Origin of the sequence: Caballeronia sp. SBC1 (assembly GCF_011493005.1) — a bacterium.
In the GTDB taxonomy this organism is placed as follows: Bacteria; Pseudomonadota; Gammaproteobacteria; order Burkholderiales; family Burkholderiaceae; genus Caballeronia.
In genome coordinates this window covers 687,227-744,897 of sequence record NZ_CP049158.1, presented here as the reverse complement: position 1 = coordinate 744,897, position 57,671 = coordinate 687,227, and the positions used below count along the sequence as shown (strand labels likewise).

At 59.4% G+C, this 57,671-nt stretch carries 50 protein-coding genes and 1 tRNA gene (1 of these 51 cut by a window edge); 15 read left to right on the top strand and 36 right to left on the bottom strand.

From position 1 onward, the window contains the following. The first annotated feature begins 1,018 nt into the window (after positions 1–1,018). A complete protein-coding gene (locus SBC1_RS30250; protein ID WP_241202371.1) occupies positions 1,019–1,285 on the top strand; it encodes a hypothetical protein in 267 nt (88 codons plus the stop codon). A 187-nt stretch (positions 1,286–1,472) separates the two neighbouring features. Here the strand turns inward: SBC1_RS30250 and pstS are convergent, their stop codons facing one another. Beyond that, positions 1,473–2,504: a phosphate ABC transporter substrate-binding protein PstS gene (gene pstS / locus SBC1_RS30245; RefSeq protein ID WP_165103685.1), complete on the bottom strand. Its 1,032-nt coding sequence runs from the start codon at positions 2,502–2,504 to the stop codon at positions 1,473–1,475. Positions 2,505–3,049: 545 nt separating this feature from the next. Between pstS and SBC1_RS30240 the strand changes: the two genes are divergently transcribed. The 3 genes from SBC1_RS30240 (at position 3,050) to SBC1_RS30230 (ending at position 7,183) form a co-directional block, all read left to right on the top strand. Continuing rightward, positions 3,050–3,421 carry a YciI family protein gene (locus SBC1_RS30240; RefSeq protein ID WP_165103682.1) on the top strand — a complete coding sequence of 124 codons (372 nt, stop codon included), beginning with the start codon at positions 3,050–3,052 and terminating at the stop codon, positions 3,419–3,421. Next, on the top strand, positions 3,418–4,689 hold the full coding sequence (locus SBC1_RS30235) for an RNA polymerase sigma factor (protein ID WP_165103679.1): 1,272 nt from the start codon (positions 3,418–3,420) through the stop codon (positions 4,687–4,689). Before SBC1_RS30240 ends, SBC1_RS30235 begins: the two co-directional genes overlap by 4 nt. A 514-nt stretch (positions 4,690–5,203) precedes the next feature. Continuing rightward, positions 5,204–7,183, top strand: coding sequence for an Ig-like domain-containing protein (locus tag SBC1_RS30230; RefSeq protein WP_165103676.1), 1,980 nt, complete (start codon positions 5,204–5,206; stop codon positions 7,181–7,183). A gap of 770 nt (positions 7,184–7,953) precedes the next feature. Here SBC1_RS30230 and SBC1_RS30225 read toward each other — a convergent pair. Continuing rightward, on the bottom strand, positions 7,954–9,276 hold the full coding sequence (locus SBC1_RS30225) for a hypothetical protein (protein WP_165103673.1): 1,323 nt from the start codon (positions 9,274–9,276) through the stop codon (positions 7,954–7,956). 360 nt (positions 9,277–9,636) lie between these two features. Here SBC1_RS30225 and SBC1_RS30220 point away from each other — a divergent pair, with 360 nt between their 5' ends. Further along, the gene (locus SBC1_RS30220; protein WP_165103670.1) at positions 9,637–11,088 is read left to right on the top strand and encodes a serine hydrolase; all 1,452 of its coding nucleotides are present in this window, start codon (positions 9,637–9,639) and stop codon (positions 11,086–11,088) included. Between the two features lie 280 nt (positions 11,089–11,368). Then, positions 11,369–11,689: a hypothetical protein gene (locus SBC1_RS30215; RefSeq protein WP_165103667.1), complete on the top strand. Its 321-nt coding sequence runs from the start codon at positions 11,369–11,371 to the stop codon at positions 11,687–11,689. Positions 11,690–11,977: 288 nt separating this feature from the next. Here the strand turns inward: SBC1_RS30215 and SBC1_RS30210 are convergent, their stop codons facing one another. Both SBC1_RS30210 and SBC1_RS30205 read right to left on the bottom strand, forming a co-directional pair. Further along, a complete protein-coding gene (locus SBC1_RS30210; RefSeq protein WP_241202370.1) occupies positions 11,978–12,154 on the bottom strand; it encodes a LysR family transcriptional regulator in 177 nt (58 codons plus the stop codon). 190 nt (positions 12,155–12,344) lie between these two features. Continuing rightward, positions 12,345–13,538: a phytanoyl-CoA dioxygenase family protein gene (locus SBC1_RS30205; RefSeq protein WP_165103663.1), complete on the bottom strand. Its 1,194-nt coding sequence runs from the start codon at positions 13,536–13,538 to the stop codon at positions 12,345–12,347. Between the two features lie 93 nt (positions 13,539–13,631). On the opposite strand from SBC1_RS30205, the gene SBC1_RS30200 reads away from it, so the two are divergent. Beyond that, positions 13,632–14,672 carry a LacI family DNA-binding transcriptional regulator gene (locus tag SBC1_RS30200; RefSeq protein ID WP_165103660.1) on the top strand — a complete coding sequence of 347 codons (1,041 nt, stop codon included), beginning with the start codon at positions 13,632–13,634 and terminating at the stop codon, positions 14,670–14,672. Between the two features lie 462 nt (positions 14,673–15,134). Here SBC1_RS30200 and SBC1_RS30195 read toward each other — a convergent pair. The 8 genes from SBC1_RS30195 to SBC1_RS30160 form a co-directional block, all read right to left on the bottom strand. Next, positions 15,135–15,230, bottom strand: a tRNA-Sec gene (locus SBC1_RS30195). A gap of 30 nt (positions 15,231–15,260) precedes the next feature. Next, a complete protein-coding gene (gene selB / locus SBC1_RS30190; RefSeq protein WP_165103657.1) occupies positions 15,261–17,174 on the bottom strand; it encodes a selenocysteine-specific translation elongation factor in 1,914 nt (637 codons plus the stop codon). Next, positions 17,171–18,616, bottom strand: coding sequence for an L-seryl-tRNA(Sec) selenium transferase (selA, locus tag SBC1_RS30185; protein ID WP_165103654.1), 1,446 nt, complete (start codon positions 18,614–18,616; stop codon positions 17,171–17,173). Before selA ends, selB begins: the two co-directional genes overlap by 4 nt. Positions 18,617–18,629: 13 nt before the next feature. Then, entirely contained in the window at positions 18,630–19,625 is a 996-nt protein-coding gene (fdhE, locus tag SBC1_RS30180) for a formate dehydrogenase accessory protein FdhE (RefSeq protein ID WP_165103651.1), read from the bottom strand. A gap of 102 nt (positions 19,626–19,727) precedes the next feature. Then, positions 19,728–20,384, bottom strand: a complete 657-nt coding sequence (locus tag SBC1_RS30175; protein ID WP_165103647.1) for a formate dehydrogenase subunit gamma — start codon at positions 20,382–20,384, stop codon at positions 19,728–19,730. After that, positions 20,371–21,303: a formate dehydrogenase subunit beta gene (gene fdxH, locus SBC1_RS30170; RefSeq protein WP_165103644.1), complete on the bottom strand. Its 933-nt coding sequence runs from the start codon at positions 21,301–21,303 to the stop codon at positions 20,371–20,373. The genes SBC1_RS30175 and fdxH overlap by 14 nt, the downstream gene beginning before the upstream one ends. A 9-nt stretch (positions 21,304–21,312) precedes the next feature. Continuing rightward, on the bottom strand, positions 21,313–24,381 hold the full coding sequence (gene fdnG / locus SBC1_RS30165) for a formate dehydrogenase-N subunit alpha (protein ID WP_165103641.1): 3,069 nt from the start codon (positions 24,379–24,381) through the stop codon (positions 21,313–21,315). A 316-nt stretch (positions 24,382–24,697) separates the two neighbouring features. Next, positions 24,698–25,825: an aminotransferase gene (locus tag SBC1_RS30160; RefSeq protein ID WP_165103638.1), complete on the bottom strand. Its 1,128-nt coding sequence runs from the start codon at positions 25,823–25,825 to the stop codon at positions 24,698–24,700. Between the two features lie 174 nt (positions 25,826–25,999). Here SBC1_RS30160 and SBC1_RS30155 point away from each other — a divergent pair, with 174 nt between their 5' ends. The 5 genes from SBC1_RS30155 to SBC1_RS30135 all read left to right on the top strand — a co-directional run bounded on the left by SBC1_RS30155 (position 26,000) and on the right by SBC1_RS30135 (position 30,719). Beyond that, the gene (locus SBC1_RS30155) at positions 26,000–27,160 is read left to right on the top strand and encodes a succinylglutamate desuccinylase/aspartoacylase family protein (protein ID WP_165103635.1); all 1,161 of its coding nucleotides are present in this window, start codon (positions 26,000–26,002) and stop codon (positions 27,158–27,160) included. Positions 27,161–27,249: 89 nt separating this feature from the next. Continuing rightward, positions 27,250–28,047, top strand: a complete 798-nt coding sequence (locus tag SBC1_RS30150; RefSeq protein ID WP_165103632.1) for an ABC transporter substrate-binding protein — start codon at positions 27,250–27,252, stop codon at positions 28,045–28,047. Between the two features lie 52 nt (positions 28,048–28,099). Then, positions 28,100–28,816, top strand: coding sequence for a transcriptional regulator (locus tag SBC1_RS30145; protein WP_165103629.1), 717 nt, complete (start codon positions 28,100–28,102; stop codon positions 28,814–28,816). Continuing rightward, entirely contained in the window at positions 28,816–29,784 is a 969-nt protein-coding gene (locus tag SBC1_RS30140) for a threonine/serine dehydratase (RefSeq protein WP_165103626.1), read from the top strand. The genes SBC1_RS30145 and SBC1_RS30140 overlap by 1 nt, the downstream gene beginning before the upstream one ends. Next, entirely contained in the window at positions 29,781–30,719 is a 939-nt protein-coding gene (locus tag SBC1_RS30135; protein ID WP_165103621.1) for an ornithine cyclodeaminase family protein, read from the top strand. Before SBC1_RS30140 ends, SBC1_RS30135 begins: the two co-directional genes overlap by 4 nt. A gap of 62 nt (positions 30,720–30,781) precedes the next feature. On the opposite strand, the gene SBC1_RS30130 is transcribed toward SBC1_RS30135, so the two are convergent. The 9 genes from SBC1_RS30130 to SBC1_RS30090 form a co-directional block, all read right to left on the bottom strand. Continuing rightward, entirely contained in the window at positions 30,782–31,561 is a 780-nt protein-coding gene (locus tag SBC1_RS30130; RefSeq protein ID WP_165103618.1) for an IclR family transcriptional regulator, read from the bottom strand. Positions 31,562–31,686: 125 nt separating this feature from the next. Continuing rightward, complete coding sequence (locus SBC1_RS30125) at positions 31,687–32,451, bottom strand: amino acid ABC transporter ATP-binding protein (protein WP_165103615.1); 765 nt, start codon at positions 32,449–32,451, stop codon at positions 31,687–31,689. After that, positions 32,448–33,098, bottom strand: a complete 651-nt coding sequence (locus tag SBC1_RS30120; protein WP_165103612.1) for an amino acid ABC transporter permease — start codon at positions 33,096–33,098, stop codon at positions 32,448–32,450. Before SBC1_RS30120 ends, SBC1_RS30125 begins: the two co-directional genes overlap by 4 nt. Before the next feature lie 2 nt (positions 33,099–33,100). Beyond that, entirely contained in the window at positions 33,101–33,826 is a 726-nt protein-coding gene (locus SBC1_RS30115; RefSeq protein ID WP_165103608.1) for an amino acid ABC transporter permease, read from the bottom strand. A gap of 74 nt (positions 33,827–33,900) precedes the next feature. Next, on the bottom strand, positions 33,901–34,734 hold the full coding sequence (locus tag SBC1_RS30110) for a transporter substrate-binding domain-containing protein (protein WP_165103603.1): 834 nt from the start codon (positions 34,732–34,734) through the stop codon (positions 33,901–33,903). 464 nt (positions 34,735–35,198) lie between these two features. Beyond that, entirely contained in the window at positions 35,199–35,846 is a 648-nt protein-coding gene (locus SBC1_RS30105) for an ankyrin repeat domain-containing protein (RefSeq protein WP_165103600.1), read from the bottom strand. 34 nt (positions 35,847–35,880) lie between these two features. Next, a complete protein-coding gene (locus tag SBC1_RS30100; protein ID WP_241202369.1) occupies positions 35,881–36,450 on the bottom strand; it encodes a cytochrome c in 570 nt (189 codons plus the stop codon). Between the two features lie 71 nt (positions 36,451–36,521). Further along, complete coding sequence (locus tag SBC1_RS30095; RefSeq protein ID WP_206366154.1) at positions 36,522–38,204, bottom strand: PQQ-binding-like beta-propeller repeat protein; 1,683 nt, start codon at positions 38,202–38,204, stop codon at positions 36,522–36,524. A 186-nt stretch (positions 38,205–38,390) separates the two neighbouring features. Then, complete coding sequence (locus SBC1_RS30090; protein WP_165103590.1) at positions 38,391–39,239, bottom strand: AraC family transcriptional regulator; 849 nt, start codon at positions 39,237–39,239, stop codon at positions 38,391–38,393. A gap of 87 nt (positions 39,240–39,326) precedes the next feature. Between SBC1_RS30090 and SBC1_RS30085 the strand changes: the two genes are divergently transcribed. After that, positions 39,327–39,824 carry a hypothetical protein gene (locus SBC1_RS30085; RefSeq protein ID WP_165103551.1) on the top strand — a complete coding sequence of 166 codons (498 nt, stop codon included), beginning with the start codon at positions 39,327–39,329 and terminating at the stop codon, positions 39,822–39,824. A 200-nt stretch (positions 39,825–40,024) separates the two neighbouring features. Here the strand turns inward: SBC1_RS30085 and aroQ are convergent, their stop codons facing one another. The 9 genes from aroQ to SBC1_RS30040 form a co-directional block, all read right to left on the bottom strand. Continuing rightward, positions 40,025–40,480 carry a type II 3-dehydroquinate dehydratase gene (aroQ, locus tag SBC1_RS30080; protein WP_165103548.1) on the bottom strand — a complete coding sequence of 152 codons (456 nt, stop codon included), beginning with the start codon at positions 40,478–40,480 and terminating at the stop codon, positions 40,025–40,027. A gap of 12 nt (positions 40,481–40,492) precedes the next feature. Beyond that, the gene (locus tag SBC1_RS30075) at positions 40,493–41,326 is read right to left on the bottom strand and encodes a shikimate dehydrogenase (protein WP_165103545.1); all 834 of its coding nucleotides are present in this window, start codon (positions 41,324–41,326) and stop codon (positions 40,493–40,495) included. Positions 41,327–41,377: 51 nt separating this feature from the next. Beyond that, positions 41,378–42,700, bottom strand: coding sequence for an MFS transporter (locus tag SBC1_RS30070; RefSeq protein ID WP_165103542.1), 1,323 nt, complete (start codon positions 42,698–42,700; stop codon positions 41,378–41,380). Between the two features lie 238 nt (positions 42,701–42,938). Continuing rightward, positions 42,939–44,150 carry a porin gene (locus SBC1_RS30065; protein WP_165103539.1) on the bottom strand — a complete coding sequence of 404 codons (1,212 nt, stop codon included), beginning with the start codon at positions 44,148–44,150 and terminating at the stop codon, positions 42,939–42,941. A 312-nt stretch (positions 44,151–44,462) separates the two neighbouring features. Further along, on the bottom strand, positions 44,463–44,630 hold the full coding sequence (locus tag SBC1_RS30060; RefSeq protein WP_165103536.1) for a hypothetical protein: 168 nt from the start codon (positions 44,628–44,630) through the stop codon (positions 44,463–44,465). Positions 44,631–44,773: 143 nt separating this feature from the next. Further along, complete coding sequence (locus SBC1_RS30055) at positions 44,774–45,541, bottom strand: 2-keto-4-pentenoate hydratase (RefSeq protein ID WP_165103533.1); 768 nt, start codon at positions 45,539–45,541, stop codon at positions 44,774–44,776. Continuing rightward, on the bottom strand, positions 45,541–46,344 hold the full coding sequence (locus SBC1_RS30050) for a 2-keto-4-pentenoate hydratase (protein ID WP_165103530.1): 804 nt from the start codon (positions 46,342–46,344) through the stop codon (positions 45,541–45,543). The genes SBC1_RS30055 and SBC1_RS30050 overlap by 1 nt, the downstream gene beginning before the upstream one ends. Then, complete coding sequence (locus SBC1_RS30045; protein ID WP_165103527.1) at positions 46,341–46,556, bottom strand: tautomerase family protein; 216 nt, start codon at positions 46,554–46,556, stop codon at positions 46,341–46,343. The genes SBC1_RS30050 and SBC1_RS30045 overlap by 4 nt, the downstream gene beginning before the upstream one ends. 41 nt (positions 46,557–46,597) lie before the next feature. After that, positions 46,598–47,545, bottom strand: coding sequence for a dioxygenase (locus tag SBC1_RS30040; protein WP_165103524.1), 948 nt, complete (start codon positions 47,543–47,545; stop codon positions 46,598–46,600). A 145-nt stretch (positions 47,546–47,690) separates the two neighbouring features. Between SBC1_RS30040 and SBC1_RS30035 the strand changes: the two genes are divergently transcribed. Then, a complete protein-coding gene (locus SBC1_RS30035) occupies positions 47,691–48,590 on the top strand; it encodes a LysR substrate-binding domain-containing protein (RefSeq protein ID WP_165103521.1) in 900 nt (299 codons plus the stop codon). A gap of 1,040 nt (positions 48,591–49,630) precedes the next feature. On the opposite strand, the gene SBC1_RS30030 is transcribed toward SBC1_RS30035, so the two are convergent. The 5 genes from SBC1_RS30030 to SBC1_RS30010 all read right to left on the bottom strand — a co-directional run bounded on the left by SBC1_RS30030 (position 49,631) and on the right by SBC1_RS30010 (position 56,233). Next, a complete protein-coding gene (locus SBC1_RS30030; protein ID WP_165103517.1) occupies positions 49,631–50,746 on the bottom strand; it encodes a 4-hydroxyphenylpyruvate dioxygenase family protein in 1,116 nt (371 codons plus the stop codon). A 241-nt stretch (positions 50,747–50,987) separates the two neighbouring features. After that, the gene (locus SBC1_RS30025) at positions 50,988–52,889 is read right to left on the bottom strand and encodes a bifunctional sugar phosphate isomerase/epimerase/4-hydroxyphenylpyruvate dioxygenase family protein (protein ID WP_165103514.1); all 1,902 of its coding nucleotides are present in this window, start codon (positions 52,887–52,889) and stop codon (positions 50,988–50,990) included. Between the two features lie 87 nt (positions 52,890–52,976). Next, complete coding sequence (locus SBC1_RS30020) at positions 52,977–53,807, bottom strand: 3-keto-5-aminohexanoate cleavage protein (protein ID WP_165103511.1); 831 nt, start codon at positions 53,805–53,807, stop codon at positions 52,977–52,979. 28 nt (positions 53,808–53,835) lie between these two features. After that, the gene (gene shiA, locus SBC1_RS30015; RefSeq protein WP_165103508.1) at positions 53,836–55,143 is read right to left on the bottom strand and encodes a shikimate transporter; all 1,308 of its coding nucleotides are present in this window, start codon (positions 55,141–55,143) and stop codon (positions 53,836–53,838) included. Positions 55,144–55,324: 181 nt separating this feature from the next. Further along, entirely contained in the window at positions 55,325–56,233 is a 909-nt protein-coding gene (locus SBC1_RS30010) for a shikimate dehydrogenase (protein ID WP_165103505.1), read from the bottom strand. A gap of 175 nt (positions 56,234–56,408) precedes the next feature. Between SBC1_RS30010 and SBC1_RS30005 the strand changes: the two genes are divergently transcribed. Continuing rightward, positions 56,409–57,182 (top strand): IclR family transcriptional regulator C-terminal domain-containing protein, encoded by a 774-nt coding sequence (locus SBC1_RS30005; protein ID WP_165103501.1) that lies wholly within the window; start codon positions 56,409–56,411, stop codon positions 57,180–57,182. A gap of 60 nt (positions 57,183–57,242) precedes the next feature. Here the strand turns inward: SBC1_RS30005 and SBC1_RS30000 are convergent, their stop codons facing one another. Beyond that, positions 57,243–57,671, bottom strand: partial view of an MFS transporter gene (locus tag SBC1_RS30000; RefSeq protein ID WP_165103498.1) — the 3' portion only. The gene runs 1,029 nt beyond the window's last position; the window shows 429 of its 1,458 coding nt (coding positions 1,030–1,458); its start codon lies off the right edge, out of view; it ends in the stop codon at positions 57,243–57,245.

Below are 57,671 nucleotides of genomic sequence, written 5' to 3'. Positions count from 1 at the left end.
GTTAGATTACAGTGCCACGAATGCATGCTTGGCGTTAAAAATATCGAAGACCCCGCGCGGCATTTGTCATCAGACTGAATTTCAGCAATGACGAAGAGTGGCAGAAAGGTGGCAGCGGCCATCTATCAGTAATTCGACAATCGCGGGAGCGTTCTGGGTCAGTTTTGTGTGGTCAACGTCGCAATCGCTGATTCCGTGCCGCGCTGTTGCTTGTCGCTGTCGCCCCTCAACGGATGCCCTCCTTACGAGGGATTGCCTCCTGACTAGTGTTCGCTTTACTGTAGGTCATGCGCGCTTCTCATCGCGCATTCGGACCTACCAGTCCCCACAGCAAAATTTGGTGCGGCACGCCCGCATCGCTTTGCTGCCGCAGGGTTTCCGCCATGCGGTTAGTTGAACGCCTTCAAAAAGCTCGGTACCTATCGCCAATCTGCGCGCTACGAACCGACATTCATTCGCTCTACCTTGGCGCCAGGATTTCGTTCTCGAGCTGCGAGTCTCGATACCGTCACGGCCAGTCATTGGAAGCGCGATATTTCCAACCTTGCAAGTAACCGTAGACATTGTCACTCGGTGTCTTGCGCACCCATCAAGGAGTTTGAGATGAACTCAAAATTGCTATTCGCAGCCGGCATCGCAAGCCTGTTTGCTGCAATAGGAACGGCTTACGCACAAGACACTCCCGAAAGCAGTCAGCAAATGCCGCAGCAGAAAGCGGAGGCCCCCGCGCTGATGCCGGCGCCAACGGCGACTACGACGACGAGCGACGATGCTACGTATGGCGGTGTGCCTTCGGGACGAAGCATGTCAGCCAGCGGAACTCGCCAAGCCCAATGCAGCACTGGCCCCAACTGCAACATATTTTTCGGGCAATAGGGGAAGACCTTCGACGGACGCGCTCAACGGTGCGTCTTTGACGCGACGCTTCTCAACCGTGACTGAAGCGTTGCGCGCGTCGAAAACTTCCACACATGGCAGAACGGCCGACATCGGAAAAACAAGCTTTCACAGGGAGGGCATGATGCTGAACAAGCCAATCCGCGCAAGCAAGCACATTGACGGAATGTCGATGTCGGCCGAATTTCATCGGGACACGGGGCGCCTGCGAATACTCGACGCAGGCGTCGTTATCGCGGAGTGGTTTCCGCCTCACTCGTGGTTTGCAATAGCGTCGGTCGCTGGATACAGCACGTGGGGAACGCGGCCCAACGAGCGCGACCTCGCGTTGGTGCTTGACGACTTTGTCCTGCAACGAACCGGCGCTCGGGGTCTCGTCCTCCGGTAGAGCGCGGGCGCGTGAAAAAAGAATGAGTTACGCAGCAACGAAACAATGCCTCTTTTCTGCGGTGCGTGCTTACGTGAAAATGCGCTCACGAAACGAGCTCAAGAAACGCGGTCATTCAGCCGTTGGTCGTTGTCGAGAAGTCTGCGCGCGTCGAGAAAAACCAGGCTCACACCGAATCAAGATTTTCCTACTGAACGACTGGCTTTCCTGCGGCGTCTTTTACTTTCACACGCCATTGCGCGCGGATTTCGCTTTCAACCGATTCCGGCAGGGAGATGTAGTCAAGCTGCTGGGCAGACTGGTCGCCATTTTTGAACGCCCAATCGAAGAACTTAAGGGTCTCGGTACCCTGGGCAGGTTTCGCCTGGACGGTATGGAGCAGCACGAAGGTAGCCCCGACTATTGGCCACGCATCTTTTCCAGGTTCGTTCGTGAGAATTTGATAAAACGATTTTGACCATTCAGCGCCGGCCGCTGCAGCTTTAAAAGTTTCGGTTGAAGGTTTGACGACGGCACCCGCTGCGTTCTTCATCGCCGTGTACGTCATGTTGTTTTGCTTCGCATACGCCCACTCGACATAACCTATCGCGCCCGGCACGCGCTGAACAAAAGCTGCGACGCCATCGTTACCCTTTCCACCAATACCGAGAGGCCAGCTCACGGTCGCGCCTTCTCCGACCTTACTCTTCCACTCCGGATTAACCTGGGACAAATAGTGCGTCCAGATGAAGCTCGTGCCGGATCCATCAGCACGACGTACCACCGCGATGTCCGTGTTCGGTAGTTTCAGGCTAGGATTCAATCCAACGATTGCCGGGTCGTTCCACGTCTTGACCTTGCCAAGGTAGATGTTGCCAAGCACTTCGCCGGAGAGCGTCAAATCTCCGGGCTTGATACCGGGGAGGTTGACGACCGGAATGACGCCGCCGACAACGGTTGGAAACTGGAACAACCCAGCCTTAGCCAGTTCGTCGTCTTTCATCGGTGCGTCCGAGCCCGCGAAGTCGACTGTATTAGCAATAATTTGCTTAATGCCACCCGACGAGCCGATACCTTGATAGTTCACCTTTGCGCCGCCCGACTTTTGGTAGGCCGCCGCCCATTTGGTGTAGATCGGCGCCGCGAACGTACTTCCCGCTCCGGTGATATCGGCTGATTGAACGGCGAAAGACATGAGCGTTCCGGCCACCCCAACCGCTAATAAATGGATGTATTTCATACGAGCTCCGCTGTGGGCAAATTGTCGGGAAACCTAAACTCAACGTAGGCGCAACGCGTGACAAAAATGTGACCGGTTCGTCGAACTAGCGGTCAAAAAATAAGAGATTATCCGCGGGCACGCTCCCCGCCTTATGCGAGGCCTTCCATAAGACCGATGAACCGCCTTCATCGTTTCGGCTGTCGGCAAGTCATCGGCAAAGCGATCGCTGGAGAAGTCGAGTACGTCTTCTCAAACCCTTGTGGGTGTCACGACTTTGACTCTTGAAAGTCAGATATCCTCGCCGAGACAGTCGCGATACCTGCGGCAACCGGGCTTTGGTGCAGTCTGCAATAGAGCGGTGAAATGGATAACCGCGCAGAGGGGATGGCGGGCTCGCCCGAAGTGGCCATGCGCAGCGTCCCCGACGGAGGCGAACAACTAAGGCGGATGCGCCGTTCGCGATTTTTTTTCGACGCTGCCTGTCCGTCAGCATGGGACCTGAGCGTCATTGTAGTGGCGGCCCGATGTGATTCAGCCGCCTTAATCCCATGACGGAGGCTCATATGCAATACCTATTGATGATCTATTCGGAAGAAAACGGCTGGAACCAGATGACCGACAGCGAGCGGCAGCAGGGGGTTGCCGCCTATCAGGCGTACACCGAGTCGCTGAAAAAAGCGGAGGTGCTGGTGGGCGCCAACCGGCTGCAGAACACGAGCACGGCCACCACGGTGCGGCTCGTCGACGGCAAGCCGCAGGTACTTGACGGACCGTATTCCGATTCGAAGGAGCAGCTCGCCGGCTACTACCTGATCGACGTGCCCAATCTGGACGCGGCGATCGCGTGGGCGTCGCGTTGTCCCGGCGCGGCGCACGGCCTCATGGAAGTGCGCCCGGTCTGGACTGCCCCCTACGACGCGCCATCTGTTGCATGAGTCCGTCCGGCGACGACGACCGGGACGCCGACGGCGCCGCCCATGCGATTGCCGAGGCGGTCGCTCGCCGGAGTTACGGCAAGCTCGTCGCGCTGCTGGCGATGCGCACGCGCGACGTCGCCGCAGCCGAGGACGCGCTGGCCGACGCGTTTTCGGCCGCGCTCGCGGACTGGCCGAAGCGCGGCTGCCCCGCGAATCCCGAAGCGTGGCTGATGACGGTTGCGCGCCGCCGGGCGCTCGATGGCGCGCGTCATCGCCGTATCGGTGACGAAGTGACGAACCAGCTCGCGATCCTCGCCGACGAGATCGACGAGCGTGAAGCAGGCATGTTGCCCGACCGGCGGCTTGCGCTGCTGTTCGCGTGCACGCACCCTGCGCTGGAGGCTGCGATTCGCACGCCGCTGATGCTGCAGGTGGTGCTGGGGCTCGAAGCAAAGACGATTGCGTCCGCGTTCCTGATGTCGCCCGCCGCGATGAGCAAGCGCCTCGTGCGGGCGAAGAACAAGATCCGCGAAGCGGGCATTCCATTCAGCGTACCCGAGCGCGAGGAGTTACCCGGTCGGCTCGCCGCGGTGCTGGAAGCGGTCTATGCGGCGTATGCGGAAGGATGGACCGATCCGGTCGGCGGCGATACCGAGCGGCGCGATCTCGCGGGCGAGGCGCTGTTTCTTGCACACCTGCTCGTCGAGCTGCTGCCCGATGAGCCGGAGACGGTTGGTCTGCTCGCCCTGATGCTGTATGCGCAGGCGCGGCGCGATGCGCGACGCGATGCGGCCGGCGACTACGTGCCGCTGTCGGCTCAGGATCCGGCGACATGGGATGCACCGATGATCGACGCAGCCAACGCACTGCTGCGGCGCGCAAGCGCTTTCAATGCAATCGGACGCTTTCAGCTCGAGGCCGCGCTGCAGTCAGCGCACATCCACCGCTGCTGGACGCACCGTCCAAACTGGGACGAGATTATGCAGCTCTACGATGCACTGCTCGCGATTGCAGCGTCGCCGGTGGTCGCGGTGAACCGCGCGCTCGCGCAGGCGGAACGGGACGGCCCGCAAGCGGCGCTCGACGCGCTCGAGCCCTATGCGGACGATCCGCGGCTGGCCGACTACCAACCCTACTGGGCCGCGCGTGCCGATCTGCTCGCGCGTGCCGGCGCGTGGACCGAAGCACTCGGCGCGTACGATCTCGCGATCGGACTCGAACGCGATCCGGCTGTGCGCCGGTTCCTGCAGCGCAAGCGCATCGAGCTGTTATCGGCGAGTAGTTAGATGGGCGCGTTGCGTTTGCTGGAAACAAGCCGCTCGGGTGTTTGCAAACCGCAGTTCCACCGACTAGCGCAATCGCCTATGAAGCCATCGTCGCCCCTAAAGGCTGGCTTCGATAAACAACGGTTGTTTCCAAGAGTGACGCAAATCCACAACTGTCAGATAAATCTGAATATTGACTATAAAGAGGTGTATAACGTGTCTTCCCATCCCTTACCAAATCTCTGGCTTTTCGTGGGAAGCAAGCTTTCGTCATCTTCCTGCCATTTTATTTTGGCCGAGCCGTTAGCACTTTCCCATATCCAGTTTAGCCATCCATTCACCGCTGCTTCGCAGCCGGTCCCCTTGTTCTAGCATCATTTCGAGTCTTGGTCACCGACCCTCGAAATCCTCAGCGCTAATTGAAAGCAAAAATAATTAAACGACATCGAGTATTCGATGTCGTCGGCCACCTATGCGAGAAAAATATGCAGACCAGTAAATATGACGCAGCGACGTCGCCGAACCGGGGTTGCAAATGACCCATTTTCCGATTTTCGCGAAACGGCTGACAGGATTAATGGCCGTGCTGCTTATTACATTGGCGGCGGGATGCGGCGGGTCTTCGCATAATGATCCGGCCACGACATCAGGCGCCGGCAGTCAGCCTGCCTCCGGGCCAGCAGGGACGCAGGACACGACTGCGCCCGCCGTCAGCACCGCGCTGCCGGCACCTGGCGCCACGGGCGTTGGAACTACGACAAAGATCACGGCCACCTTCAGCAAAGACATCAACCCGACAACGATCTCGACATCAACCTTTACCGTGACTGGTCCGGGAGGCGCGCCAATCACTGGCACGGTGAATTACATCGTCAGCTCGAAAGCTGCTGTCTTCGTTCCCACCAATCCGTCCCTGCCAGCAAGTGTCGCCCTCACAGCAACGATAACGACCGGCGTGACGGATTTATCGGGTAACGCGCTGCTCAATAACTTTGTGTGGACTTTCACCACGGCCGCTGCCCCGGATGTCACTCCTCCGACAGTAGCGCTCAGCGTCCCCGCAGCGGGCGCGACAAATACCGCCCTGAACTCGCGGATTGCGGTCACCTTCAGCGAAGACATGGATCCGTCGACGATAACAGCGTCAAGCTTTACGGTGACAGGGTCCGGTGGCACTCCAGTGGCGGGTACAGTTTCCTATGCGGCGGGCGCGAAAAGCGCGATCTTCACGCCGACGACACCCGCGATCCTGAGTGCGGGAACCGTGTACAACGCCACGATCACGACTGCGGCCAAAGATCTTTCCGGCAATGCGTTGGTTAGCAACTTTCAATGGTCGTTCACCACGGGAAACACCATAGACACGACTCCTCCATCGATCGTGTCGGCAAACCCGGCCAACGCCGCGACCGGCATTTGCACCAACAAGTCGGTGAACGTTACCTTTAGCGAGGCGATGAACCCATCAACCATTAATACGGCCACGCTCACCGTCGCCGCGTCCATCGCGCCGGGTACGCCGTTGGCAGGCATCGTTACCTACGACGTTCCAAGCGAAGTCGCGACTTTCACGCCAACCAGCGCCCTGACGGCCAATGCGACCTACATTGCCACCATTACGACGGGTGCGCAGGACCTCGCAGGCAATGCCCTGGCAACGAGTTCGGCTATGACATTCACGACGAACTCTTCCAGCTGCACCACCGCGCCTGCACTCGGAGGCGCGGCGCCTTTCGGTTCTTTCGGAGGTAATGCAACGGTCACGAATGCCGGACTCAATACGGTGATCAATGGCGATCTGGGAGTGAACGCCGCTTCATCGTCGATCACAGGACTACATGACTCCGGCGGCAACGTCTACACGGTAACGCCAACCAAGAATGGGCTGGTGACAGGGCTCGTCTTCACACTGACTGCACCTCCGGGTTCGGTCGCGGGAGCCGCTGTCACGCAGGCAAGTCTTGACGCGACCACAGCGTTCAATTCGCTCTCTCCTGGCGCGCTGCCCGGCGGTATCGATGTGTCGAGCCTGGCGCAATGTGCTAGTTGCGGTGGCGCTGGAGGGGGGGCAGATGAGCTCGCTGGGCGTACGCTTGCGCCAGGCGTGTACAAATCTGCGACTGGCACCTTCGACATCGGAGGCGTCTCACGCACGACAGCCAATCTGACGCTGGACGCCGGCGGTGATGCCAATGCCGTGTGGGTCTTTCAAACGTCACCAGGTACAGGCACGCTGAATGTAGGGGTGACCGGACCGGCCACGCCAGCCGTACCGATCCAGGTATTGCTGGTGAATGGCGCTCAGGCCAAGAACGTATTCTGGTACGTTCCAGCCGGTGCGGTTATCGGCACGGGCTCCACGATGACCGGAACGATGTTGTCCAACGCTTCGATCACTTTGTCGACGGCCGGGACGGCTCCCCTGCCGGTTATCACCACGCTCAACGGTCGTGCCATCGCATTGACTGCCGCGGTCACAATGGTCAACACGGTTATTAACGTGCCCGCACCATAGCGATTGAAGGACCAGTGTCTTACGTGCCGGCGCTAGCCGCCGGCGCAGCAAGTGCCCGGCATTGGACGGGCACTTGCTGCGCCGGATTGTGCGACGCTCACCAATCCAGGTGCGTCGCTCAAACACCTGGTGTGTCGACGAAAGAGAGATATCGAACATAGGCGCCCCGCGATATTCCAAGGCAGTGGACGACGCGCGCCGCTGACCGCTTCTTACATCGCCGTATGGGAACCCCGCCACCGCGCGGGGTTTTTATTTGGCTGATTCGGGCCGAAAAATCTTGACGCCCGCCCGCCCAACTGCGTAAAGGATTCGCAAGCGATGGCTTTGTCGTAATCATCTCGCTAACCAATTCGCTCAAAAATTAAAGGAGTACGAAGTATTTGGTTGTGGCAGGATCCTGCGAAACATGATTGCTACCGTAACAGGGCTAATTCATGTCACGCGCGGACCGAGGGTCGGGATCACGGGGCGCGCGGGCGGCATAGAGAGGCTCGGAAGACTCGAGAGGGGCAAACCGTCGCGAGCACATCGCGCTTGGCGGACGATTAGACGTCAGCGGCAGGCTCAAGGTAGTCTCAAGCCTCCCGCGATTTGATACCTGAACCTTCACTCGAGAAGAGAGCACATGCCAGCAAAATCGAAAGCATGACAAATGCCCGCGGCGCTGTATTAGCAGCAAAGAAATTCCATCATGGAAACAGGCCGCTTGAAGCGGCCTGCTGCATATGTGAGTCAGCGCGCCCGGCGGCGCATGCGAGTGAGTGCGCCTACTCCCATCCCTGATACCCGGCTGGCTGCGCCGGATTGCCGTAACCGGCGGGGTACGGCCGCCGCAGTTCAGGCGGCGTGTACATCTGGTTATAGGCCGGATAGGCAGGCGGGCGGCCCACTATGACGACCTGCCGCGCCGCGGCTTGAGTCGGCGGCCGAGGGACGTAGGCGGACTGCGCGTAAGCCTGTTGATACTGCGCGGGCGGATACTGCGCGGGCGCGTACTGGTAAGCCTGAACGGTTCGAGGCGGCGGCGGCGCGTATTCCCGCCCGGAGTACCCACTTGGCTGCTCGGACTCTGTTGGCGCCTGGTTATAGGCCGGCGCCGCAGCGTATTGCTGGGGCTGCCGATTCTGATATTGCCGAGGTTGCCGGTTTTGCGCCGCTGGAGTCGCCGGAGCCGCTTGAGTTCCTTGCTCCGCTGCGTATTGCGGTCCCTCATCGGCCTGCCGATACCGCGGCACCGCCCGCTGAGCGTTCCGCGAATCGCGGCGCTGTGTTATCTGCGCGTCGTCATTGTCCGATTTTTCGTCTGGCAATGCCGCCACGGCTTGCGTCGGGATCAGTATCGGCGGCTCGGACTCGGTGGCAAACAGCTTCGGCGGCGCAGTCCGCGTAGAAACCTGCTTCAGGGGCACAGGTTGCGCTTCAGCCCGCTTGGGTGGCGTGACCTCCACCGAAGCCTGCCTCAACGGCGCGACCGGCGACGCGACCCGCCTCGGCGGTACAGACTCGAGCTGCGCGTAAACATGCTTCTGCGGGACGGGCGCGACTTGCGCGGGAACGCGCTTCAGCGGCACGGGCTCGGCCTGTGCGACGACCTGCCTGGACGGCGTGGCTCGGGCAGCAGCGACCCGCTTCGGCGATATGACCGGCGCGGGTACCGGCTTCGCCGGTGCGACTGGCGCGGACACTTGCCTCAGCGACGCGGCTTGCGATACGACCCTCCTTGGCGGCGCAATCCGCTCGGCGACCGGCTTCGGCGGTGCGGCAAGCTGCTTCGGCGATACGGACATGGCCGGCGCGGCAAGCAGCTTCTGTGGATGCTTCACCTCGTCACCCAAGGTCGCATAGGATTTCGAGTCTTCCCTGGCGCGCGCGTTATAGCCGATGAAATACGCGTAGCGCAGGTCTTTCAGGCGCGCCTGATTGTCGGCATCGGCGGAGACGCGTTCTTCGCCGGGATCGAGAGAGGCATCGACGGTCGAGTCTTCGTAGGCCGCGGCTGCAGCATCATCGGCGCGGGCGGATTCGGGATGCAGCGCGCCCACAGAAGACATCAGCGCGGCGGCTACCGCGACGAGCACTTTTTTTTCCATTCTTTCACCTCGGAATTCCGTGCGACAGGCCGCGTGGGATTCTCCAGTCTCCGGACCGGACTTTCACTCGCGCTTCCGGGATAACGACTCTTTTTAGCACGTCCTGAAGGGCTCAGGATGATGTTTCCGGGTATAACCCGAGCGAAAAACTATCTGCCGAACAACCATGGCAGTACCGGCGTTGTCGGTCCGGAATTTTTTGCCTGCTCCGGCGGCCATGGCACGCATCCGACACGCTGACGCTTCAGCTTGGTGACAAGAGCCCTGTTGGCGTACTCTCGCAGGTCAAACGTTTCTGACACCCTTAACCACTGATCGCGACAACACCGTTCAATCGACGGATACGGAGAGAGGGTCAAAATGCAGTTTCATGACAGAGTGCTTGCTTTGAATGACATCTCGCACGACCTCAGCACATTACCGAGCGGTGACACGGGCTCCCGTCTCACGTCGCTGTTAGCAGCCATCAACGCAAACAATCGCGCTGCGGCGATGGATTTTCTAGCCGCAAATTTAGCTCTTCCGCCATCCGCCGCTGTGGGGATCGAAGACTATGCGGAATGGATGCTTTCGTTCTATCGCGGCACGCAAGGAGTCGTGCTACGTGGGATCGAACCTGCAAACCGTCAAACGTCGCATCTAGTGCTCATAGTCGAAGACCGCCTTTATTCTGCGTGGCACCGGATTCGGGTGCATTTCGAAAGAGACGGCTTAGGTCCGATCATCGCGATCGGTGCCGGACCTGCCGACTCCGGAGATAACGGTGCAATAACAAAGGGCGAGTATGTGCGACTCGCCAGAACGCTCTGTGAACGAGGCTCCGAAGCCGCCGTGTTTTCTGGCTCAGTATTGGTCTCAAGCGGCGATGACGTGCTTTTCGAATACGCGTGCGGGGAATCTAACAAACGGTGTAGAACGCCAAACAACGCCGAAACGAAATTCAATCTCGGATCCGCGAACAAGATGTTTACTGCCGTTACCGTCGCGCAACTCGTCGAGCAGGGGCGCCTAAGCTTCGCCGACACGATCGACCGATACGTTGATGAGACTTGGCTACCCGCATCGGTTACAAGCGGCATTACCGTTCATCACCTGCTATCGCATACGTCGGGGCTAGGCAGTTACTTCAACGATGCCTTCTTCAACGGGTCTCGCGCCCTATACCGTGAGATCGACGATTTCAAACCGTTGGTTAGAGACGACCGGCCAGCCTTTACGCCGGGTGAACGCTTCGAATATAGCAACACGGGAATGCTGCTAGCTGGTGTGGTCATCGAACGCGTGACGGGTTTGAGCTATTTTGATCACATTCGGTCGGCGATCTATGAGCCGAGCGGCATGACTAACACCGACAGCTACGATATCGACGTGCCAATCGATAATCTCGCAATGGGATATATGCTCGCACCCGGATACGGCGGGAAACAGTTGGCCGTCGCAAACACTCAAGTCTGGCGCGAGAATATTTTTGAGCACGTTGCGAAAGGCGGGCCGGCCGGCGGGGGTTACTCAACGGTGCGTGACCTGCATCGATTTTCCCAGGCGCTACTCTCAGGCAAACTGCTTAGTGCCGATATGCGAAAAATACTTTGGACCGACCACTCAGGTGCCGGATATGGCTACGGCTTCATTGTCGAGCACACTCCCCGTGGCATAACCATCGGTCACGACGGCGGCTTTCCGGGAATCAGCGCTAGTTTCACAATGCACCTGGATAGCGGTCATGTCGTTATCGTTCTATCTAACTACGATGTCGGCACATTTGGGCTAACCCGTTGTCTTGACGACATGATCGCCCGGCTGCGCGGGTAAAAGCTTGTCGCCGTGATCCTGTCAGATGCTGCGCGGTACTAACGGAAGTGCTTGAGGAAATCGGTCTATCAGAAGTTTTTCCATTGTCCTTGGTATCGAGCAGTCATGTCGCCGCTGAACGGCGTCGCGGAGGTGCTGAGCGCAGACGAAAACCGCTCGCGGCGACACGCATCGTTTCGATGCCGATAACCGCTCGCGGCACGGCAACTGCTTCATTCGTGATCAAGCAGGCGGAGACCGTCTGCTTCTCTATTCCAGTCCCATCAAGGAGGGTCGGATCATGAATAAGGCAATCAGCACATTAATCGCGGCCGTCGCCGCACTCACGCTGTCGGGCGGCGCTTATGCGCAGGCGGGCGGAGGCTCAAGCGGCAGTTCGTCGGGCAGCACGGCTAGCCCTGCGAACCAAATGAACCAGATGCCCGGTGCAACGGGCGGCTACGGCACGCCAGGCACCACCAACTCGGACAGCGGCATGGCCGGCAAAGCGCCGAACTCGGGCCTGCCGAGTAGCAACAGCAATTCGACGTCTGGCACGAGTGCTCCCCCAAGCAACAACACGCTGGCCACCCCGAGCGTGAAGTCTCCGGCCGGCGGCTAATAACAGCAGGTAAGAACAACAACCAGCCGCGAACAAGCGCAAGCGCAAAACGAACTAGCGTGTCAATCGCATGGGGCGCAAGAATAATTGTGATCGGCGCCCCAGTTCGCGGCTAGCGTGGTTAGTCAATTCGATCTAATACGATCGACCTTCGCGGTCCCATGCAGTCCAGCGTCACGGATAGTAACAACTGCGCGACGAAACATAGTCATGGATGCGCAAACCCCGACGAGCGCATGAGCAACTCAAGCACTGACAGAGGACGACATCGAGAGAAGTGGATCGTCCTCAGCTCCCTGGATTGCGTGTCGTCCTGCGCACGAGCTGCACGGCAAGCCGCGTCTCCAGCGAGATCAGGTAGCGGCTTGCAGCGGACATGGAAAGATCCACGGCTTGCGCAGCCCGGTTGATACTGCCCGTCTCGGCAACCTCAACGAAGAGCTGTAGTTCCTTGAATTGGTCCATCTTGTATCACCCTACTTTTTCCGCCAAGTTGCGTCGCGCGGCAGATCCCACAGGCGCGCGATCTTCAAAACCCGATCGGCCGCCTGTTTGTCGTTAGCGGGAATGATACGGCGACCTATCTATCGCCGAATGACAAAAACACATCAAAAACACATCAAGCCGAACGTTTACCCGCGGATCAGGCGAGAAATTACGCCGTGCCACTTCGCGACGCGTGATCGTTCAAGGCTTGTGTGAATCTGGCGGGCTCCCAATCCTCGTCAAGTGCGCGTTGCATGAGTTCCCGCTGGCTTTCCGGCGCCAAGCCGCCGACCGGCGGATTGCGGTCGAGGTTGGTCGGGAACGGGTATCCCTCGGCGCAAGATGCAATTGCCGCGACGGCTTCGGCCTTACTCATTCGCCCCAACGCGCGACGCTCGCGCAACGCCGGATAAACCGCCTCGCACATGCTTCTACGGTCGATCACCTCCATTGCCCGGCCAAATGGCGACGAGACCTGCAGGAGATTCGCCATGCGCTGGATGTCCGCGGTGCGATTGGCGCCCGCTGCATGAAACAACGCGGGATTGAAGAACACGGCATCGCCCTTTGAAAGCGGCAGCTGGACGAAGTGCTCCTCGAAATATTCGCGGAAATCCGGCCGCCGCCATGCGAGGTATCCCTCGGCATATCGCTGTGAATACGGCAGAAATTTTGTTGGGCCGCTCTCGACCGGCATGTCGGTGTGTGCAACCGCTCCTTGCAGGGTGAGAAAGGCGGACATGCCGTGCACGTGCGACGGATAGTGTTCGGCCGCGCCAGTCGTCTGGAAACCAAGGTGGTAGTCGCGGTGCGCCATTTGAGCAGCGCCGCCGGGGCGCACCACATTGACCTGCGATGTCATCTGGTAACACGGGCCGAGCCACGCTTCCGACACGGCCAAAAGCATCCGGTTCGAGAAGTACTCCGCGAATACGTCAGGCGCACGAAGGCAGAGCTTTTCCTGCGCATTCCAGATGCGATCATTTGAGCCCGCCGCTGCAAAGTGGTCCGCGCCGCCTGAGCCCCGCTCCCGCTCATCGCGGATGATCGAGTCGAAGACGGTCGTGGCGTCATCAACGGGTCGTGTATCAGCGTATGCCCGCTGCAGCACCAGGACCCCGGCGCCATGCTGAAGGACGCGTGCCCACTCCGCCTGCAACTGCGCGCGGCCGGACGCGTCGCCTATGACACCGTCGAGCTGACTACAGTCGTACACGGGAATTTCGTGCGTGATTTCCGCCGCATAAAGCGTCGGGTGGTCGTCGCCAGCTTTGAGCTGGTCCACGAATTCGTCCAGCGAGCAATCACGTTCGCTGTACCACTGCTGCCCCCACTCCTCGACTCGTCCCTGGCTCGGTTTCATATGCGCCTCCACTATGAATCACAGCATAGCCCCCGACACTAGTGCCGGGTTATCATAAAACCATCAAAAATACATCAAGATGGAAGCCCGGGCATGGCACATCGTTTTCTTGTCAAGGAGATAGCCCTCCAGTCCGGGGTTGGAGTGGCAACGGTCGACCGTGTACTCAATGGTCGCGCCCACGTTCGTGAACACACGCGCAAGCGTGTCGAGCAAGCCATCAAGGAACTCGAAAAGCAGGAGCTGCAGTTGGCGACCGTGGGGCGAAAGTTCATGATCGATGTGGTCGTGGAAGCTCCCGCACGCTTTGCTGATGAGATCAAGGACGCGCTCGAAACAGAACTGCCCGTGATGCATCCGGTAGTCATTCGTCCGCGTTTCCAAATGCGGGACACGATGACAACGGCCGAGGTGGTCGAGGCGCTTCAGTCGATTGGACGTCGCGGAAGCCACGGGGTCTTCCTGAAGGCCCGCGATGTTCCCGAGATTACCGAAGCAATCGGCGACCTGCAGCGGCGCGGCATTCCGGTCATCACGATCTTCACCGATATCCCATTGTCCGGACGCATCACGTACTCGGGGCTGGACAATCGGGTCGCCGGCGCCACTGCCGCTTATCTTGTGGCGCAGTGGCTAGGCGCGCAGCCGGGCAATATCCTCATAACAATGAGCGATGAGCGGTTCAGAGGCGAGGAGGAACGCGAAATAAGTTTTCGGCGCGCTTTGAGAACCCGCTATCCACAGCTTACGTTGATTGATGCCAGCGGCGGCCACGGCCTTGACACACCCACTGAAAAGCGAGTGCTCGATGTCCTCGCCAAAGACATCAAAATTGCCGCGGTCTACTCCATGGGCGGAGGAAATGTCGCCATCCTGCGAGCGCTGGAAGCGCAGCAGCAATCGCCTGTTTGCTTTATCGGGCACGACCTGGATCGAGACAATGTGCAACTACTGCGCGAGGGTAAGGTGCAGGCAATTCTCCATCACGATCTGCGTCAGGATATGCGCTCGGCGTGCCAGCACATCATTCATTTCCACAAACTCATGCCAGCGTCAGCCGTGTCGCCGTCTTCTTCGGTTGTTGTCGTGACGCCAGAGAATATTCCCGAGCATATCGCGAGCCGGTTTCGTTGAGCCAAAGACCGGTTCGGAATACGAACTTATCCAGAACCCGTGTGCTCCTTATAGAACTGGTGGGCGATCCCCGTGACTACGCCGAACTGGCTCTTGCCGTAGTTCGGATCCCGGGCGGTTGCCGACCGCTGAGTGCGGTTCGTCAAACCAAGGGAATCGCGAGACAGAGGGCTGCTGGCGGTTTGATACGTCTCCGGCTTTGTTCTCGTTCAACTTTGGCCCGAGTGTATATTCGTCAACAGTGGAGACAAAGAGCCGAATAAGGAATCTCTTTCGCGGAGAGCGGGAAAATAAGTCTCGCTAGTGTCAGCGGCGATCCACTGCTTTTCATGTTTCGCTCGTGTCACACGGGGTAGCGTCGAGGCAACATGACTCGTAGCCGCTGGGGCCGCCAGCAGTTGAACCTCCTGATCTTCTGAAGGTAGAGACGCACGCCCTTTAAAAGAGTCCGGGAACCTCGACTGGCGGAAGGCAGCAGGAGTCGAACCTACCAGAGAGCGGCTGACGCCCTCTACTGGGTTTGAAGCCCAGCCGCACCACCGGATACGGATGCCTTCCTGCGATAAAACATTTGCCGCTGTTGATCAGTCAGAGCAGATCCAGCCAGCGGCTGTCCGTGCGCATGACATGCATGTCACGGTGAAAGCGAGTATAGCCAACCCGATCGAAGAACTCCAAAACCTGGATCGCGCGTTTGCGGCCTAGCGCGGTGATATCGCGGAAAGGTGCGGCCGCAAGTTTGCCATCACTCTTGCTCGCTTCAAGCGCCGCTAATGCCGCCAACTCGCGAATCGCCTCTCGATGATAAAAAAGATCGCGTACGACCTGGAACACCTCGCCCTGACGCGCGAGCTTGCGCATCAACTGACGCACACGCTCCTCGGGTAAACCGTACGCGGCTGCGAGATCGCGAACCCACGGCGGATTAAAGCGGCCAGCCAACACCACCGGCAACAACTTGCTGGCAAGCGCCTGCTCCGCATTGTCCAGCGTGACCGTATGACCTGGCAGATGCAGCCATGGCCCGCTTCTGACAATATCGCCGCGCGCGGAGGTGTCGTCGACTAACGCACGCCACAACGCATCGTCCGCCAAAGGTGCAACCATCCGCCGTAAGCGCGACGAATCTGGTCCTTGTTCATCGGGCGAGCGCTCATGGAATTGCTCAAGCGTCGCCACCAAGCGAGCCGACAACGCGCACCATGCCACGTCTGCGACCAGCAAGGCGTCGTCATCGGATAAAGCGACCACGTGCGTCCCGGCAGGAAGCTGCAGCGCCGCTGCCGGCATGCCGGTCAGATGCTCCAGCAGCGAACGCGAAAGACCATGCGGCGCCTGATCGAGCAATGCATCGAGCGTACCTGTGTCTAGCATGACCTGCATTGCATCGAGCCACGCTAGCCGCTCAAGTGTTCGACGTTTGCGCGCAGGACCAAACGGATCGAGCACATGGCCCCCCCCTACGGTCCGGTTCGCCTGCGCGTTTCTCACGATAAACCGGTCCCCCGGCACCGCACACATCGGCCGCTCGAACACAAGTTGTACACGCGTGGTATGCCTCGGTGTCAGCGACTCGCCATCAAGCAATGCCACGTGCGCAACCTGATGCTGCGTTCCCAGATGCACATGCAACGGCGCCCAATGCTGCAACGTGATAGCGGCGTCGGACAACAGGCTCAGCGTTACATCAATACGCTCCGATGACCGCGTCAGACGCGGGTCGACGATCCAGTCGCCGCGATCTATTGCATCCTTCTCGATGCCCGCGAGATTCAGTGCGCAGCGTTCACCCGCGCGCCCCGTGGAAGCTGCGCGGTTCTGTGCATGGATGCTGCGCACGCGCACGGGTTCGCCTTCGGGCGCAAGCAACATGGTCTCGCCCACGTTCACGCGCCCCGACACCACCGTACCCGTCACAATCGTGCCTTGTCCGGCCAATGTGAACACACGATCGATTGCCAGCCGGAACAGCCCGTCGTCGCGACGTAGCCGCCAGGCTGAAGCCGCCGCTCGCAAGTGCGCGTTCAATGCGGCCACGCCGGGGTCGTCAACGAGCGTCGCGTTGATGTCAAACACGGGAGCATCCTGCAGCATGCTGCCGCTCAGGAATGCCCGTATCTCCTCATGCACCTCGAGCAAGCGCTGCGTTTCAACACGATCGATCTTCGTCACCGCAATGGCGCCCTGCTTCACGCCGAGCAACTGCAAGATTGCCAGATGCTCGCGTGTTTGCGGCATCACGCCGTCGTCGGCGGCAATCACGAGCAACGCGTAGTCAATACCGCTCGCACCCGCCGTCATTGTGTGGACAAGTTTCTCGTGCCCCGGCACGTCGATCAGGCCGAGCACATCGCCGTTATCGAGCGGCACATACGCATAACCCAGTTCGATCGAAATGCCGCGCGCCTTCTCTTCTTTCAGCCGGTCGGTGTCCACCCCCGACAGCGCGCGCACCAGCGTAGTCTTGCCATGATCAATATGCCCCGCTGTCCCTACGATCATCCCGCACCGCCCGAACCGCTCGAACAAGCTAACTGCGCGACCAGCTCCGCCTCATCCGCGGCCTCGAGGCAACGCAGATCAAGATGCAGGGCATCGTCGCCAATACGCCCGATGACCGGCCGTGACATTTCTCGCAGGATTTTTTCGAGCGCAAGCAACTGCCGCCCGCCGCGTTTGCCATCCATCGTCCTGATCACGAGGCCGTAGCTCGGCAGCACGTCCACCGGCAACGCGCCGCTGCCGATCTGGCTGAACATCGGCTCGACGGCGACCTCATAACGCTCACCGATCATTTGCTGCAAGACAGGTTGGAGACGTTCGCCTGCGGCACGCATGGCGTCGGCGGGACGCGTGAGCAAGCGCAACGTGGTCAGGCGCTCCGCCAGCATTTCCGGTGCGCGGTACAAACACAAGACCGGCTCCAGCGCGGCGAGCGTAAGTTTGCCCACGCGCAGCGCGCGCTTGAGCGGATGTTTCTTGATCTTCGCAATCAGGTCGCGCCGACCCACGATCAAGCCGGCTTGCGGGCCGCCAAGCAGCTTGTCGCCGCTGAACGTGACCAGATCGGCGCCTGCGAGAACGGTCTCACGCACGGTAGTCTCACGTGGCAAGCCCCATTGCGTGAGATCGACCAGCGTACCGCTGCCCAGATCGACCGCCACGGGCACGCCGCGTGCCGTGGATAGCGGCAGCAACTCCGCGACGCTGACCTCCTTGGTGAAGCCGCTAATGGCATAGTTGCTCGTGTGGACTTTCATCATCAGCGCCGTTCGCGGGCCAATGGCTTCCTCGTAATCCCTCAGATGCGTACGATTCGTAGTGCCGACTTCGCGCAGCTTCGCGCCGGCGCGGCTCATGATGTCGGGAATGCGGAATGCACCGCCGATCTCCACCAGTTCCCCACGCGACACGATGACTTCTTTCCTCGACGCCAGCGCGGACAACGTCAGCAATACCGCCGCCGCGTTGTTGTTGACCACGGTCGCCGCTTCAGCGCCGGTCAGTTCGCAGATGATTTCGTCGATCAGGTCGTCGCGATCGCCGCGCTTGCCCGTGTCGAGATCGAATTCAAGGTTCGAGGGCTGCGTGAGCGCCTTGACCACCGCGCTGACGGCCTCGTCAGGCAACAACGCGCGACCGAGATTGGTATGCAGCACGGTGCCGGTCAGATTGAACACGCTGCGGAATTTCGCCTGGGCGCGCTTGCGCAGCCCTTTGCCGACTGACAGCGCGAGTTGCGGCACTTCGAGTGAAGCAACCAACGCCTGACCCGCCTGCGCCGCCACGCGCCACTCATCCAAAGCGCCGCGCAACCCCGCCAGCACCTGCGACCGGCCAAACGCTTCAGTCAGCGCCAGGAAATCCGCCGACGCCATCACCTGCTCCACCGAAGGCACACGCGCCATCAGTGCCCGTAATTCGACGCTCGTTACATCGCTCACAAGCCGATCCTTTTTAACTGGACTTGTTGGGTTGGTCTGTTTTTTCGTCGACTTGTTCCGGCCAGAGCCACGGATGTGGCGAAGCACGCCTATACCCCTCCTCGCCCATCAACAAGTCCAGCGTCAGGCTGGCCAGATCGTCGGCGAAAGGTTCGAAATCGTAATCCTTGTCCTGATAGCCGATCTTGCGATACGTATGGCATTCGTCGCACGATTCAGCCTTCAACGGCGCATTCTTCGATTCGGCTTCCCTCGTCTGCGTATCAGCATCAGGACTTCCAAGCGCGTGATACGCGATGCCTTTCGTCGAATCGCAATTCGAGCATTTCGAGCGGACCATATGCCACTCGGTCGCGCACAAACCGCATTGCAGGAAGCGGTAATTGTCATACACGCCGCCCACCCGCACGGTGCTGGCGACCGGCTGCGAACCGCAGACTGGGCACAGGCCAAGGGATTCCAGATACGGCACATCGCGCTTGTCGATGTCGGCGGCCAGATCGGTCCAGACCACTTGTAGCGCGGCCGATATGAACGGCGCGCTTGCCGGATCCACTTCGGCGAAACGTTGCGCGAAGATCGCGTCGGCTTGCGCGTCAAGCGCGGCTGCGTCGAGTAATCCAAGTTTCTTGATCAATTGCTCAAGCGCGGGCGTAAGCGGACCGGCGGCTTGCAGTTTGTCCAGCAAGCTGATCAGAACATCTCGCCAGGCCGGATCGCGCACACCGGAGAGCGCGGGAATCAAGGGCATGGAATGCTTTTGCGCGCTCGCAATCAACTCGGCGCTCGGCGGCCTCGCCTTGAAGCTCGTCATAGTCTCCTGCTGCGCGTCCGCCAGCGCGGCCATCAGGCGCAAGTAACCCGCTATGGGATTGCTGCGTTCGGCAAGCTGGCGCAGCCGCGCCGCGCGCGCGAGAAACACGCTCGCACGCTCAGGCGTGCGGATGCGTGGAATGGCCGACTGATCGAGCGACTCTATTTCGCCCGCTTCCAGGATGCGTTGGACCACGGTTTTCGACCTCTTGAAACTGAAGAGCCCCCGCGTTTTTCCTGAGCGACGAACGCGGGCGGCCCGATTACGTCGGACTTTGAGTCGGACTTCAGGTCGGACTCACTTCCCGATCGTTTCATTGAACCATCGCGGATGATGCTTTTTCGCCCAGCCGTACGTCACGGTGCCACGCGTCATGGCGCCGATCGACCCCTTGACCCACAACGCAGCATAAATATGCACCACGATTCCAACGATCAGGACGAACGCGGCGGCAGCATGAACAACCGCAGCGAGGCGAATGATCTCGATCGGAAAATAGATCGAGAAATAGCGTCGCCAGATCACAATGCCGCTTGCAAGCAACGCCAGCAGACAAATGACCATCGTGAAGAACAGCAGCTTCTGTCCCGCATTGTACTTACCAATAGCAGGCAGTTTTTCTTCACGATTGTTAAGCACGTCGTCTATCTGACGCATCCACTGAAGATCGCTCTTGTCCAGATAGTTGTGATGCCAAAAGCGCAGCGCAAGAATCAGGAACGAGAGGAACATCACGCAGCCAATAAACGGATGCAGGATACGCGTCCATTGTCCCCCGCCTAGAAGCGCATACAACCACGACATGGCCGGATGAAACATGGCCAGCCCGGACAACGCCAAGAGGATGAACGTGATGGCGGTAATCCAGTGGTTCGTGCGCTCGTTCGGCGTGTAGCGCACGATCAACCCGTTCCCCCTTACGTCGCGAAGGGCGGGATCATTATGGTGTTTCATCGGATGGCTCCCGTGAACGGCGTGCTTCCTCGGCCTCATGTTGCGCTTCGGCTTCCTCCGCCTCCGACACCTCGTTCGGCCCAACCCGCGTGTAGTGGAAGAAACCCGCCAGCGCTGCGACCGCGATACCGGCAAGCGCCAGCGGTTTCGCCAGTCCCTTCCACAGATAAACCATCGGGCTGATCTTGGGATCTTGCGGCAAGCCGTGATAAAGATTGGGTTTGTCGGCGTGATGAAGGACGTACATCACGTGCGTACCCCCCACGCCGGCCGGGTCATACAGCCCTGCATTCTCGAAGCCGCGTTCCTTCAGATCCACGATCCGGTCGGCCGCCTGCTGCTTCATGTCTTCCTTGGTGCCGAACATGATCGCCCCGGTCGGGCAGGTCTTCACGCAAGCCGGCTCCTGTCCAACCGCAACCCGGTCCGAACAGAGCGTGCATTTATACGCGCGGTTGTCCTGCTTCGAGATCCGCGGCACGTTGAACGGGCAACCCGTCACGCAGTATCCGCAACCAATGCAGTTCTCCTCATGAAAATCCACGATACCGTTCGTATATTGCACGATCGCGCCCGGCGACGGACATGCCTTCAGGCAACCCGGGTCTTCGCAATGCATGCAGCCGTCCTTGCGGATCAGCCACTCGAGATCGCCTTCGGTGTTCTCGTATTCCGAGAACCGCATGACCGTCCACGAGTGTTCGGTCAGGTCGCGCGGGTTGTCGTAGATGCCGGTCGTATGACCCACTTCATCGCGCAAGTCATTCCATTCCATGCAAGCCGTCTGACACGCCTTGCAGCCGATGCACTTCGATACATCGATCAGCTTGGCGACTGTCCCCGTGACCGGTACGCGAACCTGCGGTTCGGGCAGCGTGGTGGCGGAGAGACGTTTGATATCCAATGATTGCAGTGCCATCTCTTCTCCTTATGCCTTTTCGACCCTGACGAGGAACGACTTGAATTCCGGTGTTTGCGAATTCCCGTCGCCCACGGAAGGCGTTAGCGTATTGACGAGATAGCCCGGCTTCGTGAGTCCCTTGAAGCCCCAATGCAACGGCAGTCCAACTGTCTGTACCTTTTTCCCCTCGATCATCAAAGGTTTGATCCGCTTCGTCACTACCGCGACGGCCACAATGTGCCCGCGATTGGACGACACCTTCACGCGATCCCCCGCGACTACGCCCACCTCCTTCGCCAGATCCTCGCCAATCTCCACGAACTGCTGCGGCTGAATGATCGCGTTGAGACGCGCATGCTTGGTCCAGTAGTGGAAATGCTCGGTCAACCGATAAGTCGTTGCCGTATGCGGAAAATTCTCGTGCGTGCCGAACGCAGCCCGGTCGTCGGGGAACACGCGCGCCGCCGGACTGCTGACAACCGCCTTGTTGTCCGGATGCATCGGGTTGTAGCCCAGCGGATTTTCGAACGGCTCGTAGTGTTCCGGGAAAGGCCCTTCCACCAGGCCGTCGCGGGAGAAGAATCGCGCCACGCCTTCCGGATTCATGATGAACGGATTCATGCCGTTTTCTGGCGGCTCGTCCACCTTGAAATCAGGAATATCTGCCCCTGTCCACGCTTTTCCGTTCCACGCAATCAGCTTGCGAGTGGGATCGAAGGGCTTGCCGCTGACGTCGCATGAAGCGCGGTTGTACAAGATCCGGCGGTTCGCGGGCCATGCCCATGCCCAGTTCAGCGTGTTACCAATACCGGTCGGGTCCGAGTTGTCGCGGCGGCCCATAAGATTCCCCGCCTGCGTCCACGCTCCGCAGAAAATCCAGCATCCGCTGGCCGTGCTGCCGTCGTCGCGAAGTTGCGCGAAGCTCGACAACTGCTCGCCTTGCTTGGCGAGGACCTTGGTTTTGTCGGTGATATCGGTCACGTCCGCCAGCGCCTTGCCGTTGAACTCCATCGCGATTTCTTCAGGCGTCGGGCTTTCCGGATCGGCGTAGGGCCAGCTCATGTTGAGAATAGGATCGGGATATTTCCCGCCCTGCTCCTTGTACGCCGCCCGCATGCGCAGCCACAGCCCGGACATGATCTCGAGATCGCTCTTCGATTCCCCCGGGCCTTGCGCGCCTTGCCAATGCCACTGCAGCACGCGGCTGGAACTCACCAGCGAGCCGCGCTCTTCTGCAAAACACGTGGTCGGCAAGCGGAACACTTCCGTCTGAATCTTCGATGCATCAACGTCATTGAACTCGCCGAAGTTCTTCCAGAACTCCGACGTTTCGGTCGCGAGCGGGTCCATGATGACGAGCCACTTCAGCTTGGCGAGACTCGCGCCAATCTTCGACTTGTTCGGCGCCGCCGCGAGCGGGTTGAAGCCCTGCGCAATATAGCCGTTCATCTTGCCCTGGTTCATCAGCTCAAACACTTGCAGCATGTCGTAGGACTTGTCGAGCTTGGGCAGATAATCGAATCCGAAGTTGTTATCGGCCGTTGCGTTAGCGCCCCACCACGACTTCATGAAACTCACATGGAACGCGCGGTAGTTGCGCCAGTAGCTCAACTGGTTCGGACGCAGCGGCTGCGTTGCGCGCTTCTTGATGTAGTCCTCGAAATCCTGCTCGCCTTCCATGGGTAGCGTCATGTAGCCCGGCAGCAGGTTCGACATCAAGCCAAGATCGGTCAGCCCCTGGATGTTCGAGTGGCCGCGCAAGGCATTCATGCCGCCGCCTGCAATGCCGATATTGCCCAGCAGCAATTGCACCATCGCGCCCGTGCGGATGATCTGCGAGCCCACCGAGTGATGCGTCCAGCCGAGTGCGTACAGGATCGTACCGGCGCGTCCGGGCACGGCGGTGGATGCCAGCATCTCGCAGACCTTAAGGAATTTCTCCTTGGGGGTACCGCAAATTTTTTCCACTTGCTCGGGCGTATAGCGCGAGTAGTGCTGCTTCATCAGGTTGTACACGCAGCGCGGATGCTGCAACGTGGGGTCGATCCTGGCGTAACCGTCATCGCCGCGTTCGTAGTCCCAGGTCGCTTTGTCGTAGCTGCGCTTTTGTGCGTCATAGCCCGAATACAAGCCATCAGTGAACGCGAAATCCTCGCGGACAATAAACGGAAAGTCCGTGTAATTCTTGACGTACTCGTGCTGGATCTTGTCGTTGGTGAGCAGATAATTGATCACGCCGCCCAGGAACACGATGTCCGAGCCGGTCCGGATCTGCGCGTAATAATCCGCGACAGAAGCTGTCCGCGTAAAGCGCGGATCGACCACGATCAATCTTGCCTTGCGGTGCGCCTTGGCCTCCGTGACCCACTTGAAACCGCATGGGTGCGCTTCGGCTGCATTGCCGCCCATTACCAGAATCACATCCGCGTTCTTGATGTCGACCCAATGGTTCGTCATCGCTCCACGGCCAAACGTCGGGGCAAGACCTGCCACCGTGGGACCGTGTCAGACACGTGCTTGATTATCGAATGCGAGCATGCCGAGACTGCGGACAGTCTTGTGCGTCAGGTAACCCACTTCATTGCTACCGGCCGATGCTGCGAGCATGCCGGTAGTTAGCCAGCGGTTCACCTTTTTGCCGTCTTCCGTTGTCTCGACAAAATTGGCGTCGCGATCTTCCTTCATCAGCTTGGCAATGCGATCGAGCGCGTCCTCCCACGACACGCGTTTCCATTCATTCAATCCCGCCGCGCGATATTCCGGGTATTTCAGGCGGCTAGAGCTATGAATGAAGTCGATCAGGCTTGCGCCCTTGGGACACAAAGTGCCGCGATTGACCGGGTGATCCGGATCGCCTTCAATATGAATAATGCTGGACTTGGCGTTCTTGGCGTTGTCGCCCAGACCGTACATCAGGATGCCGCAACCTACCGAGCAATAAGGGCAGGTGTTGCGGGTTTCAGTGGTACGCGACAGCTTGTATTGACGGACTTCCGCTAACGCGGGTGCTGGCGAGAAACCCATGAGGGCCAAACTCGATCCGGCAAGCGTGCTTGCTGAAACCTTCAGGAACTGTCGGCGGGACATTTGTAACATCGCGCGCCTCGGCATTTTTTGGGGCTGAATCAATTATAGGTTCGCGCCGGGAATTACGCAGGGGGAACGCACGGCCGTTCGCATGACTAATTAGGCCGGAAATAAGGATCCAATTAGTATGATGTGGACGTGGAGCGGACTAAGGGCGGACATTGATTTCCGCAAAGCAGCATGACCCTTGTTACGCTGGACGCGGCGGCGCAACCGCCGGCAAGGGGCACAAAACCGAAGGCGCCGGCGGCTTCGATGACGGCCTATAGGGAACCGGTGCGGGCAGCAATAAATAGCGCTCCCGCCGCTAGCCGCCAACACTTGATTACCGACGTCCGATATCCACGAGGAAGCCGGAAACCTTAGCGAGCCCCTGTTGAAGGACATCGAGCGGGTTAGCGAAACCGATGCGTATATACCCTTCCATATCGAACGCGCTGCCCGGGGTGAACATAACGCCCGTCGCCTCGATCAGCGCAGTACAAAAGTCAGTCGACGACATGTCGACATCAAACTTGAGCAGACAGACCGTCGCTGCCTTGGGCTTGATATAGGACACCAGCGGCTCCTTGCTGATCCAGTCGTCGAGAGCGCCAAGATTAATCCGCGTAATAGCATGGTTGCGCGCAAGGATCTTGTCCTTGGCCTCAAGCGCAATGGAAGCAAGATAGTCGTCGATCATCCCCACGCTGATAGTGTTGTAGTCACGATGAATGCACACCGCTCGAATCAGGTCGACCGGTCCGGCAATCCACCCCAAGCGCAAGCCGGCCAGCGACCACGTCTTCGACATACTGCCGGTACTGATACCCCGCTCATACAGATCGGCAACAGACGCCGTGAATCCTGAGCCTTCCTGGTCCGTTCCCCGATAAACCTCATCGCACAAGAGGTATGCGCCGCACGATTGAGCGATGGCTACGACCCCCTTGAGAAAGGCTTCATCCATCAGCGAGCCAGTCGGGTTGTTCGGGTTGTTGATGGCGATGAGCTTCGTTTTCTGATTCGCCAGTGTGCGGAGCTCGTCGAGATCAGGCAGAAACCCGTTCTCTTCACGCAGCGTCATGGTCTGCACGTCAGCACCGTAGCTTTCGGGAATCGAATAGTGCTGCTGGTACGTCGGCAACACCGCAATCACACGGTCGCCGGACTCGATCAGTGTCTCGTAAACCAGCGCATTGCCGCCTATAGCGCCATGCGTCACGACAATATTCTCCGGCGTCTGCCGTTCATATAACGCCGCGATGTTGCCCCGCAACCGGTCCGACCCTTCGATCGCTCCATAGGTCAGCTTCATGGGCAGAAGCTCGTCGAGCAGGCTGTCGCGCTTGCCGGTCAGTTCGAGTAATTGCGCCACGGTCAGCGATTCAACGCAGGTTTCAGCGAGGTTATAACGCGCCTCATGCTCGTACCGGTCCATCCAGCGTTCGACAAGAAAGTCCTTGATCTTCATTGAAGTCTCCGTGAGTCGGCTACCTGCGACGATAGCCGAAATGGTGGGCAAAAAACACAACTGGGCCAGGCCGTCCCTGCTGAACCGGCCAACATCGACGCGTTCATTTTCCGTTTGACCTATTATATTTTACAGTCTATCTTAGACTAATAAGTACATTTTTCGCTAAACGACATGACGCTATCGACTGAATATTCCGAGTTGCCCGCCCTCTCGCCGGGTGCCTCGCATCGCCTGTTGAAACACACCTTCGAGGGCGTTGGGTCCATTGGGTCGGGACTTAGTGCGTATATCCAGGCGGGTTTGCATGCGGACGAGTTGCCCGGAATGTTGGTGATCCAGCATCTGCTCGAAGCACTGGTCAAGCTGGATAACGCGGGCCGCATCCGTGGACGGATCGTTGTGCGACCGTTCGCCAATCCCATTGGTTTGGGTCAACGCGTGTTCGGCGCGCATACAGGACGCTTCAATCTCGACAACGGCGAAAACTTCAACCGCCGTTTTCCCGATCTCACCTGCCGCGTGGAAACAGCCCTGGCTACACGCGATATTGCCCACAACGACGTGAAGAGCGCGAAGGCTTTGTTCGCCGACGTGGCGGCAGAACTAACGCCGCTCGATCCGGTCGCTGCGATGAAAGCGGCGCTGCTGACCGAAGCGCTGCAGCACGACATCGTGCTGGACCTGCATTGCGACACGGACGGCATCCTGCATCTGTACAGCAGTCGTAGCCAGCACACCCAAGCCGTTGCGCTGGCTCGATGCATGGGGATCAAAGCGGTGTTCCTGGAAGACCGCGCAGGCGGAACGCCGTTCGACGAAGCCGTTACGCAATGCTGGTCGGTGCTTCAACAAGCGGGCGTAGTGGATGAGGAACACGCCGCGTTTTGCACGTCGGTCGAACTTCGCGGGCAGGCTGACGTCTCGGACGCTTTTGCGCATGCCGATGCCCAAGGCATCCTGCATTACCTCGCTTTGCGCGGCCTCGTGGATCTCGATCCCGACAACGACCACCATTCTCATCCGCTCGCCGAGCAAGACGTCATGGTCTTCCCGCTCGAAGGCGTGTCACATGTGCCGGCACCGGTCGGCGGTCTCGTCGCCTATAAGAAGCGCCCCGGCGATACGGTAAGAACCGGTGAACTCATCGCGGAGATTATTCCGCTGCTCGGCGCGCCAGGCGCGGCGCGTCATCCGGTATTCAGCGACGTTGATGGCCTGCTGATCGTGCAGCAATACATGAAGCTCGTTCGCCCCGGCCAGCGCGTTGCTCTGCTCGCAGGCAAGGAAGCGCTGCCTCATCGCAAGACCGGTCAACTCCTTAACGACTTTTAGCGGCATCCAGGCGCGGGTTTCAATCACGCTGCGCCAACTACGTTTTCTTAGCCCGTTTCACTCTTTAACACGCGGAAGTGAGGATAACCATGAGGCAAAATGCGTTAAGTGCCATGCTTGCGGTTGCGCTATGCGCGGCGTCCATGTCGGTAGCGGTGCAGGTTCAGGCGAAGGAGATTTCGACCATCCGCTTCGGTGTTGAAGCGGCTTATCCACCGTTCGAATCGAAGGCGGCGGACGGCCAGCTGCAGGGCTTTGACATCGACCTTGGGAACGCGCTTTGCGCGCAGTTGAAAGCAAAATGCGTATGGGTCGAGAATGCATTTGATGGCCTGATTCCCGCGTTGCAAGCACGCAAGTTCGACGCGATAGACTCCGCGATGAACATCAACGCAAAACGCAGCGAGCAAATCGATTTTACCCAACCGCTTTACCGAACCCCCGCCCAACTGGTCGCACGTGCGGGCAGCACCTTGCAGCCTACGGCGGCGTCGCTGGCATCGCATAAGGTGGGCGTGCTGCAGGGGTCGATCCAAGAGCAATACGCGAAAGAAGCGTGGGCCGCGAAGGGTGTCGACGTGGTCAGTTATCAAACGCAGGACCTGGTCTATGCCGACCTGACAGCCGGACGTCTGGATGCAACCTTCGTCGATGCGACCGCCGCGAGTCTTGGGTTCCTGAATCAGCCTGCGGGAAAGGGGTTTGCTTTTGCGGGAGCGCCGGTCAAGGATGCAAAGGTCATTGGCACGGGGGTAGGTATTGGTGTACGCAAGGGTGACAAGGAACTGGCCGACGCGCTCAACGGCGCGTTTCTGGAACTGAAGCGCAACGGCACTTACCAGAAGTTGTTGAAGAAATATTTTACGGTCGATCTAGCGGTCGACTAAACCGCGCGTGCGGAACATCGCACGACTGTTCCGCACAAACCGACATTGAGTAATGACTAAAGCACGTAATTTGAAACTCGCCTCCGGACAAACCGCTGAGCTCTCGGTGAAACTGCCGTCCAAGCGGGCCGTCAAGCGCAGCGGACCACAACCGTCAGCCGAGTTGCTCCCTCGCTACAGCGCGATCGCCGACGGCATCGTCCTGTTGTTCCCACCGTACACGGAGGTCGTCATCCACGACCTCAGCACGCAAACCGTGGTGCACGTGGCGAACAACCAGTCCAAACGCGAGTTGGGCGACGAATCATCGCTCGACGACATCGAGTTCGATCCGGACGAAAGCGTGATCGGCCCGTATGAAAAACTGGGCTGGGACGGCCGCAAGATTCGCTCGGTCAGTATTGTCGTGCGCAGCGATGCGGGGCACGCGATCGGCGTCATGTGCATCAATTTTCATATTGCCGCGCTGGAACAGGCGAGGCAGGCGCTTGACCTGCTTCTCTCAAGCGCAGCGCTGCAACCGCAGCCCGAGAAGCTGTTCCAGGATGACTGGCAGGAGCGCGTGAATATCTTTCTCAACCACTGGCTGCAGGAACGCAAGCTCGCGTTGTCCATGCTGACGCGCGAGCACAAGCGCGCGCTCATAGAAGCATTGCATGAGGAAGGCGCGTTCAAGGGCAAGAGCGCGGCTAACTACGTGGCGAAGGTCCTGTCCATAGGCCGTGCCACGGTGTTCAATTACCTGAAGGAACTGAGGGGCAACGAGTGATGAATGATCTGTTTCAAAGCATAGAAGAAGCGCATCGCGCCATTCGACCGCAAGTAAGCGTGACGCCGCTTGCGTTCAGTCCGATGCTGTCGAAGGCAACCGGATGCGACGTCTACCTGAAATGCGAGCATTTGCAGCACACCGGCTCGTTCAAGTTTCGGGGTGCGACCAACAAGCTGCGCCTGCTCGATGCTGACGCGCGCCGCAACGGCGTGCTCACGGTGTCAAGCGGCAACCATGGTCAAGGCGTGGCACTCGCCGGCAAGCTTGCGGGCGTGCCCGTCACGGTCTATGCGTCCACGTCTGCAGCGGCGATCAAGCTCGACGCTATTCGTGCGCTGGGCGCCCAGGTAATCACGCTGAACGACACGCCGCTGGCCGTCGAACTGGAAGCTGGGCGGCAGGCAAAGCTCCGGGGCATGGCGTTCGTATCTCCTTATAACGATCTTGACGTCATCGCAGGCCAAGGCACGATCGGTATGGAACTGCATGAGCAGGCAAGCGGCACGATTGGCGATCTGGCCGCGGTGTTCGCCTCCGTTGGCGGCGGCGGCCTTATCTCCGGTATAGGCACGGCGGTCAAAACGCTGCTTCCACAAACCGACGTGATCGGCTGCTGGCCTGCGAATTCGACCGCTTTGTATAGTTCGTTCAAAGCGGGCAAGATCATAGACGTTGAGGAAAGCGAAACAATTTCAGATGGTACCGCGGGCGGTGTAGAACCCGACTCCGTGACCTTCTATATTGGCCGGGAAGTCATTACCGGCATGACGCTGGTGACGGAAGAAGAGATCAAGGCAGCAATGAAGCTGCTTGCGCAAACCGACCGCTGGATGGTGGAAGGCGCGGCCGGTGTTGCGCTGGCGTCAATGCTCAAGTTGGCACCTCAGTATCAGGGACGTGCCGTGGCCGTGGTGCTTTGCGGACGCAACATCATGTTGAACAAATTCATCGAGGCCGTTAAATGAAAATCTGGACGAAAGACGAGATCATCGCGCGCTTCAATATGGAACGCGCGGTGCGGATGATCGAGGAAGGTTTCGTGGCTTACTCCCGCAAGACTGTCCAGGTGCCGCCGGTCCAAAACTTCCAGTTCGATGCGGCTAATGGCGATTGTTGTGTCAAGTCCGCTTATGTCGATGGTGCGGCGGCGTTCGCGGTCAAGGTGTCTACCGGCTTCTACGATAACCCCAAGCAAGGCTTGCCGAGCAACAACGGCCTGATCGTGCTTTTTTCCGCCACGACAGGCGAACCGGTCGCCCTGTTGCAGGATGAAGGCTGGCTCACTTGCATACGTACCGCGCTCGCCGGGCAACTCGCGGCACGATTGCTCGCGCCGCGCGAGGTACATGGAATTGGCATTATCGGCACCGGCGAGCAAGCGCGGTTGCAGCTTGAATATTTGCAACCGGTGACCGGTTGTCGGGACGTATTTGTATGGGGGCCGACTGCCAAAAACCGCGGACATTTCGTGGAGCAAATGTCCGCACTAGGCTTCAACGTGCGGGCAATGAACTCCGCTGAAGCCGTTGCGGCGAACGCTAACCTGATCGTGACCACAACACCCTCGCGCGAGCCCCTGCTGCGCTCGGAGTGGGTCCGCAACGGCACGCATATCACAGCGGTCGGCGCGGACAGCGTGGGCAAGCAAGAACTCGATGCGGCAATCGTCGGACGGGCCGGCGCGATTGTGGTGGACTCAATCGACCAGTGCAGCAAATACGGCGAAATATCGCATGCGTTATCCGCCGGGCTGATTCATGCGGAGCAGTTGCTTGAACTCGGCGCGCTGCTTGACGCCGGCCAGCGCGCTCGCAACGATAACGATCCCGCACAGATCACCGTAGCCGACCTCACCGGCGTCGCGGTGCAGGACGTCCAGATTGCAAATAGCTTGGGATAGCGTAGGTGCCTGAAGCGCTTTGACGCATCGCAATTTCAGCGCGGCCATGCCTCTTGCCGCGATCAACCCGCCGCGCTGAAACTCGCACCGTAATACGGCTGCGATAAAGTTTTCGCCGAGCGTATGAGGTCCTCGAGCATGGCCGCGCGCTTGTTCGGGTCGGTGTCGCGGCTGGTCATGAAACACAGCGCCGCAACAGCTTGTCCGTTCTTGTCTCGCACGGGGGCCGCCATGCAATATCGAAACGTGTGGGACAGCCCTTCCGTGCAGAAAAACCCTTGTTGCGCGGCGCGCTCGACATCGCCGAGGAATTCCGGCACTTCGATTCGCTTGCCGTTGTCGAGCACGAAGTCTTCTTGCGGAATCAATGCGCGAATCTCGTCCCCGCTCAAGTGGCCGAGCAGCAAGCGGCCGGACGCGGTCCACGGAATGGGGACTTTCACGCCTATATCCGAACTGATGTTGAACGGACGCGAGCTGTTTTCCGACAGCACCACGGTGTACTTGTTCCCCTCCAGCATGCAGAGCTGCGCTGTCTCGTCGTGGCTCCGGACAAGGCCGAGGATCACCTGGTGCGCCCGGCTGATCAGGTCGTTGTGCACCGCATAGTCGGACCCGTAATAGTGCATCTCGCGCCCGAAGAACACGCTGCCGTCCGCACCCGCTTCCAGCCAACCGGCCTCCGTCAGGATCGTCACAAGTTCGTAGATGCTGGAACGCGGCGCACCCGTTGTTTCAATCAGTTCGCGCATGGTCATGGGACGCCGTACGCTATGCAATTGCTTGAGGATGGAGACGACCCGGTCGACTCCCCTCGCCCTTGAAGATTCCTGTACAGACATGACTCAAACTCCGTCGGCAATATGATTCGCTTCTTCGATCCTTGACTGACGCGAGTTTAGCGCGTGGACGGCTGCGGAATGCACCCGCTTATGCATCTCCATATGCGCCTGCATACCGGTCGCGCTCAATGGTCGAGTACCCGATGCAGGAACTGCTGTGTGCGTTCGTTCTGCGGATTCACGAAGATCTGTTCAGGCGCGCCCTGCTCGGCAATCACACCCTTGTCCATGAACACCACGCGGTCCGCCGTCTTGCGCGCGAAACCCATTTCATGCGTGACGACCACCATGGTCATGCCATCGCGTGCAAGACCGCGCATGACCTCGGTGACCTCGCCGACGAGTTCCGGATCGAGTGCGGAGGTGGCTTCATCGAAGAACATGATGCCCGGCTCCACGGCCAGTGCACGTGCAATTGCTACCCGTTGCTGCTGGCCGCCGGACAATTGGCTCGGATAGTGATCCGCTCGGTCGGCGAGACCCACGCGGTCCAGTGCCTCCATCGCGCGCTTGCGGGCGTCCGCCGGATTCATCTTGCGTGCCTTGATCAAGGCCAGTGAAACATTGCCTAATGCATTCTTGTGCGGGAACAAATTGAACTGCTGGAACACCATGCCCACGTGACCACGTATTTCGCGTGCACGGCGAGCGTCGTGAAGTGGTACTTCGTTGACCCAGACCTCGCCGGCATCAGCGGTTTCAAGACCGCTCATGATTCGCAAGACAGTGCTCTTGCCAGAACCGGAAGCGCCAATGAGGACAAGCACTTCGCCCTGGCGCACGTCGAGGTTGATCTGCTTGAGCACCTGTGTCGAACCGAACGACTTGGTGACGCCGGTCAGGTTGATAATGGGCTTGATGATGGGCTCAGACGCGATGGCGGTGTTCATGACAACAGGCTCCTTCTTCGATCGTGGCGGCGCACCCACCGCGACAGGGGAAAGCACACAATGAAATACAGCACAGCGACCAGGCCGTAGATTTCCACCGGCTTGCCGATCCGGTCGACAATCGCCTGGCCCTGATGCATCAACTCCGACATGCCGATCATGCTGACAATCGACGTGTCCTTGATGAGGGACAGATACTGGCCGATCAACGGCGGCAGCACGATCTTTCCGGTCTGCGGCAGGATCACCGAAAAAAACGCCTGCGTCTTGCTCAGTCCGAGGATCTGCGAGACTTCCCACTGCCCCTTCTGGACCGACTCGATCCCCGAGCGGAAAACCTCTGCAATATAGGCGCCTTGATACACGCTGAGCCCGATCACGCCGGCTGCGAATACGTCGATGGCGTAACCAAAGTACGAGACGCCAAAATAGATGAACATCAGCGTGATCAGGACCGGCGTGCCGCGAAACAGCTCGGTGTAGAGCCGTGCAAGCCGTGGCGTGCCCCAGGGCCCGAAGGTCCGCAAAACGGCCGCCAGCAGCCCCACGAGTGTGCCGCCCACAATGGCCGCCACCGAGAGAATGAGCGTAGTCAGCAGGCCCTGGAGCAGGATTGGCAGACTGGACGTCAACAGGTCGCTTGTCATGTTCACTCTCCGGTTCCAGGGCTGACACGCCGCCTGATGAGGAATGGCCGGCGTGCGCGTTTTGCCAGCACGAGCGGCGGATGAAACAGCCGCACCCCGATCATCCCGGCGACCCACGACAGGAAGTTGCTCAGCACCAGATAGGCGATCAGCGTGATCGTGAACGTCTGGATGTACAGCAAGGTGCGCGAGTTGATCACCGTTGCCATACCCGTCAGCTCCGGCAAGGCGATAGCAGACAGCAGCGAAGTCCCGAGTAAAAGCTGGATCAGGTTGTTGACGATCGCGGGATAAACGGCGCGCGCGGCCTGCGGCATGACCACCTCAATGAAGATCTGCGAACGCTCCAGCCCGAGAATGGATGCCGCTTCCAACTGACCACGCGGCACGGACTGAATACCCGCCCGGAATACTTCGGCAAGGTAAGCACCAACATTCACGCCAAGCGCAATCACACCGGCTGTATACGCATCGAGCGTGATACCCACTGACGGCAAGCCGAAGAAAACGATGAAGATCTGCAGCAGCACCGGCGTGTTGCGGATCACTTCTATGTAACAACTCGACATCGCGCGCAGCACCGCGACGCGCGATGTGCTGGCCAGTGCGGCCAGCAGGCCGAGCAGCATCGCGACGACAAAGGCCAGCAGCGTGACCTGAAGCGTCAGCCACGCCGCCCGGACGAAATCGTTCAGATAGCCCGAAAGGGTCACCCATTGATAGCTCATTGCTCCTCCGTCGTAAGCCTTGCGCGATGCATACGGTGTTAGCGCTTCTGTACTTCGGCTTCAATACTGCGCCTTCAATACTGCGGATTAAGCGGGAACCGCGGATCGGCGCCGAACCACTTCTTGTAGAGCTGGGCGTTCAGCTTCGACGCATTGACCTGGAACAGGAACAGGTTCAGGTAGTCGAGCCAGACCTGATCGCCCGCCTTCACACCGAACGCGTTGTATTCGAGTGGAACCAGCGCTTCGTCGGTCACGGTCAACTCGGGGTCGAGCGAAGCCTGATACGCGAGGAAGTTGTTGTCTTCGATCATCGCGTCTGCCTGGCCTTGCTTGACCGCAAGAATGGCCGCCTGCGAACTGTCGAATTCCTGAATCTTCACCTGCATGTTGAGCGCCCGTACTTCGTCGCCATTCGTGGATCCCTTGACGGTGGCGATCGTGCGGTTGGACATGTCCTTGATCGACTGGATGCCGCTGCTCTTCTTGACGAGCAGCGCCTCGCTGGCCACAACGTAGGGATTGGTAAAGCTGATTTCCTTGGCCCTTTCCAGGTTGCGCGTGAAATTGCAGAACACCACATCGACCTTGCTGGTCTGCAGGTTCGGAATACGGTTGGCGCTCGTTGTATTGACAACTTCTAGCTTCACGCCCATTTGCTTCGCCAGCTCTTTCGCCAGGTCGACGTCGTAGCCATCGGCTGCGCCATCCTTGTTATAAAAACCGAAGGGAGCGAAGCTCAGGCAGTCGCCGACACGCAACGTGCCACGCTGCAGGACTGCTTTCAGCGCGGACTCTGCCGATCCGTCCTGAGCCGGCGTGGCAACCTTCGTACAGCCGGCCAACGTCAACAGACCAGCCACCGCGAATAAACAGGCGATACGTGCGCTTTCTTTGACAAGTCTCATTTGGGTCTCAGCCTTGAAAGTGAAAATGTCAGTTCAGGGACAAACCAGGGACAAACGGCGACGGCCAGAGAAGACCCTGGATTCCACGCCTCACCATGCCGGCACATGGGCTTGCATAAAACGATAATGCGGAGCGGCCTGCCTCGCATGAACACGCAGCGGCATCGGATAAAACGAGTTAAACCTGTTGTCCGATATACCGGAACGACGTCCGGCACAGCAGATGACTGAAGTCTTTCACAGAAAAAAACACGTTGCAATGGGGAGTGCCGCTGATGTTTTGACGGCGTATATGTCTTTCGTTTTGCTTACGGAAGCGAGCAATGACAACTCGCTTAAGGCGTTTCGCGCAGTGAGTGGGTGGCCGATCAACAGGTGTTTTTCGCGGCTTCATCAATGCTTAGCATATCTATGTTTTTTAATAACTAACCAGAAACGGCTCATTGCCTGCCTCTCTGCCTGCCTCAAGGCTTCGATAAAACAAGCGCGACTTGTTTTGATCCCGTCTGCTCCGCGATATCCATCGCCGTCAGGCCCCGGTCATCGCGCATGTCACGCCTGGCGCCTCTCGCAAGCAGCAGCGATACTGTCTGGATCTGGTCGTAGCCGGCCGCCCACATGAGCGCCGTCAGGTGGTTGTGATAGGCCGCGTTCACATCCACGCCCGCGTCGAGCAGTTGCCGGACAACCGTGGTGTGTCCAAGCCCGGCCGCATATTCAATCGCAGTCTTGCCCACGCGGTCCGTACTTGTCATGTCAGCGTGGTGGACAAGCAGCAACGCGACGATCTCCTCGTATCCGCCGAACGCCGCCGCCATCAGCGGCGTGATGCCCTGCACATCGGCCTGGCTCACGTTTGCCCCGTGATCTATCAGCACACGCGCCATGGGCGCCAGGCCTTTCTTGCACGCGCTGATCAACGCGGTGTCCCCAATACGGTTACGCGCATCCACCGCAGCGCCTTCGTCGAGCGCTCTCACGACGCCCGCTTCGTCGTTGCTCCGCGCCGCCGCGAGCAGTTGTTCATTCGCGCTCAGGTCGTTTGCGTGAACGGCGCCGGTGAGGGCGGCAAGCGCGAGAACGCTCGCGCACCAGCCAGAGATTCTCTTCATTTCACCCACCCTAGCGATGAGACGCTTGCCCTGCTCATTGAAGGTTGACGATATAACTGGCGAGGTTCTCGATATCGGCATCGGACAAACCGGTCGTCACGCTCGTCATGCTGCCGGCGTCGTTGGTCCGTCTGTGCGCGCGAAAATCCTCGAGTTGCTTGACGATATATTGATAGTGCTGCCCGGCGACCCGCGGAATTTCGTTCTGTCCGATAAAACCGCCGAGATGACACATCGTGCACAAGATCTCGGCCGCCTTCTTGCGGCCTGCCTCGACCTTGATGGGATCGGCCTTGAACACAACCGGTAAAGGCTGTTGCGACGCAAAGTAGTCGGCGAGATCATGCATGTCCTCGGGCGAGAGGTTAGCCGCCATTGGGCTCATTCGCGGATCGCTGCGACGCCCCGCCTTGAAATCGCGGAGCTCAAGATAAAGATACCGCGCCGTCTGCCCGGCAAGAACCGGGTAGTCAGGGTTGGTCGAATTCCCCATGGGTCCGTGGCACGCAACGCAGACCACTGCCTTGGTCTTGCCGGCATCGGCGTCTGCATGGACGGCTGCAGGAAGCGCCCAGAGACCGGCGCACACGCTCAACGCGAGCACGCGCGTCGACGCGTGCCGTGGTTGTGATCGAAGACGACTAAAGGGACCCCGCACCCTCTCGTCCTCGTGTCTTAAGGCACAGCGAACACAAGCACGCTATTGCCGCGCTTGAAGTCGAGTTGCGTGTTGCCGCCCGCCGCGACCGCTATGTATTGCTTGCCGTGAACGGTGTAGGAAACCGCCGGCGCGTTGACGCCCGCACCGCACTGAAACTCCCAGAGCTTCTTGCCGGTGGCCGCGTCGAACGCGCGGAACAGGCCGTTGCCTTCGCCGTTGAAAACCAGGCCGCCGGCTGTCGCCAGCACACCGCCAATCAGCGGCTGCTCAGTCTTGTAGGACCAGGCTATTTTCCCGGTATCAATGTTGACCGCGACCAGCTTGCCCCATTGCTCTTCGGAAGGAATCGTCTTGAATGCGCCGCCCAGCCACAGTTTTCCGCCCGGATACGACGCATCTTCCACCTGGTAGGTCATCGGCTGATGCAGGTTCGCGGCATACGCCAGACGGGTCTTCGGATCAAAGGCCATGGGCGACCATTCAACGCCGCCATTCGCGCCCGGCAACATGCGCGCACCTGTCGGCGTCGGCAGTGTCCACACGTTCTCTTGCGGGATCATGGCTTCGGAGAAACGGATCAGGTGTCCGTCGCGCCGGTCATGCACATAGATAAAGCCGGTCTTGCCGCCATGAATCACGCCCGGAATCATCTTGCCGTCCTTGTCGCGCACATCAACCAGGATCGGTGGGCTCACCGCATCCAGGTCCCACAGATCATGGGCGATGTACTGGTAATGCCATTTGTATTTGCCGGTATCAAGATCGACCGCTACGAGGGAGTCCGTATAGAGATTGTCCCCTGGACGAACCGCGCCATACAGATCGGGCGAAGGATTTCCGACGACGAAAAAGGCCGTGTGTTCCTTCCGGTCGATCGCCGGCGTCATCCACACTCCACCGCCAAGCGTCTTGTAGAAGTCCCCGCCCTTGGCTGAAAGCTGCTGCTTTTCGTTCGCGATATCGCGCTTCATGTTGCGGCCAGCCGCATCGTTTTCAGCCCATACACCTTCCTGCCCCGTATCGGGAATCGTGTAGAAAGTCCACAGCAATTGGCCTGAGTTGGCGTCGAACGCCTTCACGAAACCACGAATGCCATATTCGCCGCCGTTCGTGCCAATCAGCACCTTACCGTCGACCACGACCGGCGCCATGGTTTCCGAGTAGCCGAGTTCAGGGTCTGCTATCTGCGTTTCCCACAGAAGCTTGCCGGTCTTCGTATCGAGTGCAATGAGCTTCGAATCGAGCGTGCCCATGTAGAGGCGATCGCCGAATATCGCGACTCCGCGGTTGTTCGGTCCGCAGCAGTAGGTCGTGACCGAGCCCATCTTGTGTTTGTAGTGCCAGTATTCCTTGCCGGTCACCGCGTCGATGGCGTACACGTGGTTATAGGACGTGGTGAGGAACATCACGCCGTTCGACACGATGGGCGCTGTCTCCATCGACTCCATGACAGCCGTTTGAAATATGAATACCGGTCTCAGCTTCGACACATTCGCCGGGGTAATCTGCGTCGCTGGTGCATAACGCGTCTCGGTGTATGAGCCGTTGGGCTGCAGCCACGCCGCTTGATTAGTGCCCGCCGAATCGAGTTGCTGTTGGGTCACCGGTTGCAGCGCGTCAGGCATGGAGGCTGCCTGAGTCGTCGCGGCGCCTTGAGTCTCATCCGCTGCAAGCGCTGTTGCGCCCGGCAAGAACATGCCGAGGGCGGAGCAGGCGAACAGGGAATAAAGGGACGTACGGGATCTGAACATGAGTGTCTCCCGATAGTTCTTTTTGTTGTGCGGCGCACTAATTAATCAGTCATCCGCATTTTTTAGAATAGGCCACGATAAATGCGTTTGCCATGTTTTATGAATGCGTTTTCGAGCCGAGAAAACCCGCCTTCAGGCGTCCCGTGAATACGGCTCGTCCTGGCAATTCAACCGACGATAAACGCTCGGGCTCATGCCCATGATTCGCCGGAAGTGACCATTGAATGTTGATAGGTCGTTGAAGCCGGTTTCCAGCGCTACCGTCACAATGCTTTCGCTGGATCGGCGCAGGCGTAAGGCTGCCTCGTGCAATCGTGTACGCATCAGGTATTGGTGAGGTGTCACGCCCACGACCTGCAGGAACAGACGCAGAAAGTGGTAGGGACTGGTCGCCGCGTCACGTGCGAGATCCGCCAACAGAAGCGGCTGGTGCGATTCCTGCTCGATCCGGCGCAAGGCTGCGGCTACCCGTAGTTCATCGCGTGGGCTCGGCAGACGCGTGTGCCGCCTGACGCCCGCTAATGCAACCGAGACCGTGCCGGCCAGGCATACCGCCAATTCCTCAAGCGCGGCACGATCGCCGTTCTCACGAGCGGCTTGCGCCGCGGCAACAATGGGTATCAACGCGGGCAGCGGCGGCAAATTGGGAACATCGAATGAAATGCGCCGCGCATCCGGCACGGCAGCTACTATTTGCTCGAAGAATTCGGGTTCGAAATGAAAAGAAAGGCAGCGGTCCCCGGCGCTGTGCTCGTGGCTGCATTCAAAACAATGCCGTTCATTGCCGAGCAACACAGCGCCTGGCGCAAGCGTGGCCGATCCCTGCGTTGAGCGATAACGGAACGTACCCGACGTCACCGCAGCAATGCACAGGAACTCGTGCTGTTCTTCGAAAGGCCGGTCGTGCGGACTGGCGGTGCAGAGCACGTCGTGGACGCGCCACCCGCTGCCTGATGCGAGGAGTTGAGAGACTGGAGCCATAAGCCAAGATATAGCAATTTTCCCCAAGCCGGGCAACCTGCCGTTCACTAGGATATGGAAATCCTTTTCCTTCACGGAGTGCCTGTCATGTCGACATCGCAACACTTGATTGCCGCTCTTCATACTAATGAGCCCGCTGCCGACCGGGCCGACAAAATGAAACTCTACGGGTGGTTGATCGGCCGATGGGAGATGGACACCATTGTCTATGACGACGACGGCAAGCCGCAAACCGGCCACGGCGATATTCATGTCGGCTGGGTGCTCGAAGGGCGCGCGATCCAGGACGTATGGATTCTTCCCGGCGTCTTCCACGGCTCCACCCTGCGCGTCTACGACCCTGCGCTTGACGCCTGGCACATTGTCTGGAGTGACCCGTTTCGCCAGTATTATTCGCGGCAGTTGGGCCGTCTTTGCGGGAATGACATAGTGCAGGACGGTCACGATAGCGCCGGTAACGCCGTACGCTGGAGCTTCAAGGAAATCACGCCCGTTTCGTTCCGGTGGACTGGCGAACAATCGCTGGATCAAGGGCAGACATGGCGCCTCAAAGCCGATTTCTTCGCACGCCGCGTGAACGGATAGCCAGGACTAACAAGGCGGAACACAGTCATCGTCGGGGGCGCGCCAGGATTGCTATCAGAATGAAATATCAGACGAAAAGGCCCTTCGTTTGCGCAGTGCAAATGGAAGGGCCTGATTGGTCAACCGAAGCGCTGAGAAGCGCGGGGAAATGTGTGAGTGTGGCGTGGACTTGCCACAAACTCCACTCGCTTACTTGGCGCTTACTTGGCCTGAGACACCTGCACCAACGCATCGATGGCAAAGGCATAACCCTTGATGCCCAACCCGACGATGATCCCGCGCGCTGCGGGCGAAATATACGAGTGGTGACGAAACGATTCCCGCGCGTGGACGTTGGAAATATGCAGCTCGATCAGCGTGACGCTTGCGCCCTTGATGGCATCGTGCAAGGCGATCGAGGTGTGCGTGAAGGCGCCGGGGTTCATCACGACGCCCAGCATATTACCCGCCGCTATCTCGCGACCCGCCTCGTGGATCCAGTCAATCAGCACACCTTCGTGATTCGACTGACGGCACTCCACCTCCACGCCGAGCCGCTCGCCGGCTTCCCTGCAAAGTGCCTCGACCGTGGCGAGCGTGTCGGACCCATACTGCGCGGGTTCGCGCTGGCCTAGCAGGTTCAGGTTGGGTCCGTTGAGAACGAGCACCTTCTTCATGACATCACCTCTTCAATATTTGATCTGCGAAACCGCGCGCAGTTGTTCGGGCGTGGCCGCACCGAAACCAAAGAACTCCAGGTAGGCCGGAATCATTTCGAAGAGCATGTCCGTGCCCACCTGCACCGCACAGCCCTTCTCTTTGGCCGCGCGCAGCAACGGTGTGTATTCGGACTTCATGACGACCTCGCCAACGAATGTGCCAGGCGAAATGCGCTCGATGTCGAACGGCAGCGGGTCACCCTCGTTCATTCCGAGCGGCGTTGCATTAACGACCACGTCATAACCAGCAGGGTCTTTGGAACCTGTCGTGACCACAAGCTGCGAATAGTGCTTGCGCAAGCGATCAGCGAGGGCTTCGACCGCAGCGGTGTTGGTATCGAAGAGGGCCAGCCCCGCCACGCCCGCTGCCGCCAGCGATGCTGCGATAGCCGAGCCCACGCCGCCGCTGCCAAGCACAAACGCACGCGCGCCCTTCAGCGGCCGGCCCTTGCGTTCAACGCCTCGCGTGAACCCCGCGCCGTCGAACTGATCGCCGAGGAGGGTGCCGTCCGGGCGCAGAAGAATGGCGTTGCATGCGCCAGCAATGCGAGCGGTAGGCGTCAGTTCATCGACCAGGCTCGTCGTCGTGACCTTGTGCGGCATGGTCACTAGCGCGCCGCGAATGTTGGTCAGCCGGAACAGGGATTGCAGCACGCTCGCATAGTCGTCCGGCTTCACGCCCATCGGCATGACCACCGCATCGATGCCGTTCTGCTCAAACCACGGGTTGTAAATCATGGGCGCCTTGAATCCCTCCGTCGGATAACCGAGGTGGGCAATCAATGTAGTTTTTCCGCTAATCATGGCTGCATGCCTCAAGAGATTCGGTACTCATTCCGCCAGCGAGTCGGTCAACTAATCGGCCAATTCCACGCGACGTACATCGCCGACAATAAACACATACGAGAGCGCACCCACCAGCGCGGCCGCCCCGACATAAGCGAGCGCATAAAAGAACGAGCCGGTCTTTGCCACGATCACGCCGATCACCAGCGGCGTCACAATGCCCGCCAGGTTCGCGCAAAAGTTGAAGATGCCGCCCGTCAGGCCCATCAGGTTCTTCGGCGCGATGTCCGAGATCAACGTCCAGCCGAGCCCGACCATGCCCTGGCCGAAGAATGCGATGGAGAGGATAGTGATGACCATCGCGTCGCTGTTGACGAAGTTCGCCGAGATGATGGTGGACGCGCCCAGCAAGCCGACAATGATTGGCAGCTTGCGCGCGATGTTGGCCGAGCCGGTCCGCTTGAGCAGAAGGTCGGACACCCAGCCGCCGAACATCACGCCGACCGCCGCCGCAAGGAACGGCATCACGGCGAAGAATCCCACCTTGAGCCAGCCCATATGGCGCTCGGTTGCAAGGTACGTCGGGAACCAGGTCAGGAAAAAGACCAGCGTGGTGTTGCCCGCGAACTGGCCGAGGCATGCACCCGCGATCTGGCGACGCTTGAGCAACTGTCCCACGTTGCTCCACGAAAACGCCAGCGTCTGCTGGCCGCCGGGAGGCTCAAGCCCACCGCCTGCGGCAATGTAGTCGAGCTCGGCTTGATTAACGGTCTTCGATTCATGAGGTTCGCGATAAAAGAGCCACCACACGATCCCGAACGTAATGCCGAGAACGCCGACCGCGATGAACAACGCACGCCAGCCGAAATTTCCCATGATCCAGAACAGCGCAGGCGCGAAACACGCAAGGCCGAGGTATTCGCCGACCGTATAGATCCCGGTCGCACGGGCGCGCTCATGTTGCGGAAACCAAGTGGCGACCACGCGGCTGTTGACTGGAAAACAGGGCGCCTCGCTGATGCCCAGGCCAAAGCGAAACAGCAGCAATGACTTGAGGCCGACAGCGAACCCTTGCAACAACGTGAAGAGCGACCAGAACGTCAAGGCGAGGAAGTACGTGACCTTGCTGCCGAAGCGATCGAGGAAGATGCCGCCCGGTATCTGGGCGAGCGCGTAGGTCCATGAGAACGCCGAGAAGACGACCCCCATCACGGCCGCGTCAATACCGAGTTCCTTGGTCATCGTCGGCGCCGCAATACCCAGGACCGTGCGGTCCAGGTAGTTGATCATGGTGCCCACAGCGAGCAGCGCGAGGATCACGAAGCGGGTGCGCGAGCGCGTGCGGACCGCAGCGCCGGCATGCACGGCCGGGGAATTATGAACGTCTTGCATGAGGCGTCTCCTGACTCAAAGTAATGATATTCCCACTCTGCGAAATGTAGTTCGGTGGTTCGCGAGCGATGTTATTTGAATAACGATCCTGGCGGATAACCAGGCACGACACTGAATTTTTCCGCGGCAGCCCGGGTATTCCCCGAGCCGCCGATGCGCGTGACTAGTAAGTAAAAAGCAAACAGCTAAGCAAACGGCGGACCGACAGAGAACCAACAGCGATAACAGCGAGCGTTCATTAGAACCGGTGAATGATACCCACGCCTGCCGCGAACTGGCTTGGTGACGAAGACGGCGCTGACTGGAACCCATCGCCCAACGTAGCCGTTGCATTGATGATGCTGGACGCGCCCGGCGTTCCCAGTGTCTGGCCCTTCGCGCGCTGGTACGCCTGCAGCGCGTACAGGCCGGTCCGTTTTGATAGCGCGTAATACTCTGACAAGTTGAACTGGTGATATTGAGCGACGCTGTTTATACCGTTCGCTTTCGTCGCACGGGTGTAGCTGTACCCGGTCCCCAGATCGAGGGAGGTCGCCGCATGCCAGTGAAGCACGGCGCCGGCCGTGTTGAAGATCGCGGTATCGCGGAACAGCGAATGAATACCGGGAATGTATTGCACGTTCGAATATACCGCCGACACGTCCCATGCGCTGTTGAATGTATAGCCCGTACCAACGGCGATCCGCTGTTGCGCCTGCGCCGTCTGGTAGCCGTTCGTCACCGCCGAGACACCTGACTGCCCGTTCGAATTCGTGGTCGAATCCGTGCCGTACGCGCCGCCGCCCGGGGTCGAGTTATTGATGCGCGTAATGGCTGCCGCAATCCCGAACGGGCCGTTGGCGTACTGGACCGCACCACTCCATGTCGAACCCTGGTTCACGCTGCCCGGCACGCCCGCGAACGCATACGAGCCGCTGAACGTGAATCCGTAGAGCTTGGGTGACGTATAGACCAGCGAGTTGTTCGCGCGGTAGATGGTGTCCAGTTCGTCGAGGTCGCCCGGGTGCGCGCCGTAGAATCCGGTCAGCCAGTTGGTCGGGCTATACGGCGAAAGCAGCGAGTAGTAGGACGTGTACTGGCGTCCGGCCGTGAACGTGCCGTATGTGGGATTCGTTACACCCACCCATGCCTGCCGGCCGAATTCGGCATTGGTGTATTGCTGTGCGCCGCTGGTGCTATTAAACCCTGACTCGAGTTGAAAGATAGTCTTGGTGCCACCGCCGAGGTCCTCGGCGCCCTTCAGGCCGAAGCGGCTGCCCGCCCATACGCCCGACGACATCTTGATGTTGGAGCTTCCGCCCTTGGTGGAACCCAGGGTTGTCTGGCTGCTTTGGTAAGTCATCGAATTATCGACAATACCGTACAGCGTCACGCTGTTTTGCGCATGCGCGGACGTCGCCATTGCCACCGTGATGACGACCGCGGCTCCCGCCTGTTTTGATTGCTTCATCTCCGTCTCCTCCTTTAATTCTATCGGTTGGGCTCAATGCTGCAGGTATTTTATTAAGCTTTCCTAACCTATAATGCTGCTTCGCGATGACGGCTGGAAAGTTCTGGTACTAAAGGAAACTATCTGGCTTGAAAATAAGGCTCGGTACTGACTGAATGTGCCGCTTGAGGTATTGGATCAGCACGTCCACACAATAAAGTCATGTGCGATCGCGAGCAATGTTTTGCGCTTGAAAGAAATTGATTATCGAACGCGAGTGTCCGATAATCGCGCATTATTCGGGTTTGCACTAAGGCGTGAGCCCCGTTCCTCCTAGTCGTGAACGACCTGTTTCGCGGCCGCCAAGGTCCTGCGCAAACGCTCGTCCAGGTCGACGGATGAAGCGATCTGTCGGTTCGGCACTTCAAGACTCAGGGGCACGGCCTGCGGCAGCGCTGCCACGGACGCCTGCAACGGCAGGCTACCCTCGCCGGCAGACAACGATCGAAACGAGCCTCGTCCGAGATTGCCTCTGTTGTTGCCGGGACTATCGCCAATGCATCGTAAAACTGCGCATAGTGAATCAGCTGAGGATTCACCGCGCTAATGTTGGAGACCTGCCGGTTTCAGCGTTGCCGTCTTGCTTAGCCCTTCACATGAAAGCCGGCGCTCCCAAGGCGTTCCATCTCGACAGAGATGTATTGGCCCGGCTTGATCCATTCGGCGGGCGTTGCGCCCCCTGCCATGACGATCCAGCCGGCCTGCAAGGGCTCGCCCGCGAGCGCGGACAGGCGCGCGGCCGCGACCAGTGAGCGCAACGGATGGCCAAGCAAGGCCGCGGTCGAGCCGACCTGCACCACGCGTCCATCGATGTTCAGGGTCAGCCCCAGGTTGGAGAAATCGATTTGCGGACTGCACCACGGCCCGATCACGAAGCCGCTCGACGAAGCGTTGTCAGCAATCACTTCAGGAAGCGTGAACTTGAAGTCCTTGTAGCGCGAATCGATGATCTCCAGCGCCGGCGCAATGGCTTCCACCGCCGCGAGCGCTTCGGGACCGGTGACATTGCCGGATAACGGGCGCTTGAGCACGAACGCGATCTCCGGCTCAACGCGCGGATGCACGAAGCGCGAGAAGTCGACAGCCATGCCCTCTTCGATCTGCATGCCTGCCGTCAGGCGACCCCAGATCACATCCGACAGTCCCATCTGGATCATCTTTGCGCGGCTCGTGAAGCCCATCTTTACGCCGGCGCGATGCTCGCCGCGCATCACCCGGCGTGCAATGGAGGCTGATTGAATGGCGTACGCATCGTCTAGCGACAAGCGGCCTTCCGCATCGAACTGGGCGACTTCGTTGGCGTAGCGCGCAGCGTCGTCGAGGAGGGTCGCGTAATCGAGAATGTTGTTCATCAGCGTGCCTCGCCCGAGTCGTTTTCAAATACAGCCCGCACGGAACCGAGTCCGTTGATGCGGGTTTCGAAGATGTCGCCGGGCGTGACTGAGACCATTGGACCGAGCGCGCCGGACAACACGAGGTCCCCTGCCTTGAGCGGCGTGCCTAAGCCGGCCATCGTGCGCGCGAGCCAGACGACCGCGTTGATTGGGTTACCCAGGCAGGCCGCGCCCGCACCCACTGAGACCGGCTCGCCGCGCCGCTCGATCACCATGCCGCACAAACGCAAGTCAAATTCAGAGAGCTTGCGCGGACTGTTGCCGACCACGAATGCCGACGACGATGCGTTGTCTGCGATGGTGTCGGTAATGCGAATGTCCCACTTTGCGATCCGGCTCCCCACGATTTCAAGCGCTGGCAGCGCGTACTCGATCGCGTTCAGCACATCGAGCGGACCGGGATTCGACACAGTAATATCGCGGCCGATCACAAACGCCACCTCGCCTTCAATCTTCGGTTGCGTGAGGATGGATGCAGGAATCGGTTCGCCGTCGCCGTAGGCCATGTCGTCGAAGAGCATGCCGAAATCAGGACGATCCACGCCAAGTTGCTTCTGCACCGCGACCGATGTCAGCCCGATCTTGCAACCTACCAGCCGGCGCCCTTCCTTCAACCGACGGTCGGTGTTAAAACGTTGCACGGCGTACGCCGACTCGATGCTGAGCTGCTCATACGTCTCTCTCAACGGCGCGATGAATTGACCCGTTCGCGCGGCATCGAGCAACGCATTCGCAGCTTGCTCAATGAGCTGAGGTGTCATTTCGCCTCCTGCTGTTGAGCGGCTGCGGCGATCTCGTCCTTGGTCTGATCGCCGACGGCCCAATGCGTTGCAGGCACGACCGTCGCAACGACCCGGATAGAGGCGAGCGGTGCGCCGAGCGTCTCGTGGATCGTGCGTGCGACCGCCTTGATGCAAGCCTTTACGGTCGCGTCGTCGCGTCCTTCAACGAGTGATATCTGTACGATTGGCATGGTTCTCCCCTTGGTTTAAATAGGTTCGGCGTGTTTCGTCGTCAGGTTCTCGCCAGCACCGCGAGCGTCGGGCGCGCGCCTTCAGCTTTCCCGGTGATCGGCGGTTTCGGCAGCTTCGCTTCGCCCGCTTCAATCTTGAAGTGGTGATCGAGCGAATACCACGCACCTTCTATATCGCCGGATGGTGCGGGCTCGGCGTGGCTGTCGTGCAGCACGTACTGGCCCACCAGCACGCGCGTGACGCCGAACTGGACATCGGTATCGAGATTGGGGTCGTCGCTTGAATAGACTTGCGAGAATTGCGTCTTGAAACCCGGCTTGTAGATCATGAAATGGATATGCGCGGGCCGCATGTTGTGACGACCTTGAGCACTCAGCAATTCACCCACGGGGCCGGACAACGGGATCGGATAACCCGCTGGTTTGACGCTTCGAAAAGCGATGTGGCCTTCGGCGTCGGTGGTCAGTTTTCCGCGCAGGTTCATGTCGGCTTGCTCTGGGTCCTGGTTCTCATAGAACCCTTCCGCCGATGTATGCCAGACGTCCACTTCCGCGTCCGCCACGGGTTGACCCTGGAGATCGCGGACCCATGCATTGACGAAAATAGGGGTGCCGGCAGTCGGCGACCGAACGATTGAAGCGCCGTTTTCGGTGCGCGGTGAACCGCTTCGCCAGAACGGGCCCATGAGGTTCGCGGTCGTATCGGTTTGACCGTGGTCGCCGTTGTTGAGCAGGCAGACCAGTGACGAAAGCCCGAGCGAGCCGGCGATCAACACAACCTCGTTGTGCGATGCGGTAGTCAGTTGCCCCAGCTTGGCGATGACGCCGCAGGCTTGATGAAATTCCACTTCCGTGAGTTTCGCTTCGCGTGCGAAGTCATGCAGATGGCGCACTGCCGCAGACATGATTTCGCGGAATCGAGGGTTATGTGCGCGGCTTAGCTCGTCGAGCACGGCCCGCGTGACGTCTTCCTGACGGGTGATGATCATCGTTTGTCTCCGCTGTGCGCGCCGCGCGCAGAACGTATCGTGATTGCTATTTGCGAATCATGCGCGATCAGGAGAGATATCGTCCAATACTGTTTTTTCAAATTCCGATACCATTCTGGTATTGATGTTTAGAGTGGGAGCGGTAATGGATTTGAAGCAGATGCGACAGTTTCTGGCACTTGCCGAGGAGTTGAATTTCGGCCGCGCTGCCGAGCGTCTTCACATGGCGCAGCCACCGCTCACGCGCAACATCCGCGCGTTGGAAGAGGAACTTGGGGCATCGTTATTCGTTCGCACGCCGAAGGGAGCCGAACTGACACAAGCGGGTCAGGCGTTGCTTGACGAGGTGCCGAACGTTCTTGCGCTGGCTCGCCGTGCTGAGGAGCAGGCGCAGCTCGCGGGTCAGGGATACGTTGGCCGGCTGGATGTCGGCATTTTCAGTTCGGGGATACTGAACGTGATTCCGCGTTTGCTTGCGCAATTCCATACTGATCGACCCGATGTGAAGATTGGCTTGCACAACATGTCGAAGGCCGATCAGATTGTTGCCTTGCGCGAGCGCCGCATCACGATCGGGTTTAATCGGCTTGTGCCGGATGAAGCGGATATAGCGGTGGAATGGGTTCAGCGTGAGCCGTTTCTGGTCGCGCTTTACGAGGGTCATCCGCTGTGTGTGAAGAAGTCGATCACGCTTCGCGACCTGGATAATGAACGGATGATTCTTTACCCGAACGCGCCGGTGCATGGGCTTGCACAGGAAGTCGCCGCGGCGTTCCGGGCTGAAGGTGTGCGGTTGCGGGTGGAGCAGGAGGTCGAGGACGTGGTGACGTGTATTGCGCTGGTCGCCAGCCGCTTTGGTGTTTGCGTCACGACTGAATCTGCTGCGAATCTACGCTTGCCAGGGGTGGTTTATCGACCGCTCAGGTCGAAACAACTGCGCAATATTGAACTGAGCTGCTTGTATCGACGGGGAGATGCATCGCCGATATTGAACGCGGTGCTTGAGTTGATTAAGGCATCGAGGGGGAGGTTTCAAACGCAATAGTTTTTCCGTTCGCACTCGCTCTGGGGGTTGGGTAGGTTCTGGGGTTGGGTAGGTTCTGGGGTTGGGTAGGTTCTGGGGTTGGGTAGGTTCTGGGGTTGGCCGTTAGGTTCCGGGGTTGGCGGTCGGAGTCAATGCCGGGTTGCCGCTTTCCGAATTAGCGATCTGCTTAGGTTGACTAATTTCTTTGCCACTATTAGCCACTGCGCGTGGCGGCGCGTCATTTCTTTGTCCAAAGCGACAAAGAAACGAAGCAAAGAAAGCGCTTTCAGAACGAGGGCACGTAAGTGTCCACAGCGTGCAGTTCTGATACATGGGTACCCCAAAAGCACGGTGCTCGCCAGAGCCACGGATGTGTGAACCCCTCCTTCTCGCGAATCCTTACACGCACACGCTTCGCCCCCAACGCTCTCGGGCAAGCACCAGTTGCCAAACAACCCGCACGGCCTCACGCGTATTTTTGGCCGCATTTATTCGCGTGCTGGCTATTTGATTGAGGTGACTATTTTTATAGTCACTGCACCATCCGTACCACTACTCATTTTTTCTGGTTGATTCCTGGTCCACGTAAATATTCGTCAGCTTTGAGCGTACGCGTTTTTGTGGCCTTGTTTCTTGGTTGGTTGGTGACATGGTTCGGCATACGAATCAATTTGAAGGGAGGTTATTCGCGGATAGCGCGGGCTGCTCCTTGGGCAGGTTCAGTCACTGGTGGCGAAGCGTGTGAGTATCCGTGTTCGGAGAAAGAGGGGTTCACACATCCGTGGCTCTGGCGAGCACCGTGCTTTTGGGGCACCTATGAATAGAAACTGCACGCTGTGGACACTTAGGGTAGCGTGGTTTGAAAGCGCTTTCTTTGCTTCGTTTCTTTGTCGCTTTGGACAAAGAAATAACGCGCCGCCACGCGCAGTGGCTAATAGTGATAAATAAATTAGCTAACCTAAGCAGACCACTAACGCCGAAATCAGCACCCCGGCATTGACCCCGACCGCTAACCCTATAACCCTACCTGCCCCCTCCCTGAAACGAGTGCGAACGAAAAGCTACTGCCACGCTTTGCCAAGTGCAATTAAATTCCCTTCCCCAAACCCGTGATCGCCACGCCTCTCCACAATTTCAAAAAACATATCGCCGCGATCGCGTTGAATAAAGGTTTGCAGGAAGAGCCGCGCGCTACCATCGGCACCCATCGTCCCATCTACCAGAATGCCCCGCGAACGCAGCGCCTCAACGTCCAGCCCGTGCCCGGGCAAACGCTCATCAAGTTGCTCGTAATACCGTGCCGGCGGCTGCACGAAACGAATGCCCCGCGACCGCAAAATATCCACCGACGCAAAAATATCCTTCGCGACCAGCGCAATATGCTGGACCCCCTCGCCCGTATGGTCCGGCAGATAGTCCTGCATCAGACTCGTGCGATACGTCCCTTCCTCATAAACGGGAATGCTCAACGTCTGGCAAGGCGACACAATGACAGGCAGATCCTGCGCCACCTTCCAGTCCGGATGAACCGCATGGATCTCCTTGAAATGAAGGACCTGCAGATAAAAATCGAGCCAATCCGCCAGTCTGCCCGCCCCAACCGTCTGCGTGAAATGATCGACCTTGCTCAGACCCGCATCGTTGGAATGGAGCGCCGCACGCGTTTCCTGCGGGTCGAGCCACGCGAAATCAATATCGTAGATCGACCGGGCCTTGTCACTTGGCTCTTGCCGGCCTTCCCAATGGTCCACAAAATAAATATGCGAATCCCCGATCCCCTGGATCGCGGGTATCAACAATTCGTTCGGCCCAATGCGCTCGCCCTCGAAATCCCACGCCCCGAATTCGACGGCACGCTCATGCGAAATCTGCGCATCGAATACCCTCAGCCCGATCGCGCAGATGCCCACTCCATGATTCACCGCGAAGCGCGCCGCAAACGAATCATCGTCGGCGTTGATGAGGAAATTCATGCTGCCCTGGCGAAACAGCGTGACATCCTTGCTGACATGCCGCGCCACTTCCGTAAAGCCAAGTTGCTCGAAAAGCGTCCGCAACCGCGCCGGGTCCGGACTGGAGAATTCCACGAATTCAAGCCCGGCGACACCCAGCGGATTGTCGCTGTCCTGCAGGGATTGCGCCGAGGCAGCGCCAGGCAGGGAAGCATCGTTGGTCATTGAAAATCACCCCTGAGAAAGTCCGGTCCGTCTCTGTCTGCGCACCCGTGCGCCAGCTGTCTTAGCCCGCTTCGCAGCCCGCCAGGCCGCGCGGCCAAGCTGACGCCGAGACAGATTATCGTCTCCGGCATCAAAGCGTCAAACGGTCCAGCACTGTCTCACGCCAGCAACGCGTCCGCCAGACCCCAGACCACCGGCTCGCTCGCGCCATCCCTTCAGGCCACCACCCTTCAGGCCCACGTCACGCCGCCCCGGCCGGCCGCTCCTGATGGCGTCGCTGGGCATGCGCCGCGAGCCGAACCGGCGCGTTCACCGCACCATAACCGTCGTAGCTGCCCCTGCGTTGCACGACCTCCAGGAAAAACCGCTCCGCGAACTGTTCCGTATAGACCTGAAAAAACTCACCGCCCGCGTTGTCGCGGTCGTACAGGATGCCGCCCTCGCGCATTTGTGCGAGCGTGGCCGGATCAAAATCGTAGCGAGCTTCGAGATCATCGTAATAGTTGCGCGGAATGTGCAGGAGCGGCACACCCCGCTCGCGCAGCTCCGCGACGGCCGCGAAAATGTCGTCGGTCGCGAACGCAACGTGATTCAGCCCCGAACCGCGGTAGGTCGACAGCGACTCCACCACCGCCGTATGCCGGTCCGCAGAGGCGTTGAGCACGATCCGCACGGAACCGTCCCGGCTGCGCACCGCGCGGCTTCTGACAAGGCCGTACGGGTCCGGTAAAAGGACGGACGGCTCAGCGTCGAAACCAAACGTCGCCTTGAAAAAAAGCACCCACGTATCCAACGTGTCAGCGGGCAGGTTCAGGCACACATGGTCGATGCAGCGCAGGATATCGTCCCGGTCTGGCTTGCCTGTATCAGTCAGGTTGAAATCGGTTTCGTAGAGCGTGGGCTCGCCCGGCGCCTCATCGACGAAATACTGCAAGCTGTTATCGGGTGCCTGCACGCTCGGCACCACGCGCTCGTTGGGACCGACCTTGCCCGAGAAAGGCGCGTAGCCGAAAGCGGCTGCGCGCTCGAAGGCTTGCGCTGCGTTATCGACTCGATACGCCGACGCGCACACCGACAAGCCATGCGCCTGATGAAACGCGCTCGCGAAGGAATCGGTTTCGCCGTTCAGGAGAATGCACGCGTCGCCCTGCGCGTACAGCGTGACATTCTTCGAACGATGCTGCCCAGCCGCGCGAAAGCCCAGGCGTTCGAGCCATTGGGCAAGCGTCGGACCACCGGCCGGATCAACGGCGAATTCGAGGAACTGAAAACCAGTGTGCGCAGGCGCGGCGGGCGGATCGAACAACGTCTCATGCGACGTGGCCTTCAAGGCGCCCGCACATTGCTCCTCCAGAAACAGCAGCGAGCGATAGCCATCAACCGCCGTCGCCGCGTTCGGCGCCGCACGAAAGCCGTCGTTGAATATCTCCAGTGACAGCGGCCCGGCGTATCCCGACGCCAGTACCTGACGCGTAAAGCCGGCCACGTCGAGATCGCCTTGCCCCGGGAAACAGCGGTAATGGCGGCTCCATTCAAGCACATCCATGGCCATCTTCGGCGCGTCCGCGATCTGTACGAACGTAATCCGGTCCGCTGGAATGCGAGCAATTTCATCGACTGAATCGCCGATTGAAAGCGTATGGAAGCTGTCCAGAATTAACCCGAGATTGGGATGATCGAGCGTGTCGACCAGCCGCCACGCATGTTTGTACGAGTTGACGTGTCGCCCCCAGGCGAGCGCTTCATAACCCGCCATCACGCCTTCCGAACGCGCGAGGTCGGCGAACTGCCCGAGCTGATCAACGAGCAATGCATCGCCACCAATTGAATCCACGGATGCATTGCTGCACACCAGCACGCGATCCGTGCCTAGTTCATGCATCAGTTCGAACTTGCGTCGCGCACGTTCAAGGTTGCGGACCAGTCGTTCCGGCGATACTCCCTCGAAGTCGCGGAAGGGTTGGAACAGCATGATCTGGAGGCCGAGGTCGGCGCAGATACGCCTGACGTCGGCGGGTGAGCCATCGAAGTACAGCAAGTCGTTTTCGAAAATCTCAACGCCGTCAAACCCGGCGCGGCTGATAGCCTTGAGCTTCTCGACCAGCGTTCCGCTGACTGAGACGGTGGCAATTGAACGTAGCATCGTAAGTTCTCTTTCAACAGGCAGGCCACCGCTGTCATGCGGCGGCACCGCCGTATTCCTGTGGCTATATCGGTCGCCTGAGAAGGACTAAAGCGCCGGTAAATGCAGCAGTTCCCGGGCCTGCGCCGCGGTTGCAACCGGACGTCCGTACTCACCGCACAACGCAGCCACGCGGCTCACCAGCTGCGCGTTGCTCGTGGCAAGCGTGTCCTTATCCCAGCGAATGTTGTCTTCAAGACCTGTGCGGCAATGACCGCCCAGCTCCAGCGTCCAGTGGTTCACCTCAAGCTGATGCCGGCCGATGCCTGCCGCCGTCCAGGTCGCATCGGGCAACTCGGCGCGCAGCCGCTCGACTTCGAACTCGAGGATTTCGCGCTTCGCCGGCAACGCGTTCTTTACGCCCATCACGAACTGGACATGAACCGGCGATGCCAGCAGCCCCTGCCCGACCAGCTCAACGGTGCTGTAGAGCATGGCCAGATCGAAAATTTCTATCTCGGGTTTGACGCCGTAATCGAGCATCGACTTCGCGAGCGAGCGCACGAAGTCGGGCGGGTTCTCGTAGACCGTGGTCGGGAAGTTGACCGACCCGGTGGCGAGCGAAGCCATGTCCGGGCGCAGATCGAGCATCGCACCGCGCTGCTCGAAAGAACGTCCGCGTCCACCCGTCGAGAACTGGATGATGATGTCCGGGCAATGTTGCCGGATGCCGTCCTGAAGCGCCTCGAAACGCGAGCGGTCCGAGCTGGAATTCTCCTGTTCGTCGCGCACGTGCAGATGCACCAGCGATGCGCCCGCTTCGTACGCGGCGTGGGTGCTTTCCACCTGCTCGGCAATCGAGATGGGCACCGCCGGATTGTCTTTCTTGCGCGGCACGGAGCCCGTTATTGCAACCGAGATAATGCAGGGATCAGTCATGATTTACCTTCCATTGAATAGTGTGGGGTCAAGTCCGCTTCATGCCGCCGGCAACCACCACGGAAATCAGGCAGCCGATCGCCAGATAAGCTGCTACCGGATGCCACGAACCGCCAGCAAAGCTCACCAGCGCCACAGCGATGAACGGCGTGAAGCCACCGCCGACCACGCTCGCCACCTGATAACCCACGCCTGCGCCGCTGTATCGATACTCGGTGCCGAAGAGTTCAGTGAACATTGGCTGCTGAACGCTCACCACCATGTCGTGCGCGATGTTCGCCAGCATCACCGAGAAGATCACGATCCAGATGGTTGAGCGGGCGTCGAGTGCGAGGAAGAACGGAATGGCGCTGAGCATGCCGACGACTGCGCCGATCATGTAGATGCGGCGGCGGCCAAAACGGTCGGCAAGCATCGCAAAGCATGGAATGGTCACAATGCTGACCGCTCCCACAAGCAGGCCAATGTTCAGGAAAAACTGGCGCGGCATGCCGAGGTTGGACGTTGAATAGCTCAGCGCAAATGCCGTGACGATGTACATCGTGAAGAGTTCGGCGAGGCGCAGCGCGATGATCAGCAAGAATGCTTTCGGATGCTGGCGCAACGCTTCGAAGATCGGCAGGCGCCCGGTTCGCTGCCCCTTCTCGATCACCTTCTTAACGAACTCCTGCGACTCCTCCATGCTCGATCGCACCCACAGCCCGATCAGGACCAGCACCACGCTGAACACGAACGGTATACGCCAGCCCCAGGTCCTGAAGGTCGCGTCGTCCATGGTCTGGCTGAGGATCGAGACAATGCCGGTTGCCAGCACCAGTCCCACGCCGTAACCGACCTGCACGCCGCTGCTGTAGAACGCCTTCTTTTTGCCGGGCGCGCTTTCCACTGCCATCAACGCCGCACCGCCCCATTCGCCGCCAACCGCGAAACCCTGGATGGCACGCAAGGCCACGAGCAGGACCGGTGCCCACCAGCCGATGGACGCGAACGTGGGCAGCAAGCCGATCATCGCGGTTGAGAGACCCATCATCATCACGGTCAGCACCAGCATGCGCTTGCGGCCCAGCCGGTCGCCATAGTGGCCGAACACAAAACCACCCAGCGGGCGAAACAAAAAGCCTACGCCAAAGGTCCCGAACGCTGCGAGCGTGCCCATGGCAGGGCTGACTTTCGGGAAGAACTCGGTGTTGAAAACGATCGCGGCAATGATGCCGTAGAGCAGGAAGTCATACCAGTCCACCACTGCACCGACAAAACTGCCAAGCGCCGCCTTGCGTGCCCGGCTCTTCTCCCGGTCGACTGCTGCCACGTCTGAAGGCTGGATAGCGATAGTCATTAGGTTGTCTCTGATATGTATTGATGTTGGGCTGCAGGACGTGTCCGGCAGGTAAAAGCGCGTGGCGCGCTGCGGTGAATGGAGCATAGGGCGGCGACTTTGCGCAATCAATGCTTGCCACGAAAATGAAAACGATTATCGAACGCTTATGTGCGATTAACGATCGTTTTCGGGGTTAGCACTAAGCCGGAATGTCGGTGGGTTGTGGGCTTACCGATGCATCCAACCGACGACGCAGTACGTCTGGCGTAATCAGGTCCAGCAGATATCCATCGTCCGAGCGCACCGACTTGGCAAGCTCCGGATAACCGAAAAACTCGAGATAAAGCGGCGTTTGCTGGATAAGCATGTCGAAGCCGGGTTCAGCAATCAGCCCCCGTGAGCGGGCTGCGCGCAACAACGGCGTGGGCTGGTTTTTCATCAGGATGTCGCATACGACAGCGTCCTCGCGAATCGCCCCGACATCCACGGGAAGCGGGTCGCTATCCTTCAAACCGAGAGGCGATGCATTGATGACCACGTCATAATCGTGCGGATCATTGGTCGGAACATTGCTAGCCTCGATGTGAAAATCGCGCCTCAACACGGCGGCGAGATGCTGCGCTTTACTGTGGTCGGGGTCAAAGAGCGCGAGTTCGGCTACACCGGCTGCTGCCAGAGCGGTCGCCACCGCCGATGCCGCGCCGCCTGCGCCCAGCATGAGGATCCGGCGGCCCGCGTAAGCCAGGCCTGCGCGATCCATCGAGCGCGTAAAACCCACGCCATCGAACAGGTCCCCTTCGAGTTCGCCATCCGGATTGCGCCTGACCGCATTAACCGCATTCGCGGCCAACGCAGCCCGCGAACAGCGGTCCACCGTCGCCGCCGCGGCCGCCTTGTGCGGGATGGACAGCGACACGCCACCGACTGTCGGCGAAGCGAGAAGGCAACGCAACGTTGCCGCAAGATGGCCCGCCGTGACGCGCAGGGGCACCATCACGGCGTCGACTTCATGCCGCGCAAACACAGCGTTAAAGACCTCCGGCGCACGCACCTGATCCACTGGATCGGCGATGCAATAAAAAATCCGGGTCGTGCCGGTGATTCTCATGATGTCCCCTTCGCTTCATAGCTGCGTTTCATAGCTGCGTTTCATAGCTTTATTCATCAAGCCAATGAAACCAAGGATAAGGATTGCGCTCGCGAACACGAAGCAATGTTTCCGCAATGTGCGCGATAATCGCTCACACATCACCATTGATCGTACGGAATGAGGGTTAATGCTTATGACCAAACGACCGCCGTTGGACAAGCGCGACTGGATCGCGGGACTTGAGAAAGGGTTAGCGGTGCTTGAGGCATTCGACAGTGAGCACGCCCGCATGACCCCCACGCAAGCAGCGGCCCGCACGGGCATGACCCGCACCGCGGCGCGTCGGCATTTGCTGACGCTGGAGAGTCTTGGTTATGTAGAAAGCGACGGAAAATTGTTCGGACTGACACCGCGTGTGCTGCGCGTTGGCTGGTCGTATTTCGATTCCGCACGATTGCCGAAACTGGTGCAGCCATACCTGCAGCAACTGAGTGCGACGCTTAACGAGTCGGTATATATCAGCGTGCTCGATGAATGGGAGCTGGTTTTCATTGCACGCAACGGAACCTCTCGTGTCATGACCACGGGCTTCGTGCTGGGCGCCCGGGTGCCTGCACCGCTGACGTCGCCCGGAGTAGTGCTGCTTGCCTACAAGCCCGACGAGGAAGCCGTTCATGAGTGGCTGAACACGACCGTGCTGACGCCATTTACACCTCATACGCTGACGAACACGGTGCGTCTTGCGGAGAAAATCCGGCAAGCCCGGGCCGATGGTTTTGCGGTCATCGAACAGCAATTGCAAGTGGGCGTGCGGGGCATTGCGGTGCCCATGAAGGACCGGCATGGCGAGGTTGTTGCCGCGCTAAGCACGAACATGCCGATGGGCAAGGAGACTACTGAGGCAGCGATTAACCGGGTAGTACATCACTTGCAGGAGACCGCGTTGGCGATGCTGAATGTGCTTTAGCGCGGTGGCTTTTTGCGCTCCGGCGCACGGCTCGGGGTTCCAGCCAGTGGCCTCGGTTCGTCACTCTGGCGGGGGTTCTGAGTGCGCTCGCGTCGTCGCCAGTACCATCGAAAGCCCGATGCAGCCCACAAACAGCGCCGACACAATCGCAATGCTCACCTGATAAGCGTGCGCATAGTCCGCGGCCGATGTCCCGGTCGACAGCACCGAAAAGAAGGCTCCGCTGATAGCGGTCGCGCCGAACGCCGAGCCGATCTGCAACATGGACGTGACCACACTCGATGCGAGTCCGGCTTGCGCCGGTCCGACCTCCCCTATCACGATCCGCACCACCGAAGGCAGCACAATGCCGTGCCCCATCCCGGCAAACAGCAGCCCGGTATAAAACAGCGGCCCCGGTTCAACCCCTCGAAATAGCGCGCCTCCAGACGTCGCAAACCCAACCGCGAGCAATGCAAAGCCAATGACGAGGATTCGGTTGCCGACTCT

Coding starts and splice junctions, on each gene's coding strand:
- SBC1_RS30250 (WP_241202371.1), top strand. CDS start 1,019: ATGATGCTGAACAAGCCAATCCGCGCAAGCAAGCACATTGACGGAATG.
- pstS (WP_165103685.1), bottom strand. CDS start 2,504: ATGAAATACATCCATTTATTAGCGGTTGGGGTGGCCGGAACGCTCATG.
- SBC1_RS30240 (WP_165103682.1), top strand. CDS start 3,050: ATGCAATACCTATTGATGATCTATTCGGAAGAAAACGGCTGGAACCAG.
- SBC1_RS30235 (WP_165103679.1), top strand. CDS start 3,418: ATGAGTCCGTCCGGCGACGACGACCGGGACGCCGACGGCGCCGCCCAT.
- SBC1_RS30230 (WP_165103676.1), top strand. CDS start 5,204: ATGACCCATTTTCCGATTTTCGCGAAACGGCTGACAGGATTAATGGCC.
- SBC1_RS30225 (WP_165103673.1), bottom strand. CDS start 9,276: ATGGAAAAAAAAGTGCTCGTCGCGGTAGCCGCCGCGCTGATGTCTTCT.
- SBC1_RS30220 (WP_165103670.1), top strand. CDS start 9,637: ATGCAGTTTCATGACAGAGTGCTTGCTTTGAATGACATCTCGCACGAC.
- SBC1_RS30215 (WP_165103667.1), top strand. CDS start 11,369: ATGAATAAGGCAATCAGCACATTAATCGCGGCCGTCGCCGCACTCACG.
- SBC1_RS30210 (WP_241202370.1), bottom strand. CDS start 12,154: ATGGACCAATTCAAGGAACTACAGCTCTTCGTTGAGGTTGCCGAGACG.
- SBC1_RS30205 (WP_165103663.1), bottom strand. CDS start 13,538: ATGAAACCGAGCCAGGGACGAGTCGAGGAGTGGGGGCAGCAGTGGTAC.
- SBC1_RS30200 (WP_165103660.1), top strand. CDS start 13,632: ATGGCACATCGTTTTCTTGTCAAGGAGATAGCCCTCCAGTCCGGGGTT.
- selB (WP_165103657.1), bottom strand. CDS start 17,174: ATGATCGTAGGGACAGCGGGGCATATTGATCATGGCAAGACTACGCTG.
- SBC1_RS30175 (WP_165103647.1), bottom strand. CDS start 20,384: ATGAAACACCATAATGATCCCGCCCTTCGCGACGTAAGGGGGAACGGG.
- fdxH (WP_165103644.1), bottom strand. CDS start 21,303: ATGGCACTGCAATCATTGGATATCAAACGTCTCTCCGCCACCACGCTG.
- SBC1_RS30160 (WP_165103638.1), bottom strand. CDS start 25,825: ATGAAGATCAAGGACTTTCTTGTCGAACGCTGGATGGACCGGTACGAG.
- SBC1_RS30155 (WP_165103635.1), top strand. CDS start 26,000: ATGACGCTATCGACTGAATATTCCGAGTTGCCCGCCCTCTCGCCGGGT.
- SBC1_RS30150 (WP_165103632.1), top strand. CDS start 27,250: ATGAGGCAAAATGCGTTAAGTGCCATGCTTGCGGTTGCGCTATGCGCG.
- SBC1_RS30145 (WP_165103629.1), top strand. CDS start 28,100: ATGACTAAAGCACGTAATTTGAAACTCGCCTCCGGACAAACCGCTGAG.
- SBC1_RS30140 (WP_165103626.1), top strand. CDS start 28,816: ATGAATGATCTGTTTCAAAGCATAGAAGAAGCGCATCGCGCCATTCGA.
- SBC1_RS30135 (WP_165103621.1), top strand. CDS start 29,781: ATGAAAATCTGGACGAAAGACGAGATCATCGCGCGCTTCAATATGGAA.
- SBC1_RS30130 (WP_165103618.1), bottom strand. CDS start 31,561: ATGTCTGTACAGGAATCTTCAAGGGCGAGGGGAGTCGACCGGGTCGTC.
- SBC1_RS30125 (WP_165103615.1), bottom strand. CDS start 32,451: ATGAACACCGCCATCGCGTCTGAGCCCATCATCAAGCCCATTATCAAC.
- SBC1_RS30120 (WP_165103612.1), bottom strand. CDS start 33,098: ATGACAAGCGACCTGTTGACGTCCAGTCTGCCAATCCTGCTCCAGGGC.
- SBC1_RS30115 (WP_165103608.1), bottom strand. CDS start 33,826: ATGAGCTATCAATGGGTGACCCTTTCGGGCTATCTGAACGATTTCGTC.
- SBC1_RS30110 (WP_165103603.1), bottom strand. CDS start 34,734: ATGAGACTTGTCAAAGAAAGCGCACGTATCGCCTGTTTATTCGCGGTG.
- SBC1_RS30105 (WP_165103600.1), bottom strand. CDS start 35,846: ATGAAGAGAATCTCTGGCTGGTGCGCGAGCGTTCTCGCGCTTGCCGCC.
- SBC1_RS30095 (WP_206366154.1), bottom strand. CDS start 38,204: ATGTTCTTGCCGGGCGCAACAGCGCTTGCAGCGGATGAGACTCAAGGC.
- SBC1_RS30090 (WP_165103590.1), bottom strand. CDS start 39,239: ATGGCTCCAGTCTCTCAACTCCTCGCATCAGGCAGCGGGTGGCGCGTC.
- SBC1_RS30085 (WP_165103551.1), top strand. CDS start 39,327: ATGTCGACATCGCAACACTTGATTGCCGCTCTTCATACTAATGAGCCC.
- aroQ (WP_165103548.1), bottom strand. CDS start 40,480: ATGAAGAAGGTGCTCGTTCTCAACGGACCCAACCTGAACCTGCTAGGC.
- SBC1_RS30075 (WP_165103545.1), bottom strand. CDS start 41,326: ATGATTAGCGGAAAAACTACATTGATTGCCCACCTCGGTTATCCGACG.
- SBC1_RS30070 (WP_165103542.1), bottom strand. CDS start 42,700: ATGCAAGACGTTCATAATTCCCCGGCCGTGCATGCCGGCGCTGCGGTC.
- SBC1_RS30065 (WP_165103539.1), bottom strand. CDS start 44,150: ATGAAGCAATCAAAACAGGCGGGAGCCGCGGTCGTCATCACGGTGGCA.
- SBC1_RS30055 (WP_165103533.1), bottom strand. CDS start 45,541: ATGAACAACATTCTCGATTACGCGACCCTCCTCGACGACGCTGCGCGC.
- SBC1_RS30050 (WP_165103530.1), bottom strand. CDS start 46,344: ATGACACCTCAGCTCATTGAGCAAGCTGCGAATGCGTTGCTCGATGCC.
- SBC1_RS30045 (WP_165103527.1), bottom strand. CDS start 46,556: ATGCCAATCGTACAGATATCACTCGTTGAAGGACGCGACGACGCGACC.
- SBC1_RS30040 (WP_165103524.1), bottom strand. CDS start 47,545: ATGATCATCACCCGTCAGGAAGACGTCACGCGGGCCGTGCTCGACGAG.
- SBC1_RS30035 (WP_165103521.1), top strand. CDS start 47,691: ATGGATTTGAAGCAGATGCGACAGTTTCTGGCACTTGCCGAGGAGTTG.
- SBC1_RS30030 (WP_165103517.1), bottom strand. CDS start 50,746: ATGACCAACGATGCTTCCCTGCCTGGCGCTGCCTCGGCGCAATCCCTG.
- SBC1_RS30025 (WP_165103514.1), bottom strand. CDS start 52,889: ATGCTACGTTCAATTGCCACCGTCTCAGTCAGCGGAACGCTGGTCGAG.
- SBC1_RS30020 (WP_165103511.1), bottom strand. CDS start 53,807: ATGACTGATCCCTGCATTATCTCGGTTGCAATAACGGGCTCCGTGCCG.
- shiA (WP_165103508.1), bottom strand. CDS start 55,143: ATGACTATCGCTATCCAGCCTTCAGACGTGGCAGCAGTCGACCGGGAG.
- SBC1_RS30010 (WP_165103505.1), bottom strand. CDS start 56,233: ATGAGAATCACCGGCACGACCCGGATTTTTTATTGCATCGCCGATCCA.
- SBC1_RS30005 (WP_165103501.1), top strand. CDS start 56,409: ATGACCAAACGACCGCCGTTGGACAAGCGCGACTGGATCGCGGGACTT.